The following is a 56,065-nucleotide window of genomic DNA, read 5'->3' as shown; positions in this document are numbered from 1 at the left end:
ACTGATCCAGCCAGCGCCGCAACAGCGCCAAATCGGGGACAATGAGTGAATCCATAATAACCAGCCTCACAATATTCAAAACGCGAAAAGGCGCATAGCTTACGGAATATTCACCCGATACGCCACGATCAATGCGGCTTAATTCACTAATTAAGATATTGCTCGGCGGGAAAAGCGCAACGCGCGTACCGTCAGCCGCCCGATTTCAGGCGGAACCCCGGCCGGCCGCGCTGCTCGATGTATTCGATCATCATGCCGGCAATGTCCAGCCCGGTAGTGGTTTCCACCCCTTCCAGCCCCGGTGAGGCGTTGACCTCCATCACCAGCGGGCCGCGCTCGGCGCGCAGGATATCCACCCCGGCGACGTCCAACCCCAGCGTGTTCGCCGCTTTGACCGCAACCGCCCGCTCCCTGGCGGTGATGGTCACTTTGCGGGCGCTGCCGCCACGGTGCAGGTTGGAACGAAACTCGCCGGGCTTCGCCTGCCGCTCGATGGCGGCCACCACCCGGCCGCCCACCACCAGGCAACGCACGTCGCGGCCCTGCGCTTCGCGCACGTACTCCTGCACCAGAATATGGGCGTTCAGGCCGCGAAAGGCGTCGATCACGCTTTCCGCCGCCTGGCGAGTTTCCGCCAGCACCACCCCGATGCCCTGCGTGCCTTCCACCAGCTTGACCACCAGCGGCGCGCCGCCGACCAGTTCGATCAGATCGCCGGTATCGTCCGGTGAATGGGCGAAACCGGTGATCGGCAGATCGATACCCTGCCGGGCCAACAGTTGCAGCGAACGCAGCTTGTCGCGGGCGCGGGTAATGGCCACGGATTCGTTGAGCGGGTAGCTGCCGAGCAGCTCGAATTGGCGCAGCACCGCGGTGCCGTAAAAGGTGATGGCGGAACCGATGCGCGGGATCACCGCGTCATAACGCTCCAACTGACGGCCGCGATAGTGAATGGTCGGCGCCGCCGGGTTGATGTTCATATAACAGGAAAGCGGATCGATGATATCGATGCTGTGCCCGCGATCTTCCGCCGCTTCACGCAGCCGCTTGCACGAATAGAGCGATCCGTCGCGAGAAAGAATGGCAATTTTCACTCGTCACCCCAAAAAGGCCAACGCCTGCCCCGCAGGCGGGTTAGCGGCCGCGGCGCTCAGGCGCGCGGATCGCTGTCCTGATGATTTTTCGATGCGTCCGCATCTTGCGGCTTGCGGCGATCGTTTTCCGGCGGCAGGCCGCCGCGCATCAGCGGCCCGAACCCCTGCACCACGCGCCATACCAGAAACGCCGCCGCCGGCACCATCAGCGCCACGCCGAGGAAAATCATGCCGACCGCCGCCTGCTGCGACGCCAGCCAGCCCGGCAGCTGCAGGTGGCCGTGAATACTGAGGTAGGCCAATACCAGCATCACGATGCCCAGCCCTTCCAACACCAGCACCGGGCGCGGTAAGTCACCGAATGAACGCATATTTTTCTTCTCCAGGAGGTCTGCCCCCAGTGTAGTGAATTCCCGTCGACGACGACAGCCCCGGCAGACTAATTGGTTACATGAATCAGATTAACAGGTAATTCCTGCTTTTTTTTCACCGCCTCAACGGGCATAGTAGGCGCCATCTGACGCAGGTAATGACTTTTTCGGTGACGGGATGTCGTTGCGGTAGCGAACAATTTTTTGAAAATCCAATTAAGGAGCGTTGCATGTTTGCAGTAATCTTCGGGCGTCCTGGCTGTCCTTATTGTGTCCGCGCTAAAGAACTGGCGGAAAAACTGACTGAAGAACGCGACGATTTCAACTTCCGTTACGTTGACATCCACGCGGAAGGCATCACCAAGGCCGATCTGGAAAAAACCGTCGGTAAACCGGTTGAAACCGTGCCGCAGATCTTCCTGGACGAGAAGCACATCGGCGGTTGCACCGATTTCGAAGCTTACGCTAAAGAACACCTGAACCTGTTCCAGTAAGTTTTTGAACGACAAAAAAGGCGCTTAACGCGCCTTTTTTTATTGCCGCTGCCGCCGATGCAGCTGCTGGAGCGTGTGCAACAGACCGAGGGCGAACAGCATCAGCATCGCGCCGAACACGCACCAGAACACCGCGCTGGTGGCGTAAGCCAGCTCCTGCCAGAACGAATAGGACGGCGTCAGCCAGAAGTGACGGATCAGCAGGCAGAGCGGCAAGGCATAAAGCGCCCCCAGCAGCGGACACAGCAGCCGCTTGCGGCTCGACAGATAGCTGGCGATCGCGCCGGGGATCACAAACAGCAGCAGGCCGGTTTCCCCGTGGTGCTCATGATCCGTGCTACCGAACAGGCCGGTTTGCTGGCCGAGAAACACCAGGTTGAACAACAGAAAACAGCTGAGAATGCCCAGCCAATATCGATAACTCGTCATGCGAATTCTCCCCCGCCCAATTACCGCATCAATAGAAATCAGCACGGCCACCCGTGAGGTGACGCTGAACCGAATTTTTTCCTTGGCCAAAAGAGAGTTAAATGCGCACGGCGGCGCAGGAAATCAGCTTTCTGTGCTGGCTGTCATCGGTCATAGCGTCTAGAATGAACGCCGCCGAACGATGGTTCGCTTCGCTTTCTGCTGGTGGTGATTTATGACGTCGTTTTAAGGCTGAATTTATCTCTTATAGTTATCTATATCAAGCACTTACTGGTAAACAATAAGTTATCCTCCGTGAACATAAACGTCGCTAGTTTGTTAAACGGTAACTACATTCTGTTACTGTTCGTGGTACTCGCGCTGGGGCTGTGCCTCGGTAAACTCCGTCTGGGCTCCGTCCAACTCGGTAATTCCATTGGCGTTTTAGTGGTTTCCTTGTTGCTCGGCCAGCAACACTTCGCCATTAACACCGAGGCGCTGAATCTCGGCTTCATGCTGTTTATTTTCTGCGTCGGGGTGGAAGCCGGGCCTAACTTTTTCTCGATTTTCTTCCGCGACGGCAAAAATTACCTGATGCTGGCGCTGGTGATGGTCGGTTCGGCGATGGTGATCGCCATCGGTCTCGGCAAGCTGTTCCACTGGGACATCGGCCTGACCGCCGGCATGCTGGCCGGCTCGATGACCTCCACGCCGGTGCTGGTGGGGGCCGGCGATACGCTGCGCAACACCATCGTCAACGGCCCGGCGCTGCTGGCGGCGCAGGATCATCTGAGCCTCGGCTATGCCCTCACCTACCTGATCGGTCTGGTCAGCCTGATTTTTGGCGCGCGCTACCTGCCGAAGCTGCAGCACCAGGATCTGTCCACCTCCGCCCAGCAAATCGCTCGTGAACGCGGCCTGGACACCGACAGCCAGCGCAAGGTCTACCTGCCGGTGATCCGCGCCTACCGCGTCGGCCCCGAGCTGGTGGCCTGGGCCGACGGCAAGAACCTGCGCGAGCTGGGCATCTACCGCCAGACCGGCTGCTACATCGAACGCATCCGCCGCAACGGCATTCTGGCCAACCCGGACGGTGACGCGGTGCTGCAGGTGGGCGATGAGATTTCGCTGGTCGGCTACCCGGACGCCCACGCGCGGCTGGATCCGAGCTTCCGCAACGGTAAGGAAGTGTTTGACCGCGATCTGCTCGACATGCGCATCGTGACCGAAGAGATCGTGGTGAAGAACAGCAACGCGGTGAACAAACGCCTGAGCCAGCTGAAGCTGACCGACCACGGCTGCTTCCTCAACCGCGTGATCCGCAGCCAGATCGAAATGCCGATCGACGACAGCATCGTGCTCAACAAAGGCGACGTGCTGCAGGTGAGCGGCGACGCGCGCCGGGTGAAGAGCGTGGCGGAGAAAATTGGCTTTATCTCGATTCACAGCCAGGTGACCGATCTGCTGGCGTTCTGCGCCTTCTTCATCATCGGCCTTTTGATCGGCCAGATCACCATACAGTTCAGCAACTTCTCGTTCGGCATCGGCAACGCCGCCGGCCTGCTGATGTCCGGCATTATGCTCGGCTTCCTGCGCGCCAACCACCCGACCTTCGGCTACATTCCTCAGGGCGCGCTGAACATGGTGAAAGAGTTCGGCTTGATGGTGTTTATGGCGGGCGTAGGCCTGAGCGCCGGCGCCGGCATCGGCCACAGCCTGGGCGCGGTCGGCGGCCAGATGCTGATCGCCGGGCTGATCGTCAGCCTGGTGCCGGTGATTATCTGCTTCCTGTTCGGCGCCTACGTACTGCGCATGAACCGCGCCCTGCTGTTCGGCGCGATTATGGGCGCCCGCACCTGCGCACCGGCGATGGAGATCATCAGCGATACCGCGCGTAGCAACATCCCGGCGCTGGGTTACGCCGGCACCTACGCCATCGCTAACGTGCTGTTAACGCTGGCGGGTTCACTCATCGTGGTGCTATGGCCGGGCATACTCGGCTGATCGATTAGCAAGAGAGATGGATCGGCGATAAAAATATTTTGATTTTTTTGTCGCTGGCCAGAACTTTCGTTGGGGGCCGCAGTCTGAATTAGTGCCACTGCTTTTCTTTGATGTCCCCATTTTGTGGAGCCCGATAATCCCGCCTTTTAGGTTCAAGATTATCGGGTTTTTGTTGCCTGAAGCAGCCCGCAACACCTGCTGTCGCGGCCTCGTCGTCAGGCATAAAGCATCCTATCTCTGAGCGTCGCTTACGCCAGCATCCCTATCAATGTGCAGGTTTCAACATAGAAACGCTGCTTGTGGGTCCTCCACTGTTCAAAGAGATGGCGTCACAAACGGTACTTAACAACAGCACTCTCGTCGCCACTGGCCATAACGGTACCGTCGGTCACTAATTGGATTGATCTTAGCATCCCGCCACTTCGGGTTTGCTTATTGACTGACAGGAGCCGGCGGCCATTTCCCACCACGCTTAATTAGCTCGTCTTTGATGCGCTCAAGAGACGCTTTCGCCTCGCTGCCATCCTGACTTCTATTAATCAGCCGTTGCAGTTGATTACCCATCGTCCAACCTGAGTTGCCTCTTATATCGCTATTGGCGCCTTTTTCTAATAGAAAAATGACGTGGTCATAGGAGTGATAATCTAAAGCATCGATGAGCAGCGTATCACCCAGTGAATTTCTTATATTTATATCAGCGCCATAATCCAACATGACCTCTAATGTCTCTGTGTTTTTTGCAAAGATGCTATTGAATATAATGGGTTGATTATGAACCTTATCCTTAGCATTTGGAGAGAGTCCGCCCTCTAACATAGCCTGTATCCAGATGCCTTTATCCGCTTTCATAACAAATTCAGCGGGACTACCCGGCGTGTTAGGTTGAGGCTGTAAAGGGTCTGCTCCGGCTTTTACCAAGTCAGTGATAATTTTCAGCCTTTCAGGTGTGGTTTTGTCATAGATGGCATTGTTTATTGCCCAAAACAATAAGGTCATTTCTTCCTTAGCTGGACGATTTAAGATCTCTTTGTTTACTGATGACAATAAGTTATCCAACTGCGGCCTGTCACCATCATAAATGGCTTTGGCAATGTCCAATTGCTGACCGTCAAAATAATCCTGTGGTTGTAAATCCATACCTTGTTTGCACCCCTGCATGATGAGCGTAGACACTAGCATCGTGATAATGAGTATGATTTTTTTCATATTCGTCCCTTGATTGTGGCAATGTCATCGTCTTTCTCATTTTCAATGCATTGTATCGCCTGGTCTATACCGTGCTTATCCAGCAGTGAACCTGTTCCACCGGGAAGCGTATGCTTTACTCCCACGGCGTCAGGCGCCAACATGGACAACCGTTCTTTCGCCATCACCGCAGGCGGATAAAATTTGAGGTCTTTGGCATCCTCCCATAAATCAACCTCCTGCAGCTTGGTCAACAGCTCTCCTTTTACGCGATACGCCTGAATATTATCGGCGCTGCCTATTATAGAGCCGCCGTATTTTTCGACGGTTCCCGCATTCAGGCCTGCTGCATTAAACGTCCAAGCAGGTTTGCCGCTGGCCATAGAGGCTGCGGACGCCATACCTCCTCCTAATGAATGACCTGCAACGTCGATATTGGATACTTTTGAAATTTTATCGCCAATACCAACCGCTTTTTTGTAGTATTCAGAATTAAGTCCTATTCCTTGAGCACCGTTGTTTTTCCAGTCACTGAGATTTTTAACGCCTGACAAGTCCCCCCTTAATAAGGCTTTTTGGGCTGCGTGGCTTATCCCCTCCGGGAATTCTGGTGCGCGCGATCCGCGGAACACCACCGTCGGGTTCATCGCCTTGCCAAAGACACTCTCGTCTGGCTGATAAACTCGGGCTAAAAAATCAGGATTCATTGGTTTGTCATAAAGCATGTTACTGCTCAAACCTAGCCGACCCAGTGCCCCATCATTGTTACTGATATCCTTCCAGCCTTCAGGGATGTCTATCGTGTCCTTGAGCGGGTTAGTGGTCTTATAGACATTCTCAGCCAACTTCGCCTTTTCGACCGCGACGTTGTTCTCCGCCAGGCGCTGTGCCGCCATGCGCGCATCCGGGTAAATGCTGCGGTTGCCTCGCCCTATCAGGTACTGGCGTTCTTGCCAGCGTTCTGCCTTGGTCATTGGGCGGATGGCCTGCACCGTGGCGGCAACGGTTGCTACTGCGGTAGCAATGGCTTGCTGCAGAGGAGGATTCCGGGTCGTATTCTGCCTCGCCGGCAGCACCGTCGGTTTTGCCCGGTGGCCATAGCGGCTGACCATTTCTTCATAGCGGGCGATCACGCGCCCGGTAGGATAAAAGGCGGGAAGAGAGCTGCCTGGGTAGCGCTGTAATCGGCCTTCCGCGTCGACGTAAAAGGCATATTTCGTCGGCGTCCAGGTGCCCATTCCCTGATCAATCGCCAGCAAGCCGCCCCGGTTGATCTCATCGAGTACGCTGCGCTTCATAGCCACGTCCTCACGATAACCGGTGACGCCAATCCCGGATTGAGTATTGCGGCTGATCGGATACCGGCTGCTTATCGATATGCCGGCCGCGCCGCCGAACAAATAATGCCGTTCCAGCTCATGCCGCGCTGCTGTCGGGTTAAGTATCCTGGAAAAGCTTTCCGGCGCCGTGTGTTCAGAGGAGAAATGAATCAGTTTCATACGGTGCCTGCCCACTCGCAGGGTTCCGTGGTCGGCACAGGCGCACCATCATCAAGCAACTCGCCAGGTGTGCGGCTGTTACGGGGCTCGTCGAGCGTTAGCGAACGATAACGCATTGGATATCCTTATCTTCTGTGTCATTCCATTAATAGGGAATGCGCAAAATTATCACACTTCAGTAAAGATTTCTTTGCTCTATTTCTATACGCGCGCATCCTCTCCCATCCATGCAGCTGCGTGCTTCCTGTGCATTTGTGAAGAGGTATTGTCTTGCGTATTTCGTTGCCATGTCGCGCCTAAAAGCCACGCCCGAAAGCAATCAGTCGAGTGTCAAAGATGCGGGAATGATAAGGAGACAGGAAGGAGAAAGGCTCCGCCAACCGGGAATGGCCAGCGGAGCGGCGTCAGGCGGCGGTTATTTCTGCTCAGCCTGGCTTACGGTGTCTTCGGCTTTCCAGATGCGGTATTTCACTTCCGCGTCTTTCGGCGCATACACCACGATCGGCAGGCGGCTGTTGTAGCGCTGCATCGCGGCGTCGCCCAGGTTGGCAGCGATGAATTTCTTGGTCTTGGTATTGTCCGGGCAGGCCATCATGGTCGAGGCCGGTTCAGACAGCTTCTCCAGCACCAGGTAGTCGTAACCCCAGCCGGACAGGGTTTTGGTCTCCAGCGTGCCGCCAATCATATGGCGGTTGCAGTCCACTTCCAGCGTCTTGCCGATCAGCAGTTCTACCTTGTAGTTCTCTTCGTGCTCTTGCTTCGGCAGGTAGATCACCTGGCGATTCATGCCCTTCTCGGCTTTCGGGTAAGGCGCGACTTTTTCCAGCGGCTGTTTGCTCATGTCTGCGTCATCGCCAGAGGTCGCCGCCATAGCGCCAGCGGAAACGGCCATCAGCAGGCCGGAAAATACAACGGATGCCTTGTTCATGTTTTATCCCTACACTTTGTCAAATAATCCGACTATAAACTAATACACTACCGCCAAGCCCGCCACAGGTTTAATCTTCTTTACAATAGGTGATAAATAGTGACAATCGCCTGATATAAACCGTTAAGCGGAGCAATTAGCCAGCACACCCTCGGGTTAAGACGAGAAAAACAAGCGATTACCTTCGCACAAGCGGGTGTATCAGATAGGGTTTTCTTGCCGGCGGACTAAGGTTTTCTTAAGACAGAATTATTACAGTGACGTCATTCAATCCTGTCACCGAGCCAGCGCGTGAATCCAGAATCGTCATTAAATCAATCCTCAACGACACCGCAAATTAAGACAACCGCCCTTTACTCCCTGTCGACATCCTTTTACCGTTGGCAGGTTTTTGGCCTGCTGATCAGCGGTCTGGTGTTTCTGTGGCTCTCCCGCAACGAACAGCTGGATTGGGCGATCAGCAACTATTGGTACGATGCCGCCAGCGGGCATTTCCCGTGGCAAAACAATTATTGGCTGGATCTGATCAATCACCGCCTGTTGAAGCAGATAGTGATCGTAGGCGCGGTGCTGACGCTGTTTTGGGGCATCTATCGCCGCAGCGCGCGCCTGATCGTGACCATGCTGCTGATTGGCATCGGCCCGCTGGTGGTGGGCATTCTCAAAGCCACCAGCGCGCACTCCTGCCCGTGGGATCTGATTGAGTACGGCGGCAAAGCGATGTCCTTCCCGCTATTCGGCGCGGTACCGGCGCTACCGGGCCCCGGCCGCTGTTTCCCCGGCGGGCACGCCTCGAGCGGTTTCACGGTGATGGCGTTGTTTTTCCTGTTTTATCCGCAGCGTCCGCGCCTCGCCTGGTGGTGTTGGTGCGGCGGCATCGCGCTAGGCATGGTGATGGGCTTTGGTCAGATCATGCGCGGCGCACATTTTCTTACCCATAACCTGTGGGCGGGTTGGTGGGTTTGGTTAAGCCAGTTGGCTATTTATTGGACGGTTAGCGGCTATTGGCGCCGCAAGACGAGGTAACGGTTATGGAACAGTTGAACCATTTTCTTTTCGCCTGGATCAATGCGACTCCGGCGTCTCCTGAATGGATGATCGATTTCGCCACCTTTTTGGCGCGCGATCTGATCATCATCGTGCCGCTGCTGATCGTCGGTCTTTGGCTGTGGGGGCCGCAAAGCCAGCTGGTTTCGCAACGCCAGGTGGTAGCGAAAACCACTATCGCGCTGCTGTTCGCCATGCTTGCCGCTTCCGCTATTGGCGCGCTGCTGCCGCATGAGCGCCCGTTCGTCGCCGGCGTCGGTTATACCTTCCTGCCACACGCGCCGGACAGCTCGTTCCCGAGCGATCACGGCACCGCCATCTTTACCTTCGCGCTGGCGTTCCTGTTCTGGCACCGCGTTTGGTCCGGCGTGCTGCTGATGATCGTCGCCGTCGGCATCGCCTGGTCACGCGTTTACCTCGGCGTGCACTGGCCGCTGGATATGGTCGGCGGTTTCCTGCTCGGCCTGGTGGGCTGCCTGTTCGCCCAACTGGTGTGGAATCTGTTCGGCGATGTCATCGCCGACAGGCTGTCGCGCCTGTATCGTTTCCTGTTCGCCTTCGCCATTCGCCGCGGTTGGGTGAAAGAGTAACCGCACAACATGACAGGGGCGTTACCGCCCCTGCTTATTTCACACCACGCCGGTGGTCACGCAGAACGCCCGCGTTTTTCCCGCTCCCAGCATCACTCCCTCACCCTCTGGCGCATTCGGGCGGCAGTTTGCCGGCTGGATAAAGGAAAGCAACTGCCGGTTGCCCTGAACGGCGATGCGCCGGAGACCATAGTTGAATTGCCCGGTGGCGAAACGCGTTACATAGCGCCGGCCTTGCGGCGCCAGCATAAAGAATTCGGCTCGGTCCACGTAGCGAGACAGATCATCGGAACACAGCAGTTCCTGCCCGAGCGCCTCCCCCAACAGCGCCGGCGTCGGCAAGTTTTGGCGGAATACCGCGTCGGGAATGCAATCGTAGTTGAGGCGGCACACATAGCGCAGCGGCTGCGGCCGATCGGCCAGATTGGTGACTTTCATCTCAATGGCGAACTGCGCGCTCTGCGCCGCCAAGCGCAGCGCCGGGCCGATGCGCCATCCCTCGCCCAACCGCTCGCCTTCGCCCTGCAACGTCAGCTCGTCGCCCGCCAGCTGCAGCCACACGCGTTGCATCTGGAGCGATGCGCCGTCGTGACTCGGCCAGGCGGGGCAGAACGCGGCGACATCATCGCGCTTTCTTCCGGCGCCCCGCCCGCTGCGGCGGCCCGATTTCAATGAGTAACCGTCAAATTCAGCATCCCAAATCGCCAGGCCCTGATACGGCAAGACCGTCAGTGCCCCGCGCCGATTCGCCAGCGTCAGCATTGGCCCGCGCTCTGCGCAGCGATGGGCGCTCACCGCGAAATCCGCATTGCGGAACAGCGCCTGCCGATGCGCCCCGAACGCGGCAGGAACCAGATCAATGTTGATTTTCATCGTTTTCCCTCGACATTTCGCCCGCGCAGGCCGCGAGCGGCCGCTGAAAATGTTATTTAAATAACAAATAAACCTCCCCTAAGTTATACATATAACAGTGAGATAACTATGATCTCGTCGACATTTTTCAAATCCCGCTAGGTTTACCCGCATTGTAATGTTATTATTTTCACATCCTCTATCAACGCTCTTTTCTCAACTTCATTAAGGAACCGCGATGACCTCCGAAAACATCGATTACGCCCGCTATGTCGACCACACCCTGCTGGCCATGGACGCCACCGAAATGCAGATCGCCAAACTGTGCGAAGAAGCCCAGCAGCACAACTTCTATGCGGTGTGCGTCAACTCCGGCTACGTGCCGTTGGCAGCCCAGCTGCTGCAGGAAAGCACCGTGAAAGTCTGCTCGGTGATCGGTTTCCCGCTGGGTGCCGGCCTGACCGTCGCCAAAGCCTTTGAAGCCAAAGCGGCGATCGCCGCCGGCGCGCAAGAGATCGATATGGTGATCAACGTCGGCTGGCTGAAAAGCGGCCTGCTGGACGAAGTGAAAGCCGACATCGCCGCCGTGCGCGAGGTTTGCGCGGCGATCCCGTTGAAGGTAATATTGGAAACCTGCCTGCTCAGCGATGCGCAGATCGTCCAGGTTTGTGAAATGTGTCGCGAACTCGATGTCGCCTTCGTTAAAACCTCCACCGGCTTCAGCACCGGCGGCGCTCGGGAAGAGCACGTCAAACTGATGCGCGAGACGGTGGGCAGCGAAATGGGCGTGAAAGCTTCCGGCGCCGTGCGCGATCGCGCCACCGCCGAGAAGATGATCAAAGCCGGCGCCACGCGTATCGGCACCAGCTCCGGCGTTGCCATCGTATCCGGCGCGCAGGCGGCGGCTGGCAGCTACTGATCGTCGGCGCGCCTTGACGGGCGCAGCCAATACACTCCGATGCGGGACAATACGGGCGGCCGATGCGGCCCGATATTGCCCCGCATCGTTGTGTTTAGCGCCGGAAACGGCGGCACGCTTTTTTACCTCTACTACCTGTGGGAAGACGGATCTATGGAAACGCGGCGCGAAGAACGTATCAACCGGTTAGTTCAGGCGTTAAAACGCGCTGACAAGATCCACCTGAAAGAAGCCGCCGCGCTGCTGGGGGTCTCGGAGATGACCATTCGCCGCGATCTGAGCGCCGAGCCGGCGGCGGTGGTGCTGCTCGGCGGCTATGTGGTGACCGATCCGCGCAGCAACGGCGTAACCAACTACTTCGTTTCCGATCAAAAAGCCAAACAGGTCACGGAGAAACGGCGCATCGGCCTGCTGGCGGCGCCGTTGATTAATGAAAACGACACGGTGTTTTTCGACTGCGGGACCACTACCCCGACGATCATCGACGCCATTGCCGACGAACTGACCTTCACCGCCGTGTGCCATTCGCTGAACACCTTCCTGGCGCTGCAAGACAAACCGAATTGCAAGGTGATCCTGTGCGGCGGCGAGTTCAAACCGAACAACTACATCTTTTCCAGCGTCGGCGGCCGCAATGAGCTCGATCACATCTGCCCGAACATCGCCTTTATCTCCGCCGCCGGCCTCAGCCTGCGGCACGGCGCCACCTGCTTCAACTTCGACGAGCTGGAGATGAAGCATCGCGCGATGGCGATGGCGCAGCAAAAGATCCTGGTGGCGGATCACAGCAAGTTCGGCAAAATCAAGCCGGCCTGTATCGGCCCGCTGACGCAGTTCGATCGGGTGATCACCGATCGCCAGCCGGACGCCGACTTCATGGCGTTCTTCAACGATAACGCCATCGCTACCCGCTATTGATCCCCCTTCAGCGCCGTCGGAAACGACGCGCGCCGCTGAAATCTCTCTTTTCCCACAGCCCGCGATGAACAAATAATGCGCAATCGATACGCATTTTTCGCTTATCCTCACGCAACATCAGGTTAATAAAATGCAACAGGTCACCCGAGTGATTATTTTCTCTCTGGTCAAACCTGCTTTCAGCTGGATGAATTAACGACTATTTATGGCTTTTATATGATAAATCGCGCCAAAGACCGGGATGTTTAAATAAACGGCCGGTTAGGCTATTGCAGCAAATCTCGCCAATACCTGTTAGCTATCTGTTATTTATATGATGAATGGTTACGCATTTTTATCCGCTAACCACGTAAGTAATTTCCCTTCGTTACTAGCGGTGTTTTTCAATTGAAATCCTTTAAAAACAAATCAATACCGCTCATTTGACTTAAAAATACAATGTGATCTACGTCACTAAAACTGCTTAATCCGGGTTTTTAGCTAGATCCAAAACCACGCATAAAATATATTGCTCGGCTTGCTGCTGAGCACAGCGCTTTATCCGGCTAATTATTGTACAAGCCGCATAATCGCAGAAATTTTTATGAGAGCGTTCTCAGCACAAAATCTTACACAAATGTGCAACAAATGCGCGAAAAATCGATGAAAAAGCAGATAACTGCACACATTACGCATTTGAGAGCAGGATCACGGTTGTTTCTACTGTAAATCGTTATCTTGCCGCCAACAAAAATCGACAGGCAAAGACCTGTCGGCAGCGGTAACGACTTTTATCACCCCGTGGCGGTGAAAAGTCTTTGGTGAATTACCCGGCGCTGTGCCTGTGGTAATGAACACAATACACAACCAGGGGGACGCCAAAACATCCCCGCAAGCAACACCTGATTCTTACCGCAAGCGTTGCCTGAATAGGACGTTTGACGGTTTAACCTTAAGTTTTGCCTTTTAATTTTAAATTCGTGTTCACTTCGGAGATATTTATGGACACTACACAGACCGGCACAATTGCCTCTGCGGCTTCGGGTTCCAGCACTACCTGGCGTAAAACGGATACCATGTGGATGTTGGGCCTGTACGGCACCGCCATCGGCGCAGGCGTCCTGTTCTTGCCAATCAACGCCGGCATCGGCGGTTTGATTCCTTTGATCATCATGGCCATCATCGCTTTCCCGATGACCTTCTTTGCCCACCGCGGCCTGTGCCGTTTCGTTCTGTCCGGTAAAAATCCCGGTGAAGACATCACCGCCGTGGTAGAAGAGCACTTCGGCATCACCGCCGGTAAACTGATTACTCTGCTGTACTTCTTCGCCATCTACCCGATTCTGTTGGTTTACAGCGTGGCGATCACCAACACCGTCGACAGCTTCATTACCCACCAGTTGGGCATGACGTCGCCGCCGCGCGCCATCCTGTCGCTGATCCTGATCGTCGGCCTGATGACCATCGTGCGCTTCGGTGAGCAGGCCATCGTGAAAACCATGAGCATCCTGGTCTTCCCGTTTGTGGCGGTGCTGATGCTGCTGGCGGTATACCTGATCCCTAACTGGACCGGCGCCATCTTCGAAAACGTGTCGCTGTCCGGCAGCGGTACCGGCATGGGTCACGGCCTGATCATGACCCTGTGGCTGGCAATCCCAGTGATGGTGTTCTCCTTCAACCACTCGCCGATCATCTCCGCCTTCGCCGTCGCCAAACGCGAAGAGTACGGCGCAGACGCCGAGAAGAAATGCTCCCGCATTCTGGCTTATGCACACATCATGATGGTGCTGACCGTGATGTTCTTCGTGTTCAGCTGCGTGCTGAGCCTGACGCCGGAAAACCTGGCGGAAGCCAAGGCGCAGAACATCTCGATTCTGTCTTACCTGGCCAACCACTTTAACAACCCGATGATCGAGTACATCGCGCCGGTTATCGCCTTCGTCGCCATCACCAAATCGTTCCTGGGCCACTACCTGGGCGCCCGTGAAGGCTTCAACGGCCTGGTCGCCAAGTCGATGAAGAGCCGCGGCAAAACCGTCAGCACCGCCAAGTTGAACCGCATGACCGCTATCTTCATGCTGGTGACCACCTGGATCGTCGCCACCCTGAACCCAAGCATCCTGGGCATGATCGAAACCCTGGGTGGCCCAATCATCGCCATGCTGCTGTTCCTGATGCCGATGTACGCCATCCGTAAAGTGCCTGCCATGCGCAAGTACAGCGGCCACATCAGCAACGTGTTCGTGGTTGTGATGGGTCTGATCGCCATCTCTGCCATCGTGTTCAGCCTGCTCGGCTAATCACGCCCGGCCGGCGCCGCTTGCGCGCCGGCCCTCCCGCACTCCCCCATTTCCCGTATTCACCGCCTGAAACCTGAAGAAGGAGGCGAGACCATGGTCAGCGTTTTCGATATTTTCAAAATCGGCATCGGCCCATCCAGCTCCCACACCGTTGGCCCGATGAAGGCCGGCAAACAGTTCGTCGACGAGCTGATCGCGCACCAGCAGTTGCAGGACACCACCCGCGTGGTGGTCGACGTCTACGGTTCGCTGTCATTGACCGGTAAAGGTCACCACACCGACATCGCCATCATCATGGGCCTGGCTGGCAACCTGCCGCACGATGTGGACATCGACAGCATTCCGGGCTTTATTCGCGACGTTGAGCAACGCGGCCGCCTGCCGCTGGCCAACGGCCACCACGAGGTGGATTTCCCGCTGCACGGCGGCATGAACTTCCACAGCGACAACCTGCCGCTGCATGAAAACGGCATGCGCATCCGCGCCTTCGCCGGTGAACGCCTGCTGCACAGCAAAACCTATTACTCGATCGGCGGCGGTTTTATCGTCGACGAAGAGCACTTCGGCCAGTCCGCCGAGGGCGCCACGCCGGTGCCCTATCCGTTCAAATCAGCGCACGATCTGCAGCAGCATTGCAAGGAGACCGGGCTGTCCTTGTCCGGCCTGGTGATGCAAAACGAGCTGGCGCTGCGCAGCAAGGCGGATATCGACGCGCATTTCGCCGATGTCTGGCAGGTGATGAGCGCCGGTATCGAGCGCGGCATCAACACCGAAGGGCTGCTGCCCGGCCCGATGAAAGTGCCGCGCCGCGCCGCCGCGCTGCGCCGCATTCTGGTGACCGGAGACAAGAACAATATCGATCCGATGAACGTGGTCGATTGGATCAACATGTTCGCGTTGGCGGTCAACGAAGAGAACGCGGCCGGCGGCCGCGTGGTCACCGCGCCGACCAACGGCGCGTGTGGCATCATCCCTGCGGTGCTGGCCTACTACGACAAGTTCATCCGCCCGGTGAACGCCAACTCCTACACCCGCTATTTCCTGGCGTCCGGCGTGATTGGCGCGCTGTACAAGATGAACGCCTCGATCTCCGGCGCCGAAGTCGGTTGTCAGGGGGAAGTGGGCGTGGCCTGTTCAATGGCGGCGGCCGGGTTGACCGAGCTGCTCGGCGGCAGCCCGGCGCAGGTGTGCATCGCGGCGGAGATCGCCATGGAGCACCATTTGGGGCTGACCTGCGATCCGCTCGCCGGCCAGGTTCAGGTGCCGTGCATCGAACGCAACGCCATTTCCGCCGTTAAGGCGGTCAACGCCGCACGCATGGCGATGCGCCGGACCAGCGAACCGCGGGTTTGTCTGGATAAGGTGATCGAAACCATGTACGAGACCGGCAAAGACATGAACGCCAAATACCGCGAAACCTCACAGGGCGGGCTGGCGATCAAGGTCGTGGCCTGCAACTGATCGCCACGGCGAGGCACTTAAGGCGCCGGCCGGTGTGACTTGGCCGGCGCCGTTTCAATAGCGATCCTTTCCTGCCGCAATGCCGGGCTGAATGCCCGCGCGAAGCCCCACAGCCCCGGGACGAGCGCTGTGCCGCAGCCAGCCGTAAAGTTCGGCATTACGCCGGAATCCCATTTTGCGCATGACGCTCATCTTGTGATTGCTGACCGTCTTCACGCTAATATCCAGCATCCGAGCGATTTGCGTGACTCCCATCTCCCGCGTCATGCAGCGCATGATCTCTTGTTCGCGCAACGTCAAGCCCCGGTGTTGGCATGCGCAGTTCCTGCCACAGCTCAGTCTGCCCGGCCATTTGCTGCGCCGCTCCAGCTCGGCGCTCACCTGATACAGCGCCGAAACCAACGGCATATCGTGGTAGATGACGCCGGCCTCCAGCGAGCAGCGGTTACCGACGGTGCGTTTATGCCTTCCCTCCGGCGTTCGCAACGAGAAATACAGCGTTTTACGCCCCACGGGCTGCGCCTCAGAGAGGTGACAAAAACAGCTTTGCACGCCGGGAGGAAAATAGCAGAACACCAGATCGGCTTCATGAGCCTGCCGCGCATCCACTAACAGCGTGCGCTTGCCGTAAGTGCTGAAGTGCAGCGCCAGAGCCTCTTGCCAACCGGCGCTGAAGTATCGATTCTCATCAAATAGCGCGATTTTTATCATCGTGTTCATCCCTGCCCTCCCGCCGTGTCGGCTTCCCGTTTAACCGCCTGGACGCCCTTTGCCGGCGCCTGGCTGTTGTCGATGCGCAATTCATAAACCATGGTGGCGTTGGGCGGCACCTTCGGCGGGTAGCCGGTTTCACCGTAGGCCAGCGCCGGTGGCACGACCATCGTCAACGAGCCGTGGTTGTGCAGATGACTTATCGCCTCCCGGAACAGCGGCGGGTATTCGGACAGCGGTTGCGACAGCACCTTGCCGCTCAGATCCATATCCTGGATCACCGTGCCGTCGGTCAGCTTCTCTTTCACCACAACATCGACCACCGCCGTTGGCGCCAGCGCCCCCTCCCCGGCATAATCCACCCGATACCAGAAGCCCATCGCCGACTGCTTTACGCCCTTTTGTTGACTGAACTGCGTCAGGTAATCGTCATCGCGCCGCCGCTGCTGGTTAACGCGTTTCTCACGCGCGGCCACGGCGGCGGCATCCGCCTGCGCCGTCAACGTATTCAGTTCCTGCGGCGACAGCTGCAAACGTCCCGACACGCTGTCGATAACGCCCGCCAACAGGCTGTCGCGATCCACCGGCACGCCCCAGCTTTGACGCTCCGTCATCAACCCCTGAATATCCCGCCCCAGCGCACTGCCCGCCGCATAGGACAAACGCTTGCGTTCATCCTTCAACTGCTCCGGCGTCATCTCCCATTGCAGCCGCTTACGCAACGCCAGCAGGTCTTCGCGCGCCTGCTGAGTCGCCTTCTGCTCACCGGCCCGCTTCTGCTCGCTTTCTTCCAACGCGGCGCGCAGAGCGTGCAACGCCTCCTGGTGCTCGCGTTGGCGTTGTGCAAGCGTTTGTGCCGATGCCTGCGCGGCAGACTCAAGTTCGGTGACGCGCCGTTCGGCCTGCGCCGCCGTCGCTCTGCTTTTGGCGGTTTCCTGCGTCGCCTGACGCAACAGCGCCTCGGCGCGCTGCGCGTCGGGCGAACCACGCCAGGCGGCGCCCAGTCCGGCGATCCACTGTTGAAGCGTTGACGAGTCCGGCAACGCCGCGACGGGTGGCGCCGCTTTCTCCGCCCGCAGCGCGGCGAGCTCCTGGCGCAGCGCCGTCAGCGCCATTCGCTGGCGCGCCAGCTGTTGATCGCGCGCCAATAATTCCTGGCTCAGCGTAAACGTTTTGGCCGGTGAGGTGGATTGGCTGTTGTCCGACAGGCGCTTCGCCGGCTCACGCTTTTTTTTCCCTGACTCACGGTCGTCCGGCGCCGTTTTTTCGGTCGCCGGACCGATATTCTGCCGTTGATACTGCTCGGCAAACTGCAGCAGCGCCGGCACGCCGTCGTCCGCTTGCGCGACGCCGGCGAACAGCAAAGCGACACAGCCCAGCAGACGCAGCCTCATTTAACCTGCTCCCCGCGATCCGCCAGCCCGGTCAACACCGCCTGATTCACCCCGGCACACAGATAGTTGACCTTGTAGCGATACAGCGCATCCACCGTCTCCTGCGTGTCACCGTTTACCCGGGCGCGCAGGTTGGCGTACTGGGAAGCGCCGCTCATCAGGCTGTCGAACGCCTGTTTGTAGCGCTGATACTGTTTCTCGTTGATCGTGCGCAACGCGCCCAGTTGCTCCTGACACTGCCGCAATTGCTCGGCCTCACGTTGCTTGCGCAACACCTCTTCTGACGGAGGTTGCGCAGCCTGATTTTGGGTGTTCACGGCAGGCTTGCCCGGCTTTTGGCTTTGGCAAGCGGCGGCGCTCAACGCCAACAGGCACAGCATCCCCATGCGCAGGGCGTGATTGACGTGCTTTCTCATCATTGCGTTTCTTGTCCTTGTAGGCGCTTATTCGTATTCCAACGTGAAGGTGGCCACCGCGCTGAAGGTGCCGCGGCCGATGGACTTCGTCTGGATGGCTTCCGGCTCTCCCTGCACATAGGCTTGCAGCGTGAGTGTGGTGTTGCCGGCGTTCAGACGGAATTTATCGCTGGCGCGATTGAGCGGCAGCGCCTTGCCGCTGCTGTCCTCCAGCCCGATGCCGATCCCCGACGCCAGGCTGCCGCCATCCAACGCCAACAGGCCGGGCAGTTTGGCGTTCTCAGTACCGGTAAACGTAATGGCCACCGTATTGCCCAGGCTGAGATCGCACTCGGTCAGGTGCAACGCGAAGGTTTGGCTGTGGGTGCGGGTGTTCAGGTACAGGTATTTGTCGACGATGGTGCCGAAATCCAGTTGGATGTCCTCATCCCCCGGTTGTATGACACACGGCTCGGCCACCAGCGTACCGTGAAAGCGCATGTTTTCCGCCGCAGCCGCCGGCTGCGCCATCATGCCGGCCAGCATCACCATGCCGGCTCCCAGCAGCGCGCTTCGGCGCCGGTTCGTCTCTGTCGCGCGCATGACGCCACTCCCTTTGGTTATGCTTGCGCCTGCCAGGCGCAAGCGGCGTATTAGTCGTAATAAAGACGGAAATCGATCGCCGCGCGGTAAGCGCCGGCGCTCAGCGTCGCCGGAGTGCGCACCGGCGTCACCGTATACGTCAGGGTGTTTTGTCCCGGCGTCAGCAATACCGGTTTGTTGCGCGCGCCGAGGCGGACCGGCAGACCGTGGGCATCCGCCAACTGCAACCCCAAACCGGTGACGCCGGCGACGCTGACCAGACCCGGCGCGTCGTCATCCGTCGGCGCGGAAAACGCGACGGACACCGCAGGCTGGCTGCCGCTCCAGGCCAGAACCCCGGTCCAGGCGTCGCGGTTGCTCGCCGGCGCCCGCAGGCAGTCTTTCAACGTCAGCTCGAAGGCGACCGGCGTGCCGCGATCGCCCGGGCGCTGGAAGTGCGCCGTTCCCGTCTCGCCCAGCCATACCTCCTGGCGGGCGGTGGTCATTTCCAGGCTGCAGGCGCTTTCCGTTAACGCGCCGTAGACGTGGAGAGTGCCGTTCGCCCCCTCAACGTCCCAGTTATCCACCGCGCGGGCCGGCGGCATCAGCATCAGCATCGTGCCCGCCGTCAGCGGCACCATCAGCGCGGCCAACACCGTCAGGCCAATAGTGCGTCGCTGATGACGTTCATAGGCCTTTCCCAACAGCATGGGGTTCTTTCGTTGCATGATTCGTTCACTCCGCTGTGTTCATGACTTGGTCTTCCCTGCTTGCGCGCGGCGCGTCATTTGGCGACCGGCACGACCTGGCAGGCATTGCCGGCGCAGCGGAAGTTCAACTGCGGCCGACCACCGTAATCGTTGATGTACGCCAGCGACGGGCCGCTGCCGAGGCTCGCGGCTGAGACGTTCAGCGAGGCGCTGGCCTTCGGCGCCACCATCAACGGTTCAAAGCCGGCGGCCCCTTTCCCGCCCTTGCCGGCGCTCGCCTCAACGATCGTCACGTAATACGGGGTCGGGTTGTTCACCACGTACTTGTCGCCCTGCCGGGTCAGCGTCAGCTGCTCCTGCCACGGTGCGGCGTTCTTTTTCGGGGCGAGCGCCGCCGGGCGATAAAACATTTTGATGCGCGTCTGCAACGCTATCTGCAGCGTGTTCGGCTTATTGCTGCGCGGCGGGATCTCACGCAGGTTGAAGTAATACAGCGTCTCCCTGTCCTGCGGCAGCTGACGCGCCGCCGGCAGCGACTGGATCTTCACCTGGCTCGGTTTGCCCGGCTCCACCCGCTGCACCGGCGGCAGCACGGTGAAAGGGCTTTGGATCTTGTTGCCGCGATCGTCTTCAATCCACCCCTGGGCCAGATAGGGCAATTGCTTATTCTGATTGCTGATGTTGAGGCTGACCGTTTTCTGGTCGCCGTCGAAAATCACGCGCGTGCGATCCAGCGCGATAGCCGCATGGGCGGGCAGGCCGATCGCGCCGATCGTCAACGCGGCGGCGAGCGAGCTCAAAAGGGAAACGGTCTTTCTGGTCATAGTCAGATTCATCATGTCTTCACGGTTCCAGTCAGCCGAAGGCGGGCGATTCCGCCCCGGCGGTTTAGCGGCGAAGCACGCTCCGCCGGGGGTATCAGTTGGCGTTCTCCGCCGGCTTGTTACCGGTGAGAGGACGGCAAGGCAGCAGCAACGTGTTCATCAGCATTTCGGCCGGCAACGGCGCCGGCAGCTGGATTTCACACTGCGCCGCGCCGTTCCAGTGCACGCTCATGCGCTCGCCGGGGTTGAGGCCGGACAGGTAAACGCTGCCGCCGTCATTGATGATGCCGGTCTCCTGTTTGCGGGCATTCAGCACCGTGGCGCCAAACGGCGGCTCACTGCCGTCCGCCAGCTTGACGATCGCCATCGCCTTCTCGCCGGCAATCACCTCGAACTTGCGGTAGCCGATGGCGCCCTCGGTCAACGTGGCCTGCACCACGGAACGCGTCGCCTCGACGTTGTCGCCCAGGCTGTTGAGATCGATGCTGGCCTTGTTGCGGTAGTAGCTGTTCACATCCGCCACCACCGCCTTGCCGTAACGGTTGGTCAGTACCGTACTGCCGTAGCCACGCACCGGCACGCCGGCGACGCCTTCGGTATCGAGCAGCAAGCGCGTGCCGCCCGGCGTATTGACCCGATGCAGCACCGCCCCTTCCGCCGCCATCGTCAGGCCGCCCTGCGCGCCGATGCCGACGGCGCTGTAGCGACCGGCCTGGTAGCTGGCGTTGGCGTTGATCTGCGCCATATCGCCCTGATGGCTGTAATACCCGCTGGCGGTCGCCCCACTGCGCGCGGCGCCCGCGCTGATCTGATAGTTGTTGTGTTCATCGACCCGGTTGTAGTAACCGACCCGATGAGCGTTCTCTTCACGATCGAGCGTCATGTTGTAACTGAGCGTCCCGGCGCTGCCCCAGGGCAGCGACAGCGACAGGTACATCCCGTCGTCGTTGCGCTCGTTGTAACGGTTGCGATAGGCCGACAGCGATACGCTGACGTTCTTGAAATCGCCGATATCGAAGTAGCGCGATACCATCAGGTTGTAACGATCGTTCGGCGCCCGATCCCAATAGGTTTGGTGGCTGTAGTTGAGATAGGTGCTGAGCCCCAGATCGCGGAACTGTTTATTGAAGGTGATGGTGTACATCTCCTTGCTCTTGCCGCTGCGTCCCCCTTCGTAACGCGCATCGAGGTAGTCCCCCATGCTCATGAAGTCCTCCTGGGAGAAGCGGTAACCGGCGAAGGTGACCTGGCTGTCGTATTCATCGAAGTTCTTCGAATAGCTCAACCGATACGAACCGCCGGTAAGCGTGCCCTCCTGCGGCAAACGCGCGCGCGACTGCGTGGCGTCGAACGACAGCGCCCCCAGCGCCATCAGATCGCGCCCGATCCCCAGCGACAGCGCGTTGTAATCGCCGCCGGCGATGCCACCGCCGTACAGCGACCAGCCGTTGCTGATGCCCCAGGAGAACTCGCCGGTGCCGAACATCGGCCCGCGCAGGTGATGCCCCCACTCCGACGGTTTGCCCGTCGCCAGCTTGTAACGCACCGTGCCCGGGCGCGTCAGGTAAGGAATGTTGGCGGTGTTCATCTTGAACTCCTGCACACTGCCGTCCTGCTCTTCGACGCGCACGTCCAGCTCGCCGGAAACGGCGTCGTTGATGTCCTGAATGCGGAACGGCCCCGCCGCCACTTGCGTTTCATACAGCACGCGCCCTTGCTGGCTGACCACCACCTTGGCGTTGGTTTTCGCCACGCCGGTCACTTCCGGCGCATAGCCGCGCAGGTTGGGCGGCAACATGCTGTCGTCGGATCGCAGACTGACGCCGGTAAAGCGCAGGCTGTCGAAAATGTCGGAGTTCAGGTAATCCTCCCCCATCGTCAGCCGCGAACGCAGCGCCGGGATCGCCCGATAGGCGTAATAGCGGCTCCAGTCGAACTGTTTGTCAGTCGGCTGAGAAGATCCGGTCTGGTGGTTGAGGTTGGCCTGCCAGTCGGCGCGCAGGCGCCAGGCGCCCAGGTTGGCGCCGCCGGTGCCGTTGCCGCTCAGGCTGTAGCTGCTGCCGCCTTTCTGGTGCTTTTGCGTTTGGGCGTTGACGTTATAGTCAAACAGCAGCCCGGGAATACCGTCATCCCAGCGCGAAGGCGGATCCCAGTTTTCCGAGCTGTACTCCAGATAGGCCTGTGGGATGTTGAGATACAGCGCGGAACTGGCGAGATCGCCGCGCGCTTCCATCCCCGCCAGACTGGAGGCGTCAAGGCAGCGGCCGCCGTGTGTCCAGTTCAGCGTGCTTAACAGCTTTTCTTTCAGCCCCAGTTGGTTGACCAATGCCGGTGAAAGACAGGCTTCGCTGCCTTTAGGATCGTTCTCAGGCGCCAAAAACGTCACCGGCTGTTCCGGCAGGTCGTTCTTATTGACGTGCACCACCATGGTATAAACGCCCGGCATGATGTAGCCGCTGCGCGTAAATTGGCTCAGATCGATATTTTTACGATCGTTGATGTCTAATACGTCAGTATTGAATTGAATAACGTCGGCGGCATAGACCAACGCGATCGGATTTCCCAGAGAAAGGGCAACACAGAGCCCCAAAGCTTGAAGACGAAATAACTTCCCTGCCGGTGAAAGCATAATAAAAGTCCTTTCAATAACGAATTAACCGTCAGTACGAGAAAAAATCAAAAATAATCCAGCTTAAAACGCACTGTGGAAAAATACGCTCCCGCCTTCAACGGCTGATGATTCGGCATTAACGTCATGGAATAATTCAGCACTCTATTTCCCGGTATTATTCCTTCCATCGGTAAGGGTTTCCCTGGAATAACCGGCGTGCCGTTGCTGTCTTTTATCTTCAATGCGACGCCGCGCGCCTCGCCCTGTACGCCAAACAGAGCGCCTTCCGCATAACCATCAAACGTGACCTGAAAGAATTTCCAATCAGGTTTGTTTTCCGGCCGTTCCAAAATGCAGTTGACCAATTCAATACTGAAAGGTTTGGTCATCCCCTGGCCGTCACGAATGATCTGCCCGAGAGGAAGAGTGTCCATATCGATCGTCTGATCGCGGCTGCCGGCGGCAATGGCGCAGGCGGTGTCGATAATGGCGCCGTGCATGCTGACCTTGCCCCACCCCTGCGCGGCGGAAGTTGCATAGCCGGGCGCAAACGCCAACGACGCCAAAAGAACGGCACCCGCTCGATTCCTTGGTAAAAACATCGCGACATTCCTTTGACAGGGAGATTCACCAGGCATGCGGCGAACCCCATGCCTGGTTGATTAAGCCTTCGGACTCACTTACTGATAAGCCAGGGTGAAATCGGCTACGGCGGTGAAGTCGCCCGGAACGATGGCGGCGGAAGCGCCTTCGCCCTGCAGGTAAGCGGCAAAGTTCAGGCTGTTGTTACCAGTATTCAGCGTCTGTGCCGCGGTCGCCTGACCCAGTTTGATCGGCTGGCCGCCATAAGTGATTGCTACGCCGGCGCCGCTAGCGGTGCCCGCGATACCCAACAGATCCTTGTTGGTTGACGAAGCGATGCCGCTGAAGGTGGTTTTAACGGTTTTCAGCGTAGTGGTATCACACTGCTCCAGCTTGATTTCAAACGGACGCGGGTTGGATTTGCCGCCGTTTTTCAACGCCACGTTGGACACCTGGCCCAGATCAACGGTCTGATCGATCGACTCAGGCGCAATAGAGCATGGCGCATCAATAATAGAGCCCGTGAAGGTGACCTTACCGTGTCCCTGATCGGCTGCCTGTGCAAAAGAACTTGCGCCAAATGCAATCACTGCAGCCATCATGATTTTGTTAAGTTTCATAGAACCTATATTCCTTATAAGAAAAAATGCATATTCCAATCAAGAAAAAGAGCAACAGGAAACCTGCTCGCGCTTATATGTGCGCAGCCCTGATTCTTTAGCATCTTGCTAGTTGGTTAACTGCCAAAACCCAAAGGCACCGACAATAAAAAGTCGATAACGGCAAGTCTGTAGCGGCCCACCCATTAATGAGTTCGCCCTATAAAAATAAACGAAATCACAACGAGCAGGGGCCAATACTTTCTAATCCGCCCTTCTTGTCCGGCGATGAATATTCTGGCAAATGCCTCTCAGCAAAAAAAGGCTTTTTTTGATCAAGGCGAACATTCGCAATTTATTTCCTAATTAAAGTTAATTTACTGTTATTTTTAGGCTCATAGATCGTAAAAAGTACTTTTATAGAGCAATATCCTGTTTTTGCGAGATTCACAATTAATCAGATCGCAAAGTGGCACTTTGTGAATATAATAAACCAAAATTTTAGGTTTCTGCGTGACGCCACCCCTGCCTGAACATAGGTAAAAACGGGGCGGGCAACGCCTTTTTTTCAATCCTGATAAATAGATAGGAATTTTCTTTGTTCGCGTTTTACCTCGTTGTTGGTAGACGGCGAATGTTTGTTTTTTCTTAGGAATACGGCAATCGGAATACAGAGGAAGTGCTATGGAAGCGTTATCTCCGAAACAAAAGGAAATACGGCAATTGCAGCACGATCTGCTGCAAACATTATTCGCGCAATCGCCCCGTCAATGTCCCGTCGCCGGGCCGCCGCCACAGCAGCAGTGGCTCTCGACACGGCAACTGGCCAATGCCGTCAACGTCGGTGTTTACCGGGCTCGACGGCTGTTATTGGATCTTGTCGCCCGGCAAAAAGTGATTGTGACGGACGGCTCCATCAACAACTCATTGAGGTGGTATCCCACCGCGTTGCTGAACGGTGATAACGACGGCATCCCCAACAGAGATGCCCTCACTCCCCTTTAACGGAATAAATATGGCCAATCGGCCTAATTAGCTCTATTTCATGGCGGCACCTAGCCAAATGACACTATATATCGGGATATTATTGTGAGAAAAACAGCCATCCTATTTCTACAACACTGCCTGGCATTATCTTTTTTCGTCCTCATTGGTAACGCCAATGCATTTACCTGTAAAACCTCCGACGGCGGGAACATTGGTCAGGGAGGTTCAATGACGCCGGTCGACGTCAGGGTAAAGATAGGCCCTGAATTGTCCATCGGGAAAAATGAAATCGTCAACGTCAGCCAGGTAACCTGTAAAAACGACGTCGCCAGTTGGAAGGATATTTTACTCACCGGCAGCCCGGCGTTGACGATGAACACAGCCATTTTCGGTACGCTTGCCAACGGTATGACAATCAACGGCACCGACTACTTATCCCCGATCCAATCAGGTATCCAGGTGATGACGATAACCGGCCTGAACAGTGCCAGCATTTCCATCAGGGTTTACATCGTGCTCAACCGTTCGCCGACGCAGGATATCAAGGTGAACAAGGGCGACGTCATCGGCCAAATCAATTTTGAACAAAAAAATGACCAGTCGGGTTGCCCAAATTGCGGGCCTTACCGGTGGCGCCTGATCGCCGACAACGACGCCTACTTCGTCACCACCAGTTGCACCATCAACAACGGCCAGCAAATTAATGTCGATTTTGGTCAGATCCGCCAGGACTTCCTGACCCAGAGCGCCAACGACGCCCAGATCAAACAGGACAAAGCGCTCAGCTACCGGTGCGACGATCAGAGTGCGACGCAGGATATTCTGATCCGGATGGTCAGCGACGCCAGCGGCTTCTCCAGCGATTTTATCAAGACCACCAACCCTAACGTCGGCGTGGCCATGGTGCACAACGGCGCGGTGGTAAAGCCCAACAATGCCTTCAGAACGCGCATCGTCAACGGTCTGGGCAACGACACCGTCACCTTTGTGCCGGTGAAGAACAATGTCCCTTACACCAGCATCGCCACCGGTCCGCTGTCGGGCTCGGCCACGCTGATCTTCAGCGCACCTTGAAACGGGAGCCGGAATGAACATGACGATAAAAACGGGCTGCGCCCTGCTGTTGGCGCTGGAGTTGATTAGCTCGGCCGCTCAGGCCGCCGATCAGGGCACCAAAGTCAACATCACCGCCACCGTGGTGGCGCCTCCGCCTTGCGTGATCAACGACGGGCGCACCATCGATATCGACTTCGGCAAGGTCGGCATCAAACGCATCGACGGCAGCCGCTATATGCAACGCATCGATTACAGCATCAAATGCGAGTTTCTGGATAACAGCCGCCAGTTGAAAATGAAGATCATGGGCAGCGCGGCGGCCTTTGACAACAGCGTGTTGACCAGCAGCGTCACTGGATTGGGCATCAAGCTGTTGGCCAACGGTAAGGCCTTCGCCATCAATACGCCGCTGAACATCGACTACGCCAATCCGCCGACGCTTGATGCAGTGCCGGTGAAAAACAGCGCCGTCACCCTGGCGGAAGGCGACTTCTCCAGCGGCGCCACCATGCTGGTGGACTATTTTTAAAGCGCCGCTTCGGCCGGATACTGAAAATAAAAAAAAGCCGCAACGTCTCCGTTGCGGCTTGGTCGAGGATGGTGCGCCCGGGGCGCTCCTCACATCAGGCTATTCAGCCGAAGATCCCGCCGAACCACTGGCTCAGCTTCATCATCACCATATCCCAGATGCGGCTGAAGAAGTTGCCCTCTTTCACCTCTTGCATCACCACCAGCGGGTGCTGTTCGATGGTTTTGCCATCCAGCTGGAAATCGATGGTGCCGACCACCTGGTTTTTCGCCAGCGGCGCTTCCAGCGTCGGTTGGGTCAGCTTGTAGCTGGCCTTCAGGTTTTTCATCTGCCCTTTCGGAATGGTGACCGAGGCGTCTTTCGCCACGCCGAGCGGCACTTCGCTGACGTCGCCGAACCACACTTTCTGGGTGACGAACGGTTTATCGGCCTTGATCGGCGTCGCGGTTTCATAGAAGCGGAAGCCCCAGGTCAACAGCTTTTCGCTTTCGCTAAAGCGCACGCGATCGCTCGGTGCGCCCAGCACCACCGAGATCAGGCGCATCGGGCCGTCGGTGGCGGACGCCACCAGGTTGTGACCGGCGCCGCTGGTGTAGCCGGTCTTGATGCCGTCGACGTTCAGGTTGCTGCTCCACAGCAGACGGTTGCGGTTAATCTGGCGGATCTTGTTGAAGGTAAACTCTTTCTCTTTATGCAGCGCGTATTCGTCCGGCACGTCGCGGATCAGCGCCTGACTCAACAGCGCCATGTCGCGCGCGGTGCTGTACTGCCCTTCCGCATCCAGGCCGTGCACCGTCAGGAAGTGGGTATTCTGCAGGCCCAGGGATTTGGCGTAGTTGTTCATCAGGCCGACGAACGAATCCTGGCTGCCCGCCACGTAGTCCGCCAGCGCGATGCTGGCGTCGTTGCCGGACTGGATCACGATGCCCTTATTCAGTTCCAGCACCGGCACCTGATCGCCCGGCTTGATGAACATCAGCGAAGAGCCGCGCAGCGCCGGGTTACCGGGCGCCCAGGCGTCTTTGCCGACGGTGACCATGTCTTCCGGCTTGATCTTGCCGGCCTTGATCGCCTGGCCGATCACGTAGCTGGACATGATCTTGGTCAGGCTGGCGGGATCGAGACGCGTATCGGCATTGCCTTCGGTCAGCACTTTGCCGCTGTTGTAATCCATCAGAATGAAGGCCTTGGCGTCTACCTGCGGCGGCGCCGGCGGCTCGGCCGCGTGTACGGCCGGGGCGGCCAGCAACAGGATGCCTACGCTGAAGGTCAGTTTTTTCAGGGAAGTGGATAAGTTTTTTTTCATCATGACGTCGCCAGAGTGTCCATTCAAAACCATTGAAATAGCGTTAACTTTCAAACATGTTCACGTTTTAAGCCAACCAGCGAGAGTGGCCCGGTGCGCGCGTGCCGGCCGCAACCCCCTGCGGCGCCCGTAGCGGGTAACACAACACACCGAAAATGCCCTTGCTGTGAGTTTATGTGATTTATCTTATTTTTGCAGGGTTTAGCGTGAATTTTCAGCATTTTTACATAACTGTACGCAGGCACGCACTTATCGTTCAAAAAAGCATCGAGACGCGCACATTCGCCCCCATCCACGGCTAAACGGCCAAGCATCTGCACCGCTAAACATCTGCGCTTCCATACGTCTAAAAAAGATTAATATATTCCATAATGGCATATAGAACCGTTATTTGTTCTTTTTAAAGCACTTATCCTCAGCGCTATCATCCGCACAACGACTTTTATACCGAATAATCCTGGAGATGAGTCATGGCGATCCCCCATTCCGTCATCGAGATGATTGGCAATACCCCGATGTTGGAACTGACCCAGTTTGATACCGGCCCGTGCCGGCTGTTCGTCAAGCTGGAGAACCAAAACCCCGGCGGTTCGATCAAAGACCGCGTGGCGCTGTCGATGATCGAGCAGGCCGAGCGCGACGGCAAACTGCAGCCGGGCGGCACCATCATCGAAGCCACCGCCGGCAATACCGGCCTGGGGTTGGCGCTGGTGGCGGCGCTGAAAGGCTATAAGCTGCTGCTGGTGGTGCCGGACAAGATGAGCCGCGAAAAGATCTTCCACCTGCGCGCGTTGGGGGTAGAGGTGTTGCTGACCCGTTCGGACGTCGGCAAGGGGCACCCAGCTTATTATCAGGATTACGCTAAACGCCTGGCCGGGGAGATCCCCGGTGCCTTTTATATCGATCAGTTCAACAACCCGGCCAACCCGGCGGCCCATACCACCACCACCGCGCCCGAACTGTGGCGGCAGATGGATCATGACGTGGACGCCATCGTGGTCGGCGTCGGTTCCGGCGGCACGCTGGGCGGGTTGAGCCGCTATTTCGCCGAGGTTTCGCCGCAGACGGAATTCGTGCTGGCCGACCCTGCCGGCTCTATCCTGGCGGACTATCTCGACCACGGCCAAATCGGCGAAGCGGGCAGTTGGCTGGTGGAAGGCATCGGCGAAGACTTCGTCCCGCCGCTCAGCGACTTTGACCAGGTGCGCCACGCTTACCGCATCGGCGATGAAGAAGCCTTCACCACCGCGCGCGATCTGCTGCGCAAGGAAGGCGTGCTGGCGGGCTCCTCCACCGGCACCCTGCTGGCCGCCGCTCTGCGTTACTGCCGCGCGCAAACCGAACCCAAGCGGGTCGTGACCTTCGTTTGCGACAGCGGCAACAAATACCTGTCTAAAATGTATAACGACCACTGGATGCTGGAGCAGGGCCTGCTGAGCAAACCGCAGCACGGCGATCTGCGCGATCTGATCGCTTATCGCCACGACGAAGGCGCCGCCGTTTCCGCCGCGCCGGACGACACGCTGGCGATCGTGCACGCCCGCATGCGGCTGTACGACATCTCGCAGCTACCGGTGCTGGAAGGCGATCGGGTGGTCGGATTGATCGATGAGTGGGATCTGCTGAACGCCGTCCAGGCCGACGCCGCCCACTTCAGCCTGCCGGCCGGCAGCGCGATGACCAAGCAGGTCCAGACGCTGCAAAAGGAAGCCGGCTACGAGGAATTACAGGCCACCTTCAACCATGGCCACGTCGCGGTGGTGCTCGACGGCGAGCGCTTCCTCGGCCTGATTACCCGCACAGACGTGCTTAACGCCTGGCGCCAAAAATTACGTTAATAAGGATCCATTATGGCCAAGTTTGATACGTTGACCGTTCACGCCGGTTACACCCCGGACGCGACCGGCGCAGTGATGCCGGCGATTTACGCCACCTCCACCTACGCCCAACCGGCACCGGGCGAACATACCGGCTACGAATACTCCCGCAGCGCCAACCCGACGCGCACCGCGCTGGAAAGCGCCATCGCCGAACTGGAAGGCGGCAGCCGCGGCTACGCCTTCGCCTCCGGTCTGGCGGCGTGCTCCACGGTGCTGGAGCTGCTCGATAAAGACAGCCACCTGATCGCGGTAGACGACCTGTACGGCGGCACCTATCGCCTGCTGGAAAAAGTGCGCAGCCGCACCGCCGGCCTGCGCGTGACTTACGTGTCGCCGGCGGATCTCGCCGGGCTGGAACAGGCGATCGAGCCGGATACCAAAATGATCTGGGTCGAAACGCCGACCAACCCGCTGCTCAAGCTGGCGGATCTGAGCGCCATCGCCGCGATCGCCAAAAAGCATCAGCTCATCAGCGTGGCGGACAACACCTTCGCCTCGCCGTATCTGCAACGTCCGCTGGATCTGGGCTTTGACGTGGTGGTGCACTCCGCCACCAAATACCTTAACGGCCACTCCGATGTGGTGGCGGGCGTCGCGGCGGTGGGGAATAACCCGGCGCTGGCGGAACAGCTCGGTTTCCTGCAAAACGCGGTCGGCGGCATTCTCGATCCGTTCAGCAGCTTCCTGACGCTGCGCGGCATTCGCACTCTGGCACTGCGCATGCAGCGCCACAGCGACAGCGCGCTGCGCATCGCCCAGTGGCTGGAGAGCCAGCCGCAGGTGGAAAACGTCTATTACCCCGGCCTGCCGAGCCATCCGCAGCATGAGCTGGCGGCGCGCCAGATGACGCGCTTCGGCGGCATGATCTCGGTACGGCTGAAAGGCGACGACGCCTATGCGCGCCGGGTCATCCAGCGTTCGCGCCTGTTCACCCTGGCGGAAAGCCTGGGCGGCGTGGAAAGCCTGATCAGCCAGCCGTTCAGCATGACGCACGCCTCCATTCCGCTGGAACAGCGCCTGGAAACCGGCATCACGCCGCAGCTGGTGCGCCTGTCGGTAGGGATTGAGGATGTGGAAGATCTGATCGCCGATCTGCAGCAGGCGCTGGCGGAATAATCACCGCATCAGCGCACCATCAGCCCGGCCGACGCGCCGGGCTTTTTTACGCCCGGCGTTCAGACGCCGATGACGTCCTGATAAAAACGGTGCGCCACATCGGGGTGAGAGCGGATGCGCCCTTTCAGGTAATTGTCGCCCACGTCGCGAAACAGCGGGTTGAGCGGATCGCTGGCCGGGCCGCCCGCCTGCGCCGCCAGCTGCGGCGGCAGTTGATACAGCGGCACCACCGCGTCCAGCCGCGCGCCGAGGAAGAAAGCGATCGACAACCTGTCGCGCCCCGCCGGCGGCGTTTCCACCCGGTGCACCGTGGCGCGCAGGTAGCCGTTGGTCGCCAGCTCCAGCAGCTCGCCGATGTTCACCACGAAGGTGTCTTCACGCGGCTGCGCGTCTATCCATTGCCCTTCGCTCACCTCTACCTGCAGCCCTTTTTGCGCGTCCTGCAGCAAAAAGCTGAGAAACCCGGAGTCCTTGTGCGCGCCGACGCCCTGTGCGCTGCCGGTGGCGTCCCGCCCCGGATAGCGGATAAGTTTGATGTGCTCGTTGGGCTTCTCGCCGTACAAGCGATCGAACGCCTGCTCCGGCAGCGACAGCGCCAAAGCGAAAGCGCGCAGCAGCCGCAGCGACATGGCGGTCATGGCCTGTTGCCACTGCAGCAGCAGCGGTTTCAGCGTCGGCAGCGCCGCCGGCCACTGGTTTGGCCCCTGCAGGCGCGCCCAGCGCGGCGTGTCATCAGACAGCGTCAGCGCCGGGCGTTCAGCGCCGATATCGAACTGCTCGCGCCAGTCAGGCTGCCCGCGCGTGAGTTCCGCCGCCGCCCGGTTGTAACCGCGAAAGTGCGGCGAATGCACCATCTGCACCGCCAGCTTGTCGGCTTCCGGCAGGGCGAAGAATTGCCGCGCGGCGTGCTGCAGCCGCGCATTCAGCGCGCCGTCCACGCCGTGCCCACGCAGATAGAAAAAACCGACGTCGCGGGCCGCCGCGCGCAGATCGTCGAGAAAGGCGCGCCGTTGGCACGCATCACCGTCAAGCTGCGAAAGACTCAGCAGCGGCAGCGTCTTCTGCGTCGTCAGATGCGTCATCATGCGGTTCCTCTTCTTCCCCGATCACGATCGGGCTGCCATACAGGCGAATAATCAACATTGTCACTCCCCAGCGGGTAGCTGCATTTGCTTCATAGTTATCACCGCGCTCGCCGGAGCGGCCAATATTGTTGCGTTCTAAGTTATGCAAACGTTCAACAAAATGTCGCAAAACCGTCATCAATGTTTCTTATGCTCTGCGCAATTTCGCCGACGCCGCTGGCTGGCGACGTGCGCTATCCGCTATCCTGTAAACGACCTCATACCCTGCCTGCCGGAGAAATACTGATGGATTTAGCCTTATTCGACCTGGATGAAACCCTGATTGACGATGACAGCGCCAGCCTGTGGATCCGCTGGCTGGTCGGCCAGGGGTTCGCGCCGGCGGAGCTGGAACTGCAGGAGCAGCAGCTGATGCAGCTCTATTATCAGGGCAAGCTGTCGATGGAGGACTACATGCAGGCCACGCTGGCGCCGCTGGCCGGCCTGAGCGTGCAAACCGTGGCCGGCTGGGTGCAGCGTTACATCCGCCGCGACATCCTGCCGCGCGTCTATCCCGCCGCCCGCGAACGCCTGCAGTGGCACCGCGAACGCGGCGACTGCATCCTGGTGATCTCCGCCACCGGCGAGCATCTGGTGGCGCCGATCGCCGAACAGCTCGGCGCCGACGATGCGCTGGCGATCGGCGTGGAAATCAGCGATGGCCGCTTCACCGGCAACACCTACGGCACCATGACCTATCAACAGGGCAAGGTGATCCGCCTGCAGCACTGGCTGGCGCAGCACCCGCACCTGAAGTTCGAGCACAGCCACGGCTACAGCGACTCTCTCAATGACAAGGCGATGCTGCAATTCGTCGACAGCGCCACGGTGATCAACCCCGACAGCGAACTGAGCGCGCTGGCGGCGGAGCGCGGCTGGGAAGTGTGCCGCTGGGAACGCTGAGCGGCAGACAAAAAGTGCCCTGCGGTGTGACAAAAAGCGCGTTGTGGCGTAGGTATAGAGGGTCCTTATTATCCGCTAACGGAGTTATCCCATGCTGACCATTTGGGGTCGTGAGAATTCGAACAACGTCAGGAAGGTGCTGTGGTGCGCCGCCGAATTGGGGCTCAACTACACCCACATCAACGCCGGCGGGGCGTTCGGCAAAGTCAACGAAGAGAGTTACCGCGCGTTGAACCCGAACGGCCTGGTGCCGCTGCTGCAGGACGATGACTTCGTGCTGTGGGAGTCCAACACCATCGTGCGCTACCTGGCGGCGAAATTCGGCGACGCGACGTTCTATCCGCAAGATCTACAGGCGCGCGCCGCCGCCGAGAAATGGATGGACTGGACCACCTCGACGATTGTCCCGGCCTTCACCATCGTCTTTTGGGGCCTGATACGCACCGCGCCGGAGCTGCGCGACATGGCGAAAATCGAAACGGCGATCGCCACGCTGGAAAAACACTTCGACGTCATCGAACAGACGCTGGCGCACCAGCCTTACCTCTCCGGCGGCGCGTTCGGTTTCGGCGATATCCCGCTCGGCAGCTTCGCCTACGCCTGGTTCGAAATGCCGATCGCCCGCCGCCCGCGGCCGAACATGGAGCGCTGGTATCAGCAACTGCGCGCACGCCCGGCCTACCAGCACGGCGTGATGAGCGCACTCACCTGACGCGTGCGGGGCGTTACGACGCCCCGACCTTCAGCAGCTTGCCGTCCCGTTCGTCCGTCAGCAGATACAGGTAGCCATCCGGCCCGCTGCGCACCTCGCGGATACGTTCGCCGCGATCGCCCAGCAGCCGCTCTTCCGCCACCACCTTGTCCCCCTTCAGCGTCAGGCGAATCAGTGCCTTTTGCGCCAGCGCGCCGATGAACAGCGAGTGCCGCCAGGCGGGGAAGCGCTGCCCATCATAGAACGCCATGCCGCTGAGGCCGGGCGAAACCCGCCAATAGTGGAGCGGTTGTTCGGTGCCGGGCACCCGCTCCCCTTTCGCCTCGGGGATCGGCTGGTCGGAATAGTTGATGCCGTAGGTGGCCAGCGGCCAGCCGTAGTTTTTACCCGGCAGCGGGATGTTGAGCTCATCGCCGCCGCGCGGGCCGTGCTCATGCTCCCAGATTGCGCCGCTCCACGGGTTCAACGCCAGCCCTTGCGGATTGCGATGGCCGTAAGACCAAACCTCCGGGCGTTTACCTGCCTGGCCGACCCAGGGGTTGTCCGGCGGCACGGCGCCCTCGGCGGTCAGCCGCACCAGCTTGCCCTGCAATTTGTCGGTCTCTTGCGCCGTCGGCCGCTGATTGTTTTCGCCCAGCGTGATAAACAGGTAGCCTTGCCGATCAAACGCCAATTTGCCGCCGAAGTGATTGCCGACCGACAGCTTGGGCTGCTGACGGAAGATCACCTTAAAGTTTTCCAGCCGCGCGCCATCGTCGCTCAGGCGGCCATAGCCGACCGCCGTGCCGGCTTTGCCGCCCTCGCCCGGTTCGGCGAAGCTGAGATACACCCGGCGGCTGGCGGCGAAATCGGGCGCCGGCAGCACCTCCAGCAGGCCGCCCTGCCCTTCGGCGTAGACCTGCGGCACACCGGCGATCGGCGGCGACAGCCCTTTATCCTGCTGCCACAGCCGCAGCCGGCCGGGCCGTTCGGTGATAAGCAGGCCTTGTTCCGCCGGCAAGAAGGCCAGCGACCAAGGGTGTTCCAGGCCGTCCTGCAATTGGCTGACCGTCGGCGCGGCGTGCGCCAGGCCGCTGCATAGCAGCAAACCGGCCAGCAGAGTCAATCGGGACATGGCGTCCTCCTGAAGATAAAATGACCCGTTTAGTGTAGCCCACTCAGCGGCCGCGGTCGTTTGCATTACATTTCAACGGGTTGCCTTTTAGCCGCCATGTGCTTAAGTTAATCCATTACCCAGGAGGAAAAATGGACATTACCGTTACCGACGCGATCGACGAACACACCCTCGATGCGATCAGGCAAGGCCTGCGCGCTTACAACCTGCCGCATATCGACGCCAGCCACCGCAAGCCGCTCAGCGTCTATGCGCGCGACGAAGCCGGCGCGGTGATCGGCGGCCTGACCGCCGAAACCTGGGGCAACTGGCTGAGCGTCGAGTGGCTATGGGTGGCGGATACCCAGCGCGGCAGCGGCCTCGGCGGCCGACTGATGCGCGCCGCCGAGCACGAGGCGCAGGCGCGCGGCTGCCGCTACGCCCGCCTCGACACCTTCAGCTTCCAGGCACGGCCGTTCTACGAAAAACTCGGCTATCAGCTGCAAATGACGCTGAAAGAGTATCCGGTAGAACACGAGTGCTATTTTCTTACCAAAACCCTGACTGATTAATGGATGGACGGATGGACAGCAAAAGCATGGTGGTGAACTGTGTGGCGTACAAAGCCGGCCAACGGCTGGGCGAAGTGACCATCGACGATATCAGCGAGGTGGTCAAACAGCCCGACACCTTCATCTGGCTGGGATTAAGGCAGCCGGAGCCGGCGTTTATGCGCAAGGTGCAGGAGGAGTTCGGGCTGCACGATTTGGCGATCGAAGACGCGCTGTGCGCGCACCAGCGGCCGAAGCTGGAGACCTACGGCGACTCGCTGTTCATCGTGGTGAAAACCGCGCAGTGGGGCGAGCACGACGAAATCGAATACGGCGAAACCCACTTCTTCGTCGGCAAAAACTTTCTGGTGACGGTGCGCCACGGCGCTTCGCCCAGTTACGCGCCGATCCGCGCCAAGGCGGAAGAGAACCACAAGCAGATGTGCCGCGGGCCGGGCTTCGCCCTCTATTCGGTGTTGGACTTCGTGGTGGATAACTACCGCAGCGTGGTGGCGCGCTTCGAGAGCACCATCGAGAACATTGAAGCCAACATGTTTCAGTCAGAGTTCGATCAGGCGGCGATCGAGAACGTCTATACCCTGCGCCGCCATCTGCTGGCGCTGCGCAACGCCGCGCTGCCGATGGATGAAATCTGCAACCAGCTGATCCGCCTGCACGAAGAGGTGATCCCGAAAGAGCTGCGCGCCTACGTGCGCGACGTGCAAGATCACGCCCATCAGGTGGTCAGCAATATCGACGACATGCGCGAAATGCTGACCAACGCCATGCACGTCAACCTGGCGCTGGTGACGGTCAAACAAAACGAAGTGGTGAAACGGCTGGCGGGTTGGGGGGCAATCTTGGCCATCCCGACGGTGGTCTTCAGCCTGTACGGGATGAACTTCGCCGACATGCCGGAACTGAAGTTCCCGTGGGCCTATCACGCCACGCTGGGAGTGACCGCCGTCGGCTGCATTTTCCTGTATCAGAAACTGAAGAAATCGGGCTGGCTGTAAGCGCCAGAACGGCGCTTTTCCCGCCGACGAAAACGATCGCGGGGCGGCTGGGATCACCGGCCGCCCCGCCGCTTCAATACAGCATCGGCCGCCGATCGCGATGCACGTGATTGTGGCGGCCGATGCGCTTGTCATCGGCCGCGCCGATATCCATCGATGCCAGCACCATGCCTTCGCCTGTCAGGCTCTGCGTCAACGGATAGCCATCGGCGTCGACGATCACCGAACCGCCGATCCACGCAACGCCGCGCTCCGTTTCGCAACGATCGCACACCGCGATGAACAGCCGATTGACGGCGGCGTTGGCCTGCGCCTTCACCATCTCCGCCGGCCGTTCGCCCTGCGGGCGCGGCGCCAGCGGCCAGTTGACCGGCGCGCACAGCAGCTGAGCACCGGCCAACGCAGGCAAGCGCACCCACTCCGGAAACTCGAGGTCGTAACAGATCATCACCGCCAACCGGCCAAAACGCGTCTCGACGACCGGCGGCGGCCGATCGCCGGCGGTAAAGATCGAACTCTCTTCATGCCACAGGTGCGCTTTGCGATAAATCGCCCTCACCCCCTGCGCATCGATCAACGCCGCGCTGTTGGCCACCTCACCCTCGGGCAGGCGCTCGCAAAAACCGGCGACGATCGCCACATCCAGCTCACTCGCCAGGGCACACCACAGGCTGAGGCTAGGGCCGTCTTCGGCCTCGGCCAACGCCCGCGCCTCCGCCTTGTCGCGCAGCACATAGCCGCTGTTCACCAACTCCGGCAACACGATGACGTTGGCGCCACGCTGCGCTGCCCGGCGGATCGCCTGGGCGGACAGCGCCCGATTGTGCTCCGCTTCCCCTACCCGCAGCGCCAACTGGCAGCATGCGACGCTGATCGTACCCATGACTCACCTTCTCCTTACCCTCACCGTTAAACCGACAGGGCGGCGATACCCCCCCTACTCCTCAGTAAATCAGTAAAGGCGCCGTGATAAAAGCCCGGCCGCCCCTCAGCGTTCAGTTTGAGTCTCCAGCTGCGGCGCCGGACGGCTCAGCAGGCTGCCCAGCACGAAGGCGACGCCGCCGCCCAGCAGACCGCCGTAGATCGGGCTGTTGGCGTCGATGCCGTGCCAGATCATCAGCCCCACCACGCACAGGCTGCCGGCCAGCATGCTGGCGATGGCGCCGGCGCTGGTGGCGCGCGGCCAGAAGATAGCCCCCACCAACGGGATCAGCATGCCGCCCACCAACAGGTTGTAAGCCAGCGTTAGCGCCGCCAACACGTCGCGCACCACAAACGCCAGCCCCAGCATGACCGCGCCCATGAAAAGCGTGGTGAAGCGCCCGGCGGCCAGCCCGCCGGAAGGTTTGCGCCGGATGGCCGGCAGCACGTCCTCCAGCGCGATGGTCGAAGACGCCAACAGACAGGCGCTGGCGGTGGACATCAGCGCCGCCAGGGCCGCCGCGGCCACCAGCCCGCTGACGCCGACCGGCAACACCGCCTGCGCGATGGCGGCGAAGGCGCCGTCGGTATTACTGAGCGACGGCAGCACGATCTTGCCGGCCATGCCGATCAGCGCGCCGGTCACGCCGTACAGCACGCAATAGACGCCCGCCCCCAGCCCGGCGAAGCGCGCCACATTGGCGCTACGGGCGGTGAACACCCGCTGCCAGATGTCCTGACCGATCAAAATGCCGAAGAAGTAGATCAGGAAAAATACCAGAATAGTATCCAGCCCGATCGACGACAGCTGGTAGTAACCGGCGGGCAGCAGGCTGGTGAACGCCTCCCAGCCGCCGGCCTTGACGATGCTCATCGGCATCAGCACCAGCATCATGCCGACGGTCATGATGATGAACTGAATGATGTCGGTCAGCGTCAGCGACCACATGCCCCCCAGCGTCGAATACAGCACCACCAGCCCGCCGCCGAGCAGGATAGACGCGCTGAACGACAGGCCGAACATCACCTGCATCACGCTGCCGATGGCGATGATCGAGGTCACCGCCACCATCAGGTCATACGCCAGCATGATAGCGCCGCTGGTGACCCGCGCCGCCGGGTGATACCGCCGCGACAGCACCTGGCTGACGGTATACAGCTTTAGCTTGAGCAGCGGTTTGGCCAGCACCAGGCTCAGCACCACAATGCCCAGCCCGAGCGCACCGCACAGCCAGACGCCGGAGATGCCGTAGGTGTAGCCGAGCTTGACGCTGCCGATGGTCGACGCGCCGCCAAGCACCACCGCCGACAGCGTGCCCAGATACAGCCCCGGCCCCAGGTTGCGCCCGGCCACCAGATACGCCTCTTTGGAGTTGGCGCGGCGAATGCCCATCCACCCCACCGCGCCTATCACCAGAAAGTAAATCACCACAACCAGCAGATCGAGATTCATGGGTACCTCCACTCCGTTGTTATTGTTATCAGGGGGCCCGACGCAACCGCTCCGCCGGCAGGGTCAGTACGCCGGCCTCAGCGGGCCGGCAGCACGCACAGCATTTCAAACAGCAGATTGGCCGCCAGCAGCGCCGTATTGCCGGAGCGATCGTAAGGCGGCGACACCTCCACCACGTCGCCGCCAATCAGATTCAGCCCACGGCAGCCGCGCACGATCTCCAGCCCTTGCCAAACCGACAGCCCGCCGACCTCCGGCGTGCCGGTGCCCGGCGCGAAGGCCGGATCCAGCCCGTCGATATCGAAACTGAGATAAACCGGCGCATCGCCCATCTGCTCGCGGATCTCCGCCATCAGCGGCGTCAGCGACCGATGCCAGCAGGCTTCGGCCGGCACCACGCGGAAGCCCTGGCGCCGTGACCAATCGAAGTCATCCGCCGCATAGCCGCTGCCGCGCAGGCCAATCTGCACCACTTTTTCCGGTGCCAGCAGCCCCTCCTCAAACGCGCGGCGGAAGGTGGTGCCGTGCGCCAGCTGTTCGCCAAACATCTCCTCGTTGGTGTCGGAATGCGCATCGACGTGGATCAGCCCGACCGGGCCATGTCGGCGGGCGATGGCGCGCAGCACCGGCAGCGTCAGGGTGTGGTCGCCGCCGAGCGTCAACGGCGTGCAGCCGTGCGCCAGGATCTCGCGGTAAGCCGCCTCGATGCGCCGTACGCTGTCCGCCAGGCTGTAGGGGTTAATGGCGACGTCCCCCAGATCGGCCACCTGCAGCAGTTCGAATGGGGCGGAGCCGGTGCCCATGTTGTAGGGGCGGATCATCACCGACTCCTGGCGGATCTGGCGCGGGCCATAGCGGGTGCCGCTGCGATTGGAGGTGCCGATATCCAGAGGAATGCCGACAAAGGCGGCGTCCAGACCACGCGCCTGATCGGCGGCGGGCAGGCGCATCATGGTGGGGAGACCGGCAAAGCGCGGCATGTCGTTGCCGCTTTGGGGTTGGTTCAGCATGGCGTTTCCTTGTCTTGGGCTTGCGATAAATTGAAACATTTAAGCAACATTCGCAGACTACCCCGTTGACCGCACCGGCTACCATTCCCGCTTTTGCATGTAAACATCGAAAAACACGATGTAACTAACCCATTGAAGCGTTGATTTTTATTTCAATCTCATGCCATAAGAAAGGCCATATCTTCAGCGCCGCGCCTATTTCTTCAATGTTAAAAATGGGTTAAGCGGCCGACGTTCTGCGGAGGGGGCGATGCTCACTAACCTAAGCGATATCGATCTGAAGCTGTTGCGGGTGTTCGTCGCGGTGGCGGAAGCCCAGGGCGTCAGCGCCGCACAGGAAACGCTGCTGATGAACCAATCCACCATCAGCACCCATCTGGCCTCGCTGGAAACGCGACTGGGTTTTCGCCTGTGCCAGCGCGGGCGCTCCGGCTTCCGGCTGACGCCAAAAGGGGAACGCATGCTGATCGCCTGCCGCTCCTTGTTCAACGCCGCCCGCGACTTCACCCGGGTCAGCCAGTCGCTGAACGGCCTGCTGACCGGCGATCTGCAAATTGGTTTGGTGGATAACCTGGTTTCACTGCCGGGCAACCCGTTCAGTCAGGCCATCAAGCACTTTCAGCGGCGCCACCAGGACGTGCAATTGCAGTGCCGCATCTGTTCACCGAACGAGATTGAACAAGGGCTGCTGCACCGGCAGCTCGATCTGGGCATCGGCTACTTTGGCCAGCAGTTGGAGGCGTTGCGTTATCAACCGTGGCTGGAGGAGACGCAGGCGATCTATTGCAGTGAGGATCACCCGCTGTTCGCGGTGGAAGAACCCGAGCGCGAGCAGATTGAAAACGCGCGCTGGGTCAAGCGCGGCTACCTGCTGGCGCAGCAGCTGTGCCCGATCGCCCCGCCGCATCTGGCCGCGGTGGCCCACCACATGGAGAGCGTCGCCCATCTGGTGCTGAGCGGCACCTGTCTCGGTTATCTGCCCACCCACTATGCGGCGCGCTGGGTGGAGCAAGGGTTGCTGCGGCAGTTGGGCGGCACGGCGCTCTCTTACCGCGCCACGCTCAGCCTGGTCAGCCGCCCCGTCCAACCCGACGAGGCGTTGAACGCGCTGCTGGAGGATTTGGCGCGCGCCGGCGAAAAAAAGCCCCGCATACGCGGGGCCTGACGGACGTTAACTGACCGGCATGCGCGCCGGATCGGGATACTGGTATTCAAAACCCAGCTCGTTGCAGATGCGGTTGCCGTCCACCAGCCGCTCATCCTGTTCCGCTTCGTCGGCAAACTGCGGCGGCTCCAGGTGCAGCTGCTCGGCCAGGGCCGGATAGAAATCGCGCTTGGCCGGATGACGCGGCGCGCACAGGTTGTACACGTGGCCGCCCTTCGGCAGCTTGAGCAGCAGTTGGATGGCGGCGATGACGTCGTCCTGGTGCACCAGATTCACCCCCTGCGAGCCCCCCTTCACATCGAGCTTTCCCGCCAGGAAGCGGCCTGGGTGGCGATCGGCGCCCACCAGCCCCGCCAGGCGCAGAATGTCCACCGAGGTATTCGGCAGCTCGTGCAGCCAGCGCTCCAGCTCGGCCAATACCCGGCCGGACGGCGAGACCGGCCGCAGCGGCGACTCTTCGCGCAGCGTGCCGGCGGTTTCGCCATACACCGAGGTGGAACTGGTGAAGATCACCCGCGGCACGCCGAAAGCCATTGCGCTGTCCACCAGCATGCGCACCGCATTGAAATAATTCTCGCTGCCTTCGACGGTGCGGCGCGCGGGCAGCGTGACCACCAGCGCATCCACGCGCAGCAACGACGCCAGATCGTCCGGATCGCAGATCAATTCCGGCGTCAGCTCCAACTGATAACATTCGATGCCGCTCATCCGCGCGGCCTCGACGCCGTCCGGCGTGGTTTTGCTGCCGACCACGTCGTACCCGCGGCCCATCAGCGACAACGCCAGCGGCATGCCCAACCAACCCAGACCAATAATGGCTACCTTTTTCATCCTCTTCCTCTCCTGAAGATCGCAGCGCCCTGCCCTTAAGGCTACGCCACTGCGCGCGGCGATACAATCTGACCGGCTTAAGGTTAGGTAAAGCCGTGTGTGGCTAATAACTCAACCTGTTTCAATAAATTAAATTTATGACGATAAAAAAGAGTTGCACGGCGGACAGCGGATAGTTTAGCTTAATTGCCATACGGTTTTTTACCGACTTTTGCTGAGAGAAAACACCATGACACGCGTTCAGTTCAACCACCATCATCACCATCACCCTGACTAGTCTTTCAGGCGATGTGTGCTGGAAGACGGTTTGTTAATCTTCCAGTGGCGCGCAGAACGCAAGAGAGAGCCCTCGGAAGATTTCTTCCGAGGGTTTTTTTTTGGCTCCGGACAGACAGAAAGAATAGTTTTTACAATAAATTCATAAAATTACAGATTAAACAGAGGTTACCATGCTGGACAAGACACGTTTACGGATCGCAATGCAGAAGTCGGGCCGCCTGAGCGATGAATCCCAGGAACTGCTGGCGCGCTGCGGCATCAAGATTAACCTGCAGCAGCAGCGTCTGATCGCCTTCGCCGAAAACATGCCGATCGATATCCTGCGCGTGCGCGACGACGACATTCCGGGTCTGGTGATGGACGGCGTGGTCGATCTCGGCATCATCGGCGAGAACGTGCTGGAAGAAGAGCTGCTCAGCCGCCGCGCACAGGGTGAAGACCCGCGCTACTTCACCCTGCGCCGCCTCGATTTCGGCGGCTGCCGCCTGTCGCTGGCCACCCCGCTCGACGCCGAATACGCCGGCCCGCAAAGCCTGCAGGACGCCCGCATCGCCACCTCTTACCCGCACCTGCTGAAGCAATACCTCGACAAACAGGGCGTGCGCTTCAAATCTTGCCTGCTGAACGGCTCGGTGGAAGTGGCGCCGCGCGCCGGCCTGGCCGACGCCATCTGCGATCTGGTCTCTACCGGCGCCACGCTGGAGGCCAACGGCCTGCGCGAAGTGGAAGTGATCTACCGCTCCAAAGCTTGCCTGATCCAGCGCGACGGCGAAATGCCTGAAGCCAAACAGCAGCTGATTGACCGCCTGATGACCCGCATTCAGGGCGTGATCCAGGCGCGCGAATCCAAATACATCATGCTGCACGCGCCGAGCGAGAAACTGGACGAGATCGTCGCGCTGCTGCCGGGCGCCGAACGCCCGACCATTCTGCCGCTGGCCGGCGCGCAGAACCGCGTGGCGATGCACATGGTCAGCAGCGAAACCCTGTTCTGGGAAACCATGGAAAAACTGAAAGCGCTCGGCGCCAGCTCGATTCTGGTGCTGCCGATTGAAAAGATGATGGAGTAACGCCATGTCGACCTTCAACACGCCGATCGATTGGGCGACGTGCAGCGCCGAACGCCAGGCCGAGCTGCTGATGCGTCCGGCGATCGCCGCTTCCGACAGCATCACCCGCACGGTGAACGAGATCCTCGACAACGTGAAGGCCAACGGCGATCGGGCGTTGCGCGACTACAGCGCCCGTTTCGACAAGGCGGAAGTCTCGACGCTGCGCGTCAGCGCCGAGCAGATCGCCGCCGCCGCCGCGCGGTTGGGCGACGACATCAAACAGGCGATGGCGGTGGCCGTCGCCAACGTGGAAACCTTCCACAACGCGCAGCGACTGCCGCCGGTGGACGTCGAAACGCAACCGGGCGTGCGCTGCCAGCAGGTGACCCGCCCAATCGACTCGGTGGGACTGTATATTCCCGGCGGATCGGCGCCGCTGTTCTCCACCGTGCTGATGCTGGCGACGCCGGCGCGCATCGCCGGCTGCCGCCGGGTAGTGCTGTGCTCGCCGCCGCCGATCGCCGATGAGATCCTGTATGCGGCGCAGCTGTGCGGCGTGCAGGAAGTGTTTCAGGTCGGGGGCGCGCAGGCGATCGCCGCCCTGGCGTTCGGCACCGAAAGCGTGCCGCGCGTGGCGAAGATCTTCGGGCCGGGCAACGCCTTCGTGACCGAAGCCAAGCGGCAGGTCAGCCAGCGCCTTGACGGCGCGGCCATCGATATGCCGGCCGGTCCTTCGGAAGTGCTGGTGATCGCCGACGCCGGCGCCACCCCGGCATTTGTCGCTTCCGATCTGCTGTCGCAGGCCGAGCACGGCCCGGATTCGCAGGTGATCCTGCTGACGCCGGACGCGGCGATGGCGCAGGCGGTGGCCGAAGCGGTGGAAAGCCAGCTGGCCGAACTGCCGCGCGCCGACACCGCCCGCCAAGCGCTGGCGAGCAGCCGCCTGATCGTGGCACGCGATCTGCCGGAGTGCGTGGCCATCAGCAACCGTTACGGCCCGGAGCACCTGATCATTCAGACCCGCAATGCGCGCGATCTGGTGGACGGCATCACCAGCGCCGGTTCGGTGTTCCTCGGCGACTGGTCGCCGGAGTCCGCCGGCGATTACGCCTCCGGCACCAACCACGTGCTGCCGACCTACGGCTACACCGCCACCTGCTCAAGCCTTGGTCTGGCCGATTTCCAAAAACGCATGACGGTGCAAGAGCTGACGCCGCAGGGCTTCAGCAACCTGGCTGCCACCATCGAGACGCTGGCTGCCGCCGAGCAGCTGATCGCCCACAAGAACGCCGTGACCCTGCGCGTCGCCGCCCTGAAGGAGCAAGCATGAGCATCGAAAAACTGGCGCGCGCCAACGTTCGCGAGCTGACCCCTTATCAATCGGCGCGCGCCTCGGCGGCAAGGGCGACGTATGGCTGAACGCCAACGAATACCCGATCGCCCCGGAATTCCAACTGACCGCGCAAACCTTCAACCGCTATCCGGAGTGCCAGCCGGCGCAGGTGATCGAACGCTACGCCGCCTATGCCGGGGTCAAGAAAGAGCAGGTGCTGGTCAGCCGCGGCGCCGATGAAGGCATCGAGCTGCTGATCCGCGCCTTCTGCGAGCCGGGCAAAGACGCCATTCTGTTCTGCCCGCCGACCTACGGCATGTACGCCGTCAGCGCCGAAACCTTTGGCGTGGAGCGCCGCACCGTAGCCGCCAAAGAGGACTGGCAGTTGGATCTGCCGGCCATCGCGGACAGCCTGGACAACGTGAAACTGATCTACGTCTGCAGCCCGAACAACCCGACCGGTAACCTGATTGACCCGGACTCTCTGCGCAGCCTGCTGGAGATGGCCAAAGGCAGAGCGATCGTCGCGGTGGACGAAGCCTATATCGAGTTTTGCCCGCAGGCCTCGGTGGCCGGGTGGCTGAGCGACTATCCGCACCTGGCTATCCTGCGCACGCTGTCGAAGGCCTTTGCGCTGGCCGGCCTGCGCTGCGGCTTTACGCTCGCCAACGAAGATCTGATCGCCCTGCTGCTGAAGGTGATCGCGCCTTACCCGCTCTCGACGCCGGTGGCGGATATCGCCGCGCAGGCGCTGAGCGCCGAAGGCATCCGCACCATGCGCCAGCGCGTCACCGACATCGCCGCCACCCGCAGCTGGCTGCAGCAACAGCTGGAAAAATGCGCCTGCGTCGAGCAGGTTTTCGCCAGCGACAGCAATTACCTGCTGGCCCGCTTCACCGCCTCAAGTAATGTGTTTAAAAGCTTGTGGGATCAGGGCATTATCTTACGAGACCAAAACAAACAGCCCGGGTTGTCCGGCTGCCTGCGCATCACCATAGGCACCCGCGACGAATGTCAACGCGTGGTGGACGCCTTGTCCGCCCTGCCCGGCGCCAACCAGACTCGCCAGGAGCCAATGTGAGCCAAAAAATCCTCTTTATCGATCGTGACGGCACGCTGATCGCCGAGCCACCGGAAGATTTCCAGGTTGACCGCCTGGACAAGCTGGCGCTTGAGCCGGACGTGATCCCTTCCCTGCTGGCGCTGCAACAGGCGGGGTATCAGCTGGTGATGATCACCAATCAGGATGGGCTCGGCACCGCCAGTTTCCCGCAGGAAACCTTCGATCCGCCGCACAACCTGATGATGCAGATCCTTAGCTCGCAGGGCATTCAGTTCGCCGATGTGTTGATCTGCCCGCACCTGCCGGCGGACAACTGCGACTGCCGCAAGCCGAAGACCGCGCTGGTGAAGGGTTATCTCGAACCCGGCGTGCTCGATACCGCCCACAGCTACGTGATCGGCGATCGGCCGACCGACGTGCAGCTGGCGGAAAACATGGGCATTCAGGGGCTGCGCTACCAGCGCGGCGTGCTGGGCTGGAAAGAGATCGTGCGCCAGCTGACCCTGCGCGACCGTCATGCGCGGGTTAACCGCGTGACCAAAGAGACGCAGATCGATGTCAACGTCTGGCTGGATCGCGAAGGCGGCAGCAAAATCAAAACCGGCGTCGGCTTCTTCGACCACATGCTGGATCAGATCGCCACCCACGGCGGCTTCCGCATGGAGATCGACGTCAAAGGCGACCTGTATATCGACGATCACCACACCGTAGAGGACACCGGCCTGGCGCTGGGCGAAGCGTTGAACAAGGCGCTGGGCGACAAGCGCGGCATCGCCCGCTTCGGCTTCGTGCTGCCGATGGACGAGTGTCTGGCGCGCTGCGCGCTGGATATCTCCGGCCGCCCGCACCTGGAGTACAAGGCCGAGTTCAACTATCAGCGCGTCGGCGATCTCAGCACCGAAATGGTCGAGCACTTCTTCCGCTCGCTCTCCTACACCATGGGTTGCACGCTGCACCTGAAGACCAAAGGCAAAAACGACCACCACCGGGTCGAAAGCCTGTTCAAAGTGTTTGGCCGCACGCTGCGCCAAGCGATCCGCGTCGAGGGCAATACCCTGCCGAGCTCGAAAGGAGTGCTGTGATGAACGTGGTGATTTTGGATACCGGCTGCGCCAACCTGGCCTCCGTCACCTATGCGGTGCGGCGCCTGGGCTATCAGCCGGAAGTGAGCCGCGATCCGGAGATCGTGCTGCGCGCCGACAAGCTGTTCCTGCCGGGCGTCGGCACCGCGCAGGCGGCGATGGATCAGCTGCGCGAACGCGATCTGATCGAACTGATCAGGGCCTGCACTCAGCCGGTGCTGGGCATCTGCCTCGGTATGCAGCTGCTGGCGGCCAGCAGCGAAGAGAACGGCGGCATAACGACGCTCGGCCTCATCGATACGCCGGTAAAGCAGATGACCGACTTCGGCCTGCCGCTGCCGCATATGGGTTGGAACCAGGTATCCGCGCAGGCGGGCCACCATCTGTTCCGCGGCATCGATGACGGCGCCTACTTCTATTTCGTTCACAGCTATGCGATGCCGATATGCCCCAGCACCATCGCTCAGGCGAACTACGGCGAGCCCTTCACCGCCGCCGTGCAAAAAGACAACTTCTTCGGCGTACAGTTTCATCCAGAACGATCTGGAGCGGCCGGCGCGCAACTGTTGAAAAACTTTCTGGAGATGTAGGCAGCATGATTATTCCGGCTTTGGATTTGATCGACGGCAACGTGGTGCGTTTGCATCAGGGCGATTACGGCCAACAGCGCGACTACGGCAACGATCCGCTGCTGCGCCTGCAGGACTATCAACAACAGGGCGCCCAGGTGCTGCACCTGGTCGATCTGACCGGCGCCAAAGAACCGGCCGCGCGCCAGATCCCGCTGCTGCGCAAGCTGTTGGCGGGGGTTAACGTGCCGGTGCAGGTCGGCGGCGGCATCCGCAACGAGCAAGACGTCAGCGCCCTGCTGGAGGCCGGCGCCACGCGCGTGGTAATCGGCTCCACCGCGGTGAAACAGCCGCAGCTGGTGCAAAGCTGGTTCGAACGCTATGGCGCCGACGCGCTGGTACTGGCGTTGGATGTGCGCATCGACGCGCAGGGCGTGAAGCGCGTGGCCATCAGCGGCTGGCAGGAGGATTCCGACGCCACGCTTGAACAGGTGGTAGAGCAGTTCCTGCCCTACGGGCTGAAACACGTGCTGTGCACCGACATTTCGCGCGACGGCACGCTGGCCGGTTCCAACGTGGCGCTGTATCAGGCGATCAGCCGCCGCTATCCGCAAGTGGCCTTCCAGGCCTCAGGCGGCATCGGCAATCTGGACGACATCGCCCAGTTGCGCGGCAGCGGCGTTGCCGGCGTGATCGTCGGGCGCGCCCTGCTGGAAGGTAAATTTAGCGTTGAGGAGGCGATTGCATGCTGGCAAAACGGATAATCCCGTGTCTGGATGTTAAAGACGGGCAAGTGGTGAAAGGCGTGCAGTTCCGCAACCACGAAATCATCGGCGACATCGTGCCGCTGGCGCAGCGCTATGCGCAAGAAGGCGCGGACGAGCTGGTGTTTTACGATATCACCGCCTCGAGCGACGGCCGGGTGGTCGACAAAAGCTGGGTGTCGCGCGTGGCGGAGGTGATTGATATCCCGTTCTGCGTCGCCGGCGGCATTAAAAGCGCCGAGGACGCCAGCCAGATCCTGTCTTTCGGCGCCGACAAAATCTCCATCAACTCACCGGCGCTGGCCGATCCCGATCTGATTAGCCGCCTGGCGGATCGCTTTGGCGTGCAGTGCATCGTGGTGGGCATCGATACCTGGTTCGACAGTGAAACCGGCAAGTATCACGTCAATCAATATACCGGCGACGAGAGCCGCACCCGCGTCACCCAGTGGGAAACCCTCGACTGGGTGCAGGAAGTGCAGCGCCGCGGCGCCGGTGAGATCGTGCTGAACATGATGAACCAGGACGGCGTGCGCAACGGTTACGATCTGCAGCAGCTGCGCCGAGTGCGCGAGGTCTGCAAGGTGCCGCTGATCGCCTCCGGCGGCGCGGGCACGATGGAGCACTTCCTGGAAGCGTTCCGCGATGCGGACGTCGACGGCGCGCTGGCGGCATCGGTGTTCCACAAACAAATCATCAATATTGGCGAACTGAAAAGGTTCCTGGTCGAACAAGGCGTGGAGATTCGCGTGTGCTGACAGAACAACAGAGAAACCAGCTGGACTGGGAGAAAACCGACGGCCTGATGCCGGCCATCGTGCAACACGCCGTTTCCGGCGAAGTGCTGATGCTGGGTTACATGACGCCGGAAGCGCTGGCGACCACCGAGCAGGGCGGCAATGTCACCTTCTTTTCGCGCACCAAGCAGCGCCTGTGGACCAAAGGCGAAAGTTCCGGCCACTTCCTCAAGGTGGTCAGCATCACGCCGGACTGCGATAACGACACGCTGCTGGTATTGGCCAACCCGATCGGCCCGACCTGCCACCTGGGCAACAGCAGCTGCTTCCACCCGGCCGCCAGCGACTGGACGTTCCTCTATCAGCTGGAACAGCTGTTGGCGGAGCGCAAGCATGCCAGCCCGGACAGCTCATACACCGCCAGCCTGTACGCCAGCGGCACCAAACGCATCGCGCAGAAGGTCGGGGAAGAAGGCGTGGAAACCGCGCTGGCCGCCACGGTCAACGATCGCGAAGAGCTGACCAACGAGGCCTCGGATCTGATCTATCACCTGCTGGTGCTGCTGCAGGATCAGGATTTGGATCTGAGCGCGGTGATCGGCCGGCTGCGCGAGCGGCATCAGAAATAACCACCACTGGCAGGACTCGACTTTTGTTGGGTTCTGCCCTTATACGCACCATCAAATTTTCACCGATGCCTCACATTTTAAAAATCTCTTGCTTCATCAAATTATTTTTGGTTTAGAATTAGATTAGGCCTACAACAATTTAGGATTGGCAGCTATGGGAAGTGATAAACTTTCATGCTTCGAAAGCATGGGTGATAATTGCGAGTTTGGTTTCTATTTGCGTAAAAAAGGCATCGAAAGCGGCAGTTTATTCCGTTGGTCGCTCATCAAGGATCATCAGGATCTTCTCAATCTCATTTCCAGTGATTTTAACGAATTCTATCAGTATCATAATCTCCAGCCTACCTGGAGAAATATGCTGGTTGATAGCTCAAATGGTGTTATATTCCACACTGAGCTCTTTAGTCAGCAGGTTGGTGAACACTGGGAGTTTGAAGATGATGAGGATACAAGAAAGGAAAAATACCTGATAGAGAAGGAAAAAATCGATTATCTTGTTAACAAATTCAATAATGCACTGAAAGAAGGCAACAGAGTTTTCGTTATCAAAAAGAACAACAATCAAATTGATATGACTGTCATTGAAAAATTAGCAAACAAACTCAATCAATCTGGCAAAGCCAAGATATTAGTGGTCTTCCAAAACGATGATAAAAACAAGCTTGGCTTGGTTGAACATTATAATGAAAACATATTAATTTCTTACATCGATCGCTTTGCAGATTATAGCCAAGCCGACAATATTTCAGTTGAAGGCTGGGATAAAATCATCAACAATGTAACAAATAAACTCTAATTATTGTAGAAGCGCCGCATATTGCGGCGCTTTATTTATTAGCGGCCACGAAGAGTATTAAATACTTTCCTTGTGACACGATAGAAGAAACCTCGTTTATTTACCGCTGCATACAATGCATTGAATCGGTCATGTGCCCAACCATCACGCTGCTGAGAAATGAGGTAATCAAGTTTTTCGTTGATTATACCAACCTCAGCGGATCCGTTAACATTAGGGTTATTACGATAGAATGCCAGATCGCGTTCCAGCCGATGAATCCTATCGATATAAGATGGGATCAATCCCATAGTGTACTGAATTCGATTATCAGGAGACATGAATGGACGATAGCTGCGGAAGTTATTCTTTCCTTTATTTCCACTAATTAACATACCCGTATTAGCAACTCGGTACCAGAATAAAGCTTCAGGCACCAACTGCATCTTGTATCCAGCCAAAGCGACACGACAGAAGAACTCCCAATCTTCGTGCCCAATACCATAGTCTTCAGTAAAACCGCCAACGCTGTCAAAAACACTTTTTCTGATCATTGCATTAGCATCACCGAAACAGTTAGCAAAGCTGGCGACGTTCAGATCTGCACCTAAGGGTAACCAACAATCCTTCATTTTACGGAACGGCGATGGGAACTCATCCCCATAAATCAAATCACTCGGAGTCGTCAAAAGATCACTGCCGGAGTAAACCGCCGCACGCACGAATGTTTCAATCTCATGCGGTTTAGCAACATTGTCGTCATCCATGAAGATCAAAAATTCACCAGATGCGTGCTTTGCAGCTAAGTTACGAGCAGCGCCTAAATAATTATTAGAACTCTTTATAATCTTCCAGCCTTTCTCAGAGAACTCTTTATTTAGAAGATCTAGATAACGGCGGGACTCATCCTTGACACTTCCATCGTCAACGAGAATGACCTCGAAGTTGGAATAGGTTTGCGTTTTTAGCGAGGCGATAGCCTGTTGCAGCAAATGGCTTCGATCATGGTGAACCAAGCAAACGCTCACCAACGGTTCTAAATTTGCGTCAGCCTGCAAGCGAGTAGGTTCAAAAGATTCGCTAAGCGCCTCAATCCAACGTGTTTTAATTTCATCAACGTTTTGAACCAACTGCGATTTAACATGAAGATTGTCGAGCCGCAACGTAATTTTTTGATACAATGAACTAGGTGTTGGTTCAAATATAATCTCAGGATGGTTCTCTACGGGAATCAGTTCTTTTATGCCACCAACCGAAGAGGCTATAAAGTTAACATCACCGATCAAACTTTCGTAGACAGTATAAGGCGAGTTCTCAACTAAAGAAGGAATAACAACGAGTGTATTCTCTCCTTTGATATAAGCATCAGCTTGTGTACGATCATAGTCGGTAATAATATTAACTTCGACATCGAGCGAATCCGTTTTCGTTCTTATATGTTCAATGGAGTTAAAACCTTCCGCAACTACTGCTTTCCCCATAAACGTAACTGCCGAAATTTTGACTAGCTCGTCTTTTTTCAGGTTATGCAAGGCCCGTAGAAAAATATCTAATCCTTTTCTGGTTTCTAAGCGACCGAAGAAAACAAGTTCAATACCGTTAGCTATTTTTTTAGAGCGCTTTGGAAGTATTGCATCATCAACTGGATTGATTGAGAAGGGTTCGCAGTTAAGAATAACATGACTTGCCGCAGGCAAAATCCAATTTTTATCACGCATCCAATCTAGCAAGTATTGTGAAGGGCTAATAACCTCATCAGCCATCTCGACGACCTTCTGCTCCATGAAATAAAGCTCCATGTGGTTTTGGTCGTACGGAAGTTGATAATTTCCTTCATCAGCCCAGAGAGTAGAGCTATGCGTGTTTACAATGAACTTGGTATCCGCAAAGAATAGTCCTTGCCCTTTTGCAAGAAGCGAGTAATAAAGATCCGCCTGCCATTCACAAGCAATGACAATATCATAAGGCGCCCTTTCACTTTCCTTCATCCATTCATAAACTGCGTAGCTTTTTCTTCGGAAATAAGGAGCATCGATATTTATATCTGTTAGTGCAGGAAGCACCTTCAGATTAACACCATGATCTTTATATACCTCAATCCAATGTTCGATTTTTCGCTCACCAGATTCGGAGTAATCGCCACAGGTATAAAGGACCTCGACAGCGAAGCCTGACTTTGCCATGTTTACAGACAAAGAGGTAAAAGCCGTTCCAATTCCTCCGTTTCGGATCGGGCCTTCGATATCAGGAGTAACTATAAGAACTTTTTTCATACAAACATATCCTTCGAATCGTTCTAATAACTTGCGTTGATTATTGTTATCACAATCTTTACACTACGACCGTCTTGTCGAACAACAGCTCTTTCTGTACTGTGACAAGATACTTGAGTAGATGCCTGTTTTCTGCTTATCCATCATTTGAATTCATGAGGTCAAAAATGTCCCATAAGAATGAAAACCAGTTTACCTCAATGTTGCGAGAACTTTGTAAAAGCTATCATTTTGTCTATAAAGCCAATCCAGGAAATGCAGGCGATGGCGTTATCGCCGCAGCAACATATGATTATTTGGAGGCCAATGGATTTGATTACTCTCCATTCAGATCCTCGGAAGAGTATAGTCCAGAAACTCACGTCCTGCTTTTTGGTGGTGGCGGAAATTTAATTGAGAACTATTACGCTGAAGGTCGTGACTTCATACAGAAAAATATCTCAAACTTTGCCAAAGTCATTATATTCCCTTCAACCATTTTCGGCTACACTCAATTTTTCAAGGAAAATATAAAAAAACTCTTTGTCTGTTGTCGAGAGAAAACCTCGTATGAACGTTTATTAAAATTAGGTTATATTCCAGACGAGTCAATCATCCTAACACAGGACATGGCATTTTATCTCGATAAAGATAAATATATCAATGATGTAACACCAACTAAGGAAGTAGCATCTTGTTATCGCACTGATTCAGAGTCCTTGACTAAACTACATCATGAAAATAACCATGACATATCTCTAACGTGGAATGGTGACTATTGGGACAATGTTAATCTCGCACGAAACTCAACCCGTTCACTTATCAGTTTTTTACAAGATTATAAAGCGGTTAATACAGACAGGTTACATGTCGCGATTTTAGGATCGCTATTAGGCATGGAGGTTAATTTTTATCCTAACTCATATTACAAAAATGAGGCTGTCTATGATCACTCCTTAATGAATTACTTTCCAAATACCTATTTTATCAAGTAAATCTCCAATATAAAAAAACCGCCAGGTATTAGCCTGGCGGTTCTTATCATCAAGAAATAAATTATTCCATCCATTCGGTATGGAACACGCCTTCCTTGTCGATGCGTTTGTAGGTGTGCGCGCCGAAATAGTCGCGCTGCGCCTGGATCAGGTTAGCCGGCAGCACCGCTGAACGGTAGCTGTCGTAGTAAGCGATCGCGGCGGAGAAGGTTGGCGTAGGGATACCGTTCTGCACGGCATAGGCCACCACGTCACGCAGCGCCTGCTGGTACTCGTCGGCGATTTGCTTGAAGTATGGCGCCAGCAGCAGGTTGGCGATATCGGCATCCGCTGCGTAAGCGTCGGTGATCTTCTGCAGGAACTGGGCACGGATGATACAGCCGGCGCGGAAGATCTTGGCGATTTCGCCGTAGTGCAGATCCCAGTTATTTTCTTTGGACGCGGCTTTCAGCTGAGAGAAGCCCTGCGCGTAGGATACGATCTTGCCCAGATACAGCGCGCGACGCACTTTCTCGATGAACTCGGCTTTGTCGCCGGTGAACGGTGCCACTTTCGGCCCGGTCAGCACTTTAGACGCGGCAACGCGCTGATCTTTCAGCGAGGACAGGTAGCGTGCGAACACCGATTCGGTGATCAGCGACAGCGGTTCGCCCAGATCCAGCGAGCTCTGGCTGGTCCACTTGCCGGTGCCTTTGTTGGCGGCTTCGTCCAGGATCACATCGACCAGGTATTTACCCTCTTCGTCTTTCTTGGTGAAGATGTCTTTGGTGATGTCGATCAGGTAGCTGTTCAGCTCACCCTTGTTCCACTCGGCGAAGGTTTCGGCCAGTTGCTCGTTGCTCAGGTTCAGCGCCTGCTTCAGCAGAGAATAGGCTTCGGCAATCAGCTGCATGTCGCCGTATTCGATGCCGTTGTGCACCATCTTCACATAGTGGCCAGCACCGTCAGCGCCGATATAAGTCACGCAAGGCTCGCCTTCCGCAACCGCAGCGATTTTCTCCAGGATCGGCGCTACCAGCTCGTAAGCTTCTTTCTGGCCGCCAGGCATGATGGAAGGCCCTTTCAGCGCGCCCTCTTCACCGCCGGAAACGCCGGTGCCGATGAAATTGAAGCCCTGGTCGGACAGTTCGCGGTTACGACGGATGGTGTCCTGATAGTAGGTGTTGCCGCCATCGATCAGGATATCGCCCTTGTCCAGATGCGGAGTCAGCGAGGCAATGGTTTTATCCGTCGCTTCGCCCGCTTTCACCATCAGCAGGATGCGGCGTGGTTTTTCCAGCGATTCAACAAACTCTTCAACGGTGTAATACGGCGCCAGGTTTTTGCCCGGATTCTCAGCGATTACTTCGTCAGTCTTGTCGCCAGAACGGTTGAAAATGGAAACGGTGTAACCACGGCTCTCGATGTTCAGCGCGAGGTTGCGGCCCATTACCGCCATGCCGACAACGCCGATTTGTTGCTTGGACATTTAGGAACTCCTGTCTGAGGATGACCCTGCTGGCAACGTCGGCCAGCAGGTTTTGTGATGTGGCACACATGTTAACTCAGGATTGAGCCGGGTGGGTAGTGATTGGTGCGATAGGCTTTGCAACAGATTATAAAACGTTAAAAATTGTACAACTGCCTCAATAACAGCTGTTTGGACTGTTGGACCTGCTCCAGTCCCTTTTGCCTGTCTCCATGCGCAAACAGTAAAAAAGCCCGTAACTCCTCCAGACTGATATCCGGTCGAATCATTGGCCAATTTGACATTCGTTGCAGGCTGGTGAACTTGTTGTCGTAGTAATCAGACCACGAAAGTGCGATCCCAGGCAGACCAAGACTGGCTGCGATAACCTGAAAATGGAAACGCGAACTGATACAAAAATCATGCGTCGCGAAAGTCAATCCATCTTGCCAAACCTGCTCAAACGGCACCAACTCGGCCAGGGGAAAAAGCTTGAGAACTTGCCGGAAGAAAATTCCATCCGAGCCCGGCCGAAACTCATAAAATTTAATCTTCGCATTCGGATGCTTCTCAAGGAATATCATTGTCGCTTGTCCTAGCAAGCCCAATAATTTCCCAGTGAGAACATCATCTTCCGACAGCTCGGTATGAATGCACAGATGTAAAGTAAACGGCTCACGTTCTACAAGGTGCCCTACAGAATAGGACGAAAAAGCAAAATAATCGTCACCTGTAAAACCGAGTTGTGGTAGCTCAAATGGCGCTAAAACCTCGTAACTCGCCCTATCTCTGACATCAAACCGGTCAAACTGGCGAATGTAAGGAACAAGTTGCCCGGCCTTTTCAGGAGAGAGCGGTTGCAACCCCAGTCCGGTTGCATAACACGCGAGCTGGTATTTTTTTGCAAAATATGCCGCCACTTCAATTAGCCGTGAGTTGGCGCCCCAGAGCTCATTGATATAGCCCCCACCCAGTAGA

Annotated in this window: 56 protein-coding genes, 1 pseudogene and 1 other annotated feature (2 of these 58 cut by a window edge); of the genes and pseudogenes, 29 read left to right on the top strand and 28 right to left on the bottom strand. The window is 58.3% G+C overall.

Annotated features, from left to right (window positions below; translation table 11 throughout):
* The 3 genes from ITX55_RS14065 to ITX55_RS14055 all read right to left on the bottom strand — a co-directional run.
* On the bottom strand, positions 1-55 hold the 5' end (the start) of the coding sequence (locus ITX55_RS14065; RefSeq protein ID WP_004938666.1) for a YbjN domain-containing protein. Its footprint begins 425 nt before the window's first position; 55 of the gene's 480 nt are visible here — the first part of the coding sequence; its start codon is at positions 53-55; its stop codon lies beyond the left edge, outside the window.
* A gap of 136 nt (positions 56-191) precedes the next feature.
* Positions 192-1,094: a 30S ribosomal protein S6--L-glutamate ligase gene (gene rimK / locus ITX55_RS14060; protein ID WP_047572083.1), complete on the bottom strand. Its 903-nt coding sequence runs from the start codon at positions 1,092-1,094 to the stop codon at positions 192-194.
* Between the two features lie 56 nt (positions 1,095-1,150).
* Positions 1,151-1,465, bottom strand: a complete 315-nt coding sequence (locus ITX55_RS14055; RefSeq protein WP_033642522.1) for a YbjC family protein — start codon at positions 1,463-1,465, stop codon at positions 1,151-1,153.
* Between the two features lie 230 nt (positions 1,466-1,695).
* Between ITX55_RS14055 and ITX55_RS14050 the strand changes: the two genes are divergently transcribed.
* On the top strand, positions 1,696-1,959 hold the full coding sequence (locus ITX55_RS14050) for a GrxA family glutaredoxin (protein WP_004938676.1): 264 nt from the start codon (positions 1,696-1,698) through the stop codon (positions 1,957-1,959).
* A gap of 39 nt (positions 1,960-1,998) precedes the next feature.
* Here ITX55_RS14050 and ITX55_RS14045 read toward each other — a convergent pair whose 3' ends face one another.
* Positions 1,999-2,388 (bottom strand): inner membrane protein YbjM, encoded by a 390-nt coding sequence (locus tag ITX55_RS14045; RefSeq protein WP_033642521.1) that lies wholly within the window; start codon positions 2,386-2,388, stop codon positions 1,999-2,001.
* 294 nt (positions 2,389-2,682) lie between these two features.
* Between ITX55_RS14045 and ITX55_RS14040 the strand changes: the two genes are divergently transcribed.
* The gene (locus tag ITX55_RS14040) at positions 2,683-4,371 is read left to right on the top strand and encodes an aspartate:alanine antiporter (protein WP_004938680.1); all 1,689 of its coding nucleotides are present in this window, start codon (positions 2,683-2,685) and stop codon (positions 4,369-4,371) included.
* A gap of 432 nt (positions 4,372-4,803) precedes the next feature.
* Here ITX55_RS14040 and ITX55_RS14035 read toward each other — a convergent pair whose 3' ends face one another.
* From ITX55_RS14035 to eco, 3 genes are all read right to left on the bottom strand, one after another.
* Positions 4,804-5,577 carry an ankyrin repeat domain-containing protein gene (locus ITX55_RS14035; RefSeq protein WP_108680382.1) on the bottom strand — a complete coding sequence of 258 codons (774 nt, stop codon included), beginning with the start codon at positions 5,575-5,577 and terminating at the stop codon, positions 4,804-4,806.
* On the bottom strand, positions 5,574-7,055 hold the full coding sequence (locus tag ITX55_RS14030) for a phospholipase (RefSeq protein ID WP_108680381.1): 1,482 nt from the start codon (positions 7,053-7,055) through the stop codon (positions 5,574-5,576). Before ITX55_RS14030 ends, ITX55_RS14035 begins: the two co-directional genes overlap by 4 nt.
* Before the next feature lie 415 nt (positions 7,056-7,470).
* On the bottom strand, positions 7,471-7,983 hold the full coding sequence (eco, locus tag ITX55_RS14025) for a serine protease inhibitor ecotin (protein ID WP_033642514.1): 513 nt from the start codon (positions 7,981-7,983) through the stop codon (positions 7,471-7,473).
* 291 nt (positions 7,984-8,274) lie between these two features.
* Here eco and ITX55_RS14020 point away from each other — a divergent pair, with 291 nt between their 5' ends.
* On the top strand, positions 8,275-9,009 hold the full coding sequence (locus tag ITX55_RS14020; protein WP_108680380.1) for a phosphatase PAP2 family protein: 735 nt from the start codon (positions 8,275-8,277) through the stop codon (positions 9,007-9,009).
* A gap of 5 nt (positions 9,010-9,014) precedes the next feature.
* Positions 9,015-9,620, top strand: a complete 606-nt coding sequence (gene ybjG / locus ITX55_RS14015) for an undecaprenyl-diphosphate phosphatase (RefSeq protein WP_033642512.1) — start codon at positions 9,015-9,017, stop codon at positions 9,618-9,620.
* Between the two features lie 39 nt (positions 9,621-9,659).
* On the opposite strand, the gene ITX55_RS14010 is transcribed toward ybjG, so the two are convergent.
* Positions 9,660-10,493, bottom strand: coding sequence for a hypothetical protein (locus tag ITX55_RS14010; protein WP_033650643.1), 834 nt, complete (start codon positions 10,491-10,493; stop codon positions 9,660-9,662).
* Positions 10,494-10,710: 217 nt separating this feature from the next.
* Between ITX55_RS14010 and deoC the strand changes: the two genes are divergently transcribed.
* The 4 genes from deoC to ITX55_RS13990 all read left to right on the top strand — a co-directional run bounded on the left by deoC (position 10,711) and on the right by ITX55_RS13990 (position 16,049).
* On the top strand, positions 10,711-11,391 hold the full coding sequence (deoC, locus tag ITX55_RS14005) for a deoxyribose-phosphate aldolase (RefSeq protein WP_033642510.1): 681 nt from the start codon (positions 10,711-10,713) through the stop codon (positions 11,389-11,391).
* Positions 11,392-11,544: 153 nt separating this feature from the next.
* Positions 11,545-12,309, top strand: a complete 765-nt coding sequence (deoR, locus tag ITX55_RS14000; protein WP_042784074.1) for a DNA-binding transcriptional repressor DeoR — start codon at positions 11,545-11,547, stop codon at positions 12,307-12,309.
* 980 nt (positions 12,310-13,289) lie between these two features.
* Positions 13,290-14,588 (top strand): HAAAP family serine/threonine permease, encoded by a 1,299-nt coding sequence (locus ITX55_RS13995; RefSeq protein ID WP_033650641.1) that lies wholly within the window; start codon positions 13,290-13,292, stop codon positions 14,586-14,588.
* A 93-nt stretch (positions 14,589-14,681) separates the two neighbouring features.
* Positions 14,682-16,049, top strand: coding sequence for an L-serine ammonia-lyase (locus ITX55_RS13990; protein WP_033642507.1), 1,368 nt, complete (start codon positions 14,682-14,684; stop codon positions 16,047-16,049).
* A gap of 54 nt (positions 16,050-16,103) precedes the next feature.
* Here ITX55_RS13990 and ITX55_RS13985 read toward each other — a convergent pair whose 3' ends face one another.
* From ITX55_RS13985 to ITX55_RS13945, 9 genes are all read right to left on the bottom strand, one after another.
* Positions 16,104-16,769, bottom strand: coding sequence for a helix-turn-helix transcriptional regulator (locus tag ITX55_RS13985; protein WP_069100894.1), 666 nt, complete (start codon positions 16,767-16,769; stop codon positions 16,104-16,106).
* A complete protein-coding gene (locus ITX55_RS13980; RefSeq protein WP_069100895.1) occupies positions 16,766-18,154 on the bottom strand; it encodes an FKBP-type peptidyl-prolyl cis-trans isomerase N-terminal domain-containing protein in 1,389 nt (462 codons plus the stop codon). Before ITX55_RS13980 ends, ITX55_RS13985 begins: the two co-directional genes overlap by 4 nt.
* A complete protein-coding gene (locus ITX55_RS13975) occupies positions 18,151-18,573 on the bottom strand; it encodes a hypothetical protein (protein WP_046686746.1) in 423 nt (140 codons plus the stop codon). Before ITX55_RS13975 ends, ITX55_RS13980 begins: the two co-directional genes overlap by 4 nt.
* A gap of 24 nt (positions 18,574-18,597) precedes the next feature.
* Positions 18,598-19,152 carry a fimbrial protein gene (locus tag ITX55_RS13970; RefSeq protein ID WP_033642504.1) on the bottom strand — a complete coding sequence of 185 codons (555 nt, stop codon included), beginning with the start codon at positions 19,150-19,152 and terminating at the stop codon, positions 18,598-18,600.
* A 50-nt stretch (positions 19,153-19,202) separates the two neighbouring features.
* Entirely contained in the window at positions 19,203-19,841 is a 639-nt protein-coding gene (locus ITX55_RS13965; RefSeq protein WP_042784069.1) for a fimbrial protein, read from the bottom strand.
* Positions 19,842-19,915: 74 nt separating this feature from the next.
* On the bottom strand, positions 19,916-20,680 hold the full coding sequence (locus tag ITX55_RS13960; protein WP_089191437.1) for a fimbria/pilus periplasmic chaperone: 765 nt from the start codon (positions 20,678-20,680) through the stop codon (positions 19,916-19,918).
* 79 nt (positions 20,681-20,759) lie between these two features.
* Positions 20,760-23,294: an outer membrane usher protein gene (locus ITX55_RS13955; protein ID WP_074446877.1), complete on the bottom strand. Its 2,535-nt coding sequence runs from the start codon at positions 23,292-23,294 to the stop codon at positions 20,760-20,762.
* Between the two features lie 47 nt (positions 23,295-23,341).
* A complete protein-coding gene (locus ITX55_RS13950; RefSeq protein WP_033642500.1) occupies positions 23,342-23,878 on the bottom strand; it encodes a fimbrial protein in 537 nt (178 codons plus the stop codon).
* A 78-nt stretch (positions 23,879-23,956) separates the two neighbouring features.
* Entirely contained in the window at positions 23,957-24,478 is a 522-nt protein-coding gene (locus tag ITX55_RS13945; protein WP_004938731.1) for a fimbrial protein, read from the bottom strand.
* Positions 24,479-25,141: 663 nt separating this feature from the next.
* Between ITX55_RS13945 and ITX55_RS13940 the strand changes: the two genes are divergently transcribed.
* The 3 genes from ITX55_RS13940 (at position 25,142) to ITX55_RS13930 (ending at position 27,029) form a co-directional block, all read left to right on the top strand.
* Positions 25,142-25,462: a hypothetical protein gene (locus ITX55_RS13940; protein ID WP_197760187.1), complete on the top strand. Its 321-nt coding sequence runs from the start codon at positions 25,142-25,144 to the stop codon at positions 25,460-25,462.
* A gap of 210 nt (positions 25,463-25,672) precedes the next feature.
* Complete coding sequence (locus ITX55_RS13935) at positions 25,673-26,518, top strand: fimbrial protein (protein ID WP_370632677.1); 846 nt, start codon at positions 25,673-25,675, stop codon at positions 26,516-26,518.
* A gap of 19 nt (positions 26,519-26,537) precedes the next feature.
* On the top strand, positions 26,538-27,029 hold the full coding sequence (locus ITX55_RS13930) for a fimbrial protein (RefSeq protein ID WP_226772988.1): 492 nt from the start codon (positions 26,538-26,540) through the stop codon (positions 27,027-27,029).
* Positions 27,030-27,132: 103 nt separating this feature from the next.
* On the opposite strand, the gene ITX55_RS13925 is transcribed toward ITX55_RS13930, so the two are convergent.
* A complete protein-coding gene (locus tag ITX55_RS13925) occupies positions 27,133-28,338 on the bottom strand; it encodes a serine hydrolase (protein WP_033633487.1) in 1,206 nt (401 codons plus the stop codon).
* 467 nt (positions 28,339-28,805) lie between these two features.
* On the opposite strand from ITX55_RS13925, the gene ITX55_RS13920 reads away from it, so the two are divergent.
* Together ITX55_RS13920 and ITX55_RS13915 are read left to right on the top strand one after the other, a co-directional pair.
* Positions 28,806-30,173: a cystathionine beta-synthase gene (locus ITX55_RS13920; protein WP_042784067.1), complete on the top strand. Its 1,368-nt coding sequence runs from the start codon at positions 28,806-28,808 to the stop codon at positions 30,171-30,173.
* 12 nt (positions 30,174-30,185) lie between these two features.
* Positions 30,186-31,331 (top strand): PLP-dependent aspartate aminotransferase family protein, encoded by a 1,146-nt coding sequence (locus ITX55_RS13915; protein ID WP_033642498.1) that lies wholly within the window; start codon positions 30,186-30,188, stop codon positions 31,329-31,331.
* 59 nt (positions 31,332-31,390) lie between these two features.
* Here ITX55_RS13915 and ITX55_RS13910 read toward each other — a convergent pair whose 3' ends face one another.
* Both ITX55_RS13910 and ITX55_RS13905 read right to left on the bottom strand, forming a co-directional pair.
* Positions 31,391-32,413, bottom strand: coding sequence for an isopenicillin N synthase family oxygenase (locus ITX55_RS13910; protein WP_223085180.1), 1,023 nt, complete (start codon positions 32,411-32,413; stop codon positions 31,391-31,393).
* Positions 32,358-32,594, bottom strand: a complete 237-nt coding sequence (locus ITX55_RS13905) for a hypothetical protein (protein ID WP_223085169.1) — start codon at positions 32,592-32,594, stop codon at positions 32,358-32,360. Before ITX55_RS13905 ends, ITX55_RS13910 begins: the two co-directional genes overlap by 56 nt.
* A gap of 107 nt (positions 32,595-32,701) precedes the next feature.
* Here ITX55_RS13905 and ITX55_RS13900 point away from each other — a divergent pair, with 107 nt between their 5' ends.
* Both ITX55_RS13900 and ITX55_RS13895 read left to right on the top strand, forming a co-directional pair.
* Entirely contained in the window at positions 32,702-33,358 is a 657-nt protein-coding gene (locus tag ITX55_RS13900; protein WP_033642497.1) for an HAD family phosphatase, read from the top strand.
* A 91-nt stretch (positions 33,359-33,449) separates the two neighbouring features.
* Positions 33,450-34,070 carry a glutathione S-transferase family protein gene (locus tag ITX55_RS13895; RefSeq protein ID WP_213587268.1) on the top strand — a complete coding sequence of 207 codons (621 nt, stop codon included), beginning with the start codon at positions 33,450-33,452 and terminating at the stop codon, positions 34,068-34,070.
* 13 nt (positions 34,071-34,083) lie between these two features.
* Here the strand turns inward: ITX55_RS13895 and ITX55_RS13890 are convergent, their stop codons facing one another.
* The gene (locus tag ITX55_RS13890) at positions 34,084-35,184 is read right to left on the bottom strand and encodes a PQQ-dependent sugar dehydrogenase (protein ID WP_223085168.1); all 1,101 of its coding nucleotides are present in this window, start codon (positions 35,182-35,184) and stop codon (positions 34,084-34,086) included.
* Positions 35,185-35,315: 131 nt separating this feature from the next.
* On the opposite strand from ITX55_RS13890, the gene ITX55_RS13885 reads away from it, so the two are divergent.
* Together ITX55_RS13885 and ITX55_RS13880 are read left to right on the top strand one after the other, a co-directional pair.
* Positions 35,316-35,735, top strand: a complete 420-nt coding sequence (locus ITX55_RS13885) for a GNAT family N-acetyltransferase (RefSeq protein WP_223085167.1) — start codon at positions 35,316-35,318, stop codon at positions 35,733-35,735.
* Between the two features lie 11 nt (positions 35,736-35,746).
* Positions 35,747-36,730: a magnesium and cobalt transport protein CorA gene (locus tag ITX55_RS13880; protein ID WP_033642493.1), complete on the top strand. Its 984-nt coding sequence runs from the start codon at positions 35,747-35,749 to the stop codon at positions 36,728-36,730.
* A 73-nt stretch (positions 36,731-36,803) separates the two neighbouring features.
* Here ITX55_RS13880 and ITX55_RS13875 read toward each other — a convergent pair whose 3' ends face one another.
* The 3 genes from ITX55_RS13875 to speB form a co-directional block, all read right to left on the bottom strand.
* Positions 36,804-37,613 (bottom strand): nitrilase-related carbon-nitrogen hydrolase, encoded by an 810-nt coding sequence (locus ITX55_RS13875; protein ID WP_223085165.1) that lies wholly within the window; start codon positions 37,611-37,613, stop codon positions 36,804-36,806.
* Positions 37,614-37,718: 105 nt separating this feature from the next.
* Entirely contained in the window at positions 37,719-39,104 is a 1,386-nt protein-coding gene (locus ITX55_RS13870) for a sodium:solute symporter (RefSeq protein WP_182073881.1), read from the bottom strand.
* Positions 39,105-39,181: 77 nt separating this feature from the next.
* Complete coding sequence (gene speB, locus ITX55_RS13865) at positions 39,182-40,114, bottom strand: agmatinase (RefSeq protein WP_223085163.1); 933 nt, start codon at positions 40,112-40,114, stop codon at positions 39,182-39,184.
* A gap of 250 nt (positions 40,115-40,364) precedes the next feature.
* On the opposite strand from speB, the gene ITX55_RS13860 reads away from it, so the two are divergent.
* A complete protein-coding gene (locus ITX55_RS13860) occupies positions 40,365-41,279 on the top strand; it encodes a LysR family transcriptional regulator (protein WP_197796905.1) in 915 nt (304 codons plus the stop codon).
* 6 nt (positions 41,280-41,285) lie between these two features.
* Here ITX55_RS13860 and ITX55_RS13855 read toward each other — a convergent pair whose 3' ends face one another.
* Positions 41,286-42,110: an SDR family oxidoreductase gene (locus tag ITX55_RS13855; protein WP_033642487.1), complete on the bottom strand. Its 825-nt coding sequence runs from the start codon at positions 42,108-42,110 to the stop codon at positions 41,286-41,288.
* A 229-nt stretch (positions 42,111-42,339) separates the two neighbouring features.
* Between ITX55_RS13855 and hisL the strand changes: the two genes are divergently transcribed.
* The 10 genes and pseudogenes from hisL to ITX55_RS13805 all read left to right on the top strand — a co-directional run bounded on the left by hisL (position 42,340) and on the right by ITX55_RS13805 (position 50,414).
* Positions 42,340-42,387 carry a his operon leader peptide gene (gene hisL / locus ITX55_RS13850; RefSeq protein ID WP_100396937.1) on the top strand — a complete coding sequence of 16 codons (48 nt, stop codon included), beginning with the start codon at positions 42,340-42,342 and terminating at the stop codon, positions 42,385-42,387.
* Positions 42,363-42,489, top strand: a sequence feature (His leader region). Its footprint overlaps the gene before it by 25 nt.
* A 70-nt stretch (positions 42,490-42,559) precedes the next feature.
* Complete coding sequence (gene hisG, locus ITX55_RS13845; RefSeq protein ID WP_015377256.1) at positions 42,560-43,459, top strand: ATP phosphoribosyltransferase; 900 nt, start codon at positions 42,560-42,562, stop codon at positions 43,457-43,459.
* A gap of 4 nt (positions 43,460-43,463) precedes the next feature.
* Entirely contained in the window at positions 43,464-44,771 is a 1,308-nt protein-coding gene (gene hisD, locus ITX55_RS13840) for a histidinol dehydrogenase (protein ID WP_089191430.1), read from the top strand.
* A pseudogene (gene hisC / locus ITX55_RS13835) lies at positions 44,768-45,855 on the top strand (histidinol-phosphate transaminase). Before hisD ends, hisC begins: the two are co-directional and overlap by 4 nt.
* Entirely contained in the window at positions 45,852-46,919 is a 1,068-nt protein-coding gene (gene hisB, locus ITX55_RS13830; protein WP_015377254.1) for a bifunctional histidinol-phosphatase/imidazoleglycerol-phosphate dehydratase HisB, read from the top strand. Before hisC ends, hisB begins: the two are co-directional and overlap by 4 nt.
* The gene (gene hisH / locus ITX55_RS13825) at positions 46,919-47,509 is read left to right on the top strand and encodes an imidazole glycerol phosphate synthase subunit HisH (protein ID WP_021504315.1); all 591 of its coding nucleotides are present in this window, start codon (positions 46,919-46,921) and stop codon (positions 47,507-47,509) included. The genes hisB and hisH overlap by 1 nt, the downstream gene beginning before the upstream one ends.
* Positions 47,510-47,514: 5 nt before the next feature.
* Positions 47,515-48,252, top strand: a complete 738-nt coding sequence (hisA, locus tag ITX55_RS13820; RefSeq protein WP_223085161.1) for a 1-(5-phosphoribosyl)-5-[(5-phosphoribosylamino)methylideneamino]imidazole-4-carboxamide isomerase — start codon at positions 47,515-47,517, stop codon at positions 48,250-48,252.
* Positions 48,234-49,010, top strand: a complete 777-nt coding sequence (gene hisF, locus ITX55_RS13815; RefSeq protein ID WP_033642483.1) for an imidazole glycerol phosphate synthase subunit HisF — start codon at positions 48,234-48,236, stop codon at positions 49,008-49,010. Before hisA ends, hisF begins: the two co-directional genes overlap by 19 nt.
* Positions 49,004-49,618, top strand: coding sequence for a bifunctional phosphoribosyl-AMP cyclohydrolase/phosphoribosyl-ATP diphosphatase HisIE (gene hisIE / locus ITX55_RS13810; RefSeq protein ID WP_223085160.1), 615 nt, complete (start codon positions 49,004-49,006; stop codon positions 49,616-49,618). The genes hisF and hisIE overlap by 7 nt, the downstream gene beginning before the upstream one ends.
* A 154-nt stretch (positions 49,619-49,772) precedes the next feature.
* On the top strand, positions 49,773-50,414 hold the full coding sequence (locus tag ITX55_RS13805) for a hypothetical protein (RefSeq protein WP_223085156.1): 642 nt from the start codon (positions 49,773-49,775) through the stop codon (positions 50,412-50,414).
* A 38-nt stretch (positions 50,415-50,452) separates the two neighbouring features.
* On the opposite strand, the gene ITX55_RS13800 is transcribed toward ITX55_RS13805, so the two are convergent.
* Positions 50,453-52,666: a glycosyltransferase gene (locus ITX55_RS13800; RefSeq protein WP_223085154.1), complete on the bottom strand. Its 2,214-nt coding sequence runs from the start codon at positions 52,664-52,666 to the stop codon at positions 50,453-50,455.
* 167 nt (positions 52,667-52,833) lie between these two features.
* Between ITX55_RS13800 and ITX55_RS13795 the strand changes: the two genes are divergently transcribed.
* A complete protein-coding gene (locus ITX55_RS13795) occupies positions 52,834-53,640 on the top strand; it encodes a polysaccharide pyruvyl transferase family protein (RefSeq protein WP_089191428.1) in 807 nt (268 codons plus the stop codon).
* A 61-nt stretch (positions 53,641-53,701) separates the two neighbouring features.
* Here the strand turns inward: ITX55_RS13795 and gndA are convergent, their stop codons facing one another.
* Together gndA and ITX55_RS13785 are read right to left on the bottom strand one after the other, a co-directional pair.
* Entirely contained in the window at positions 53,702-55,108 is a 1,407-nt protein-coding gene (gndA, locus tag ITX55_RS13790; protein WP_004938815.1) for an NADP-dependent phosphogluconate dehydrogenase, read from the bottom strand.
* A 137-nt stretch (positions 55,109-55,245) separates the two neighbouring features.
* Positions 55,246-56,065 carry the 3' portion of a polysaccharide pyruvyl transferase family protein gene (locus ITX55_RS13785; protein ID WP_223085153.1) on the bottom strand. The gene runs 362 nt beyond the window's last position, so the window shows 820 of its 1,182 coding nt (coding positions 363-1,182); its start codon lies beyond the right edge, outside the window — the gene reads right to left on this strand; its stop codon occupies positions 55,246-55,248.

The sequence above is a fragment of the Serratia sp. EWG9 genome (assembly GCF_019913725.1).
GTDB classification, from domain to species: domain Bacteria; phylum Pseudomonadota; class Gammaproteobacteria; order Enterobacterales; family Enterobacteriaceae; genus Serratia; species Serratia ureilytica.
Note: the sequence above shows the minus strand (reverse complement) of the source record. Positions and strands in the feature narration are given on the sequence as shown.

Bases quoted from the DNA above. Each gene is read 5' to 3' on its own strand.
- ITX55_RS14055 (WP_033642522.1), bottom strand. From the start codon at position 1,465: ATGCGTTCATTCGGTGACTTACCGCGCCCGGTGCTGGTGTTGGAAGGG.
- ITX55_RS14050 (WP_004938676.1), top strand. From the start codon at position 1,696: ATGTTTGCAGTAATCTTCGGGCGTCCTGGCTGTCCTTATTGTGTCCGC.
- ITX55_RS14045 (WP_033642521.1), bottom strand. From the start codon at position 2,388: ATGACGAGTTATCGATATTGGCTGGGCATTCTCAGCTGTTTTCTGTTG.
- ITX55_RS14035 (WP_108680382.1), bottom strand. From the start codon at position 5,577: ATGAAAAAAATCATACTCATTATCACGATGCTAGTGTCTACGCTCATC.
- ITX55_RS14030 (WP_108680381.1), bottom strand. From the start codon at position 7,055: ATGAAACTGATTCATTTCTCCTCTGAACACACGGCGCCGGAAAGCTTT.
- eco (WP_033642514.1), bottom strand. From the start codon at position 7,983: ATGAACAAGGCATCCGTTGTATTTTCCGGCCTGCTGATGGCCGTTTCC.
- ybjG (WP_033642512.1), top strand. From the start codon at position 9,015: ATGGAACAGTTGAACCATTTTCTTTTCGCCTGGATCAATGCGACTCCG.
- ITX55_RS14010 (WP_033650643.1), bottom strand. From the start codon at position 10,493: ATGAAAATCAACATTGATCTGGTTCCTGCCGCGTTCGGGGCGCATCGG.
- deoC (WP_033642510.1), top strand. From the start codon at position 10,711: ATGACCTCCGAAAACATCGATTACGCCCGCTATGTCGACCACACCCTG.
- deoR (WP_042784074.1), top strand. From the start codon at position 11,545: ATGGAAACGCGGCGCGAAGAACGTATCAACCGGTTAGTTCAGGCGTTA.
- ITX55_RS13995 (WP_033650641.1), top strand. From the start codon at position 13,290: ATGGACACTACACAGACCGGCACAATTGCCTCTGCGGCTTCGGGTTCC.
- ITX55_RS13990 (WP_033642507.1), top strand. From the start codon at position 14,682: ATGGTCAGCGTTTTCGATATTTTCAAAATCGGCATCGGCCCATCCAGC.
- ITX55_RS13985 (WP_069100894.1), bottom strand. From the start codon at position 16,769: ATGAACACGATGATAAAAATCGCGCTATTTGATGAGAATCGATACTTC.
- ITX55_RS13980 (WP_069100895.1), bottom strand. From the start codon at position 18,154: ATGAGGCTGCGTCTGCTGGGCTGTGTCGCTTTGCTGTTCGCCGGCGTC.
- ITX55_RS13975 (WP_046686746.1), bottom strand. From the start codon at position 18,573: ATGATGAGAAAGCACGTCAATCACGCCCTGCGCATGGGGATGCTGTGC.
- ITX55_RS13970 (WP_033642504.1), bottom strand. From the start codon at position 19,152: ATGCGCGCGACAGAGACGAACCGGCGCCGAAGCGCGCTGCTGGGAGCC.
- ITX55_RS13965 (WP_042784069.1), bottom strand. From the start codon at position 19,841: ATGCTGTTGGGAAAGGCCTATGAACGTCATCAGCGACGCACTATTGGC.
- ITX55_RS13960 (WP_089191437.1), bottom strand. From the start codon at position 20,680: ATGATGAATCTGACTATGACCAGAAAGACCGTTTCCCTTTTGAGCTCG.
- ITX55_RS13955 (WP_074446877.1), bottom strand. From the start codon at position 23,294: ATGCTTTCACCGGCAGGGAAGTTATTTCGTCTTCAAGCTTTGGGGCTC.
- ITX55_RS13950 (WP_033642500.1), bottom strand. From the start codon at position 23,878: ATGTTTTTACCAAGGAATCGAGCGGGTGCCGTTCTTTTGGCGTCGTTG.
- ITX55_RS13945 (WP_004938731.1), bottom strand. From the start codon at position 24,478: ATGAAACTTAACAAAATCATGATGGCTGCAGTGATTGCATTTGGCGCA.
- ITX55_RS13940 (WP_197760187.1), top strand. From the start codon at position 25,142: ATGGAAGCGTTATCTCCGAAACAAAAGGAAATACGGCAATTGCAGCAC.
- ITX55_RS13935 (WP_370632677.1), top strand. From the start codon at position 25,673: ATGACGCCGGTCGACGTCAGGGTAAAGATAGGCCCTGAATTGTCCATC.
- ITX55_RS13930 (WP_226772988.1), top strand. From the start codon at position 26,538: ATGACGATAAAAACGGGCTGCGCCCTGCTGTTGGCGCTGGAGTTGATT.
- ITX55_RS13925 (WP_033633487.1), bottom strand. From the start codon at position 28,338: ATGATGAAAAAAAACTTATCCACTTCCCTGAAAAAACTGACCTTCAGC.
- ITX55_RS13920 (WP_042784067.1), top strand. From the start codon at position 28,806: ATGGCGATCCCCCATTCCGTCATCGAGATGATTGGCAATACCCCGATG.
- ITX55_RS13915 (WP_033642498.1), top strand. From the start codon at position 30,186: ATGGCCAAGTTTGATACGTTGACCGTTCACGCCGGTTACACCCCGGAC.
- ITX55_RS13910 (WP_223085180.1), bottom strand. From the start codon at position 32,413: ATGACGCATCTGACGACGCAGAAGACGCTGCCGCTGCTGAGTCTTTCG.
- ITX55_RS13905 (WP_223085169.1), bottom strand. From the start codon at position 32,594: ATGACGGTTTTGCGACATTTTGTTGAACGTTTGCATAACTTAGAACGC.
- ITX55_RS13900 (WP_033642497.1), top strand. From the start codon at position 32,702: ATGGATTTAGCCTTATTCGACCTGGATGAAACCCTGATTGACGATGAC.
- ITX55_RS13895 (WP_213587268.1), top strand. From the start codon at position 33,450: ATGCTGACCATTTGGGGTCGTGAGAATTCGAACAACGTCAGGAAGGTG.
- ITX55_RS13890 (WP_223085168.1), bottom strand. From the start codon at position 35,184: ATGTCCCGATTGACTCTGCTGGCCGGTTTGCTGCTATGCAGCGGCCTG.
- ITX55_RS13885 (WP_223085167.1), top strand. From the start codon at position 35,316: ATGGACATTACCGTTACCGACGCGATCGACGAACACACCCTCGATGCG.
- ITX55_RS13880 (WP_033642493.1), top strand. From the start codon at position 35,747: ATGGACAGCAAAAGCATGGTGGTGAACTGTGTGGCGTACAAAGCCGGC.
- ITX55_RS13875 (WP_223085165.1), bottom strand. From the start codon at position 37,613: ATGGGTACGATCAGCGTCGCATGCTGCCAGTTGGCGCTGCGGGTAGGG.
- ITX55_RS13870 (WP_182073881.1), bottom strand. From the start codon at position 39,104: ATGAATCTCGATCTGCTGGTTGTGGTGATTTACTTTCTGGTGATAGGC.
- speB (WP_223085163.1), bottom strand. From the start codon at position 40,114: ATGCTGAACCAACCCCAAAGCGGCAACGACATGCCGCGCTTTGCCGGT.
- ITX55_RS13860 (WP_197796905.1), top strand. From the start codon at position 40,365: ATGCTCACTAACCTAAGCGATATCGATCTGAAGCTGTTGCGGGTGTTC.
- ITX55_RS13855 (WP_033642487.1), bottom strand. From the start codon at position 42,110: ATGAAAAAGGTAGCCATTATTGGTCTGGGTTGGTTGGGCATGCCGCTG.
- hisG (WP_015377256.1), top strand. From the start codon at position 42,560: ATGCTGGACAAGACACGTTTACGGATCGCAATGCAGAAGTCGGGCCGC.
- hisD (WP_089191430.1), top strand. From the start codon at position 43,464: ATGTCGACCTTCAACACGCCGATCGATTGGGCGACGTGCAGCGCCGAA.
- hisH (WP_021504315.1), top strand. From the start codon at position 46,919: ATGAACGTGGTGATTTTGGATACCGGCTGCGCCAACCTGGCCTCCGTC.
- hisA (WP_223085161.1), top strand. From the start codon at position 47,515: ATGATTATTCCGGCTTTGGATTTGATCGACGGCAACGTGGTGCGTTTG.
- hisF (WP_033642483.1), top strand. From the start codon at position 48,234: ATGCTGGCAAAACGGATAATCCCGTGTCTGGATGTTAAAGACGGGCAA.
- ITX55_RS13805 (WP_223085156.1), top strand. From the start codon at position 49,773: ATGGGAAGTGATAAACTTTCATGCTTCGAAAGCATGGGTGATAATTGC.
- ITX55_RS13800 (WP_223085154.1), bottom strand. From the start codon at position 52,666: ATGAAAAAAGTTCTTATAGTTACTCCTGATATCGAAGGCCCGATCCGA.
- ITX55_RS13795 (WP_089191428.1), top strand. From the start codon at position 52,834: ATGTCCCATAAGAATGAAAACCAGTTTACCTCAATGTTGCGAGAACTT.
- gndA (WP_004938815.1), bottom strand. From the start codon at position 55,108: ATGTCCAAGCAACAAATCGGCGTTGTCGGCATGGCGGTAATGGGCCGC.